This is a genomic window from Paenibacillus sp. BJ-4, assembly GCF_020404765.1.
Taxonomy (GTDB): Bacteria; Bacillota; Bacilli; order Paenibacillales; family Paenibacillaceae; genus Paenibacillus.
Genome location: NZ_JAIVEM010000076.1, coordinates 1 through 57671, shown reverse-complemented (window position 1 = coordinate 57671; position 57671 = coordinate 1). Strand labels below are relative to the sequence as shown.

Sequence of the window (57671 nt, the reverse complement as noted above, 5' to 3'; positions counted from 1 at the left end):
ATCGCCGACAAAAGCATTTTCGTATATGGATGGATCGGATTGGCATACAACTCAGCGCTTTCTGCAAGCTCAACCATTCTACCCATATACATTACTGCTACCCGATCACTGATGTGCTTGACCATCGACAGATCATGCGCAATAAACAGGTATGTCAAACCCAAACGTTCTTGAAGCTCTTTTAACAGGTTGACAACCTGAGCCTGAATGGACACGTCAAGAGCTGAAATCGGCTCATCACAAATAATGAATTTCGGATTAACCGCCAGCGCGCGAGCAATACCGATCCGTTGGCGTTGTCCACCAGAGAACTCATGCGGATAGCGGGTTGCATGGTCCGGGTTCAAACCCACCAGATCCAGCAACTCTTCAATCCGTTTTTTACGTTCTGCACGGCTACCTGCCATATGATGAATATCCAAAGCCTCACCGATGATATCAGAAACCGTAAAGCGCGGGTTCAATGATGCATATGGATCTTGGAAGATCATTTGCATATCGCGGCGCATGGCTTTCATTTTATTCGGTGATAATTTGTAAATATCTGTACCGTTAAAACGTACGCTACCTGCTGTAGGTTCATATAAGCGCAGAATGGTACGACCCGCTGTAGATTTACCACAGCCGGATTCACCTACCATACCAAGTGTTTCACCTTCGCGAATATAAAAATTCAGGTTGTCCACCGCTTTGAGCACACGGTTTTTGCCAACATTAAAATACTTTTTAAGACCTTCAACCTCAATTAAATTGTTGCTACTCACCATGATCTCACCTCCTATTTCTTCAGCTTCGGATCAAGCGCATCACGCAAGCCATCGCCAAACAGGTTGAACGCAAGCATAATCAAACTGATCAAGCCTGCCGGGAAAAGCATACGCCAAGGATAGTACATCCATCCTGTCAGAGCTGCTTCAATCATTGAACCCAGCGACGCCCGAGGAGCCTGTACCCCTAATCCAAGGAAGCTCAGGAATGCCTCGGAAAAAATAGCACTTGGAACTGTCAAAGTCAATGTGACAATGATTGGTCCCACGGCATTAGGCAGCAAGTGACGGAACAACAAACGGCCTGCACTAGCACCCATTGAACGGGAAGCAAGTACAAATTCTCGGTTCTTAAGTTGTAGCATCTCACCACGTACAATCCACGACATGTTGATCCACCCCGTTACACAGAGCGCAATAATAATGGTGGTAATACTTGGCTCCAGCACAACGAGCAACAGGATTGTAACAAGCAAGTAAGGAATGGAATATAAAATTTCAGAAAATTTATTCATGATTTCATCAACGCGACCACCAAAGTAACCCATAATTCCACCATAAATAACACCAATCAGCAAATCAATCATTGCTGCAGCCAAACCAATAATCAAGGAAATCCGAGCGCCCATCCAAGTACGGACAAACATATCACGACCCAAATCATCTGTTCCGAACCAATGCTCCGCCGAAGGAGGAAGATTGGTGCTCAACAAATCATTCGTGCGGTCATCGTATGGCGAAAGCATCGGACCAAATATCGAACCAAGTACAATAAGAAACAGAATGCTTAGGCTTGTCATTGCCAGTTTGTTTTTACGAAGCCGTTCCCAAGCATCACGCCAAGCGGATAAGCTTTCACGCTGAATAACTTCAAACTGCTTTTCATCCGCTCCGATTCTCTGAAAGTCTTCCGGTTTTACCTGAAGCTTTTCCAAATTCACAGCATTATCTTTCACAGACATAAAGTTATCCCTCCTTCCCGCCAGTAAGCTTAATCCGCGGATCAATAAATCCATATGCAATATCTGTAATAAAGCGTGCTACCATCAATAAGATACCGTAAAAAATAGTTACTCCCATAATCATCGTATAATCACGGGTTGTAATACTATCCACAAATACCTTACCAATACCGCCGATTCCGAAAATCCGTTCAATAACAACTGAACCGGTAATAATATTTGCAGTCATTGGACCTACATAGGTAACGACTGGCAGAATGGCATTCCGCACTACGTGTTTAAACATAATAGCAACAGGCTGCAAACCTTTAGCCTTGGCAGTCTTAATATAGTCTGCATGAAGCACTTCTAGCATACTGGAGCGTGTCAACCTAGCAATAAACGCAATCGGCTGAGCTGATAGCGCAGCGACAGGCAGGACGTAGTCCAGTGGACCATCAAATCCCATAACATTAAACCAACCCAAATTCTGAGCGAAATAATACTGAATCAGAGACGCCAAGACAAAGCTGGGAACCGCAATCCCCATAATTGCCAAGATCATCGCAATATTATCAATAAGCCTGCGATGGTATAGTGCCGCTAGCATACCTAGCAAAATACCGACAATAATCGACACGATTATAGCAACAAAACCTAATTTAAGCGAAACCGTGAAAGTTTGCCCGATAATGTCAGTTACACTTTGATTCAGCTTTTTCATGGAAATACCAAAATCACCTGAAGCAATATCACCTAAGTATTTAAAATATTGAACATATACAGGCTTATCCAGCCCATATTGCTCCATTAACCGGGCTTGAATCTCAGGAGAAGTCGCTTTTTCACTCATGAAGGGGTTACCTGGAATTGCTTTCATGAGAAAAAACGTCGCAGAGATCAGAATGAACAAAGATAGCAACATGTAGAAAAATTTACTGATCAAATAACGCGTCATTGCCCGTTTACACCCCCCATAAATTTTTTTCGACACCATTCGATTTTATCGAAATAGAATTGGACTGTCCAATCTACTTATTTGCATGGTTACATGATGATGGAAAAGACTAGAACACACAAAAAAAACGGGATATATATGGTTCAATCCACATATATATCCCGAAGTAACTATCAAACTTCAGAATTGAGCTTCAGTTACTGTGTAATATACGCTCTTGTGAAGTCAATGGCTCCACTAAAGTCAAGCGCGATGTCTTTTACATTCGGTTTCGTTAAAGAAACATTTGAATAGTAGTAGATCGGAAGCATTACCATATCATCTTGAACCAGAATTTTCTCCGCTTTCGCAAAATCTTCCATACGTTTAGCTGGATCAGTTTCTGTCTTAGCAGCTTGAATCAAAGCATCGTATGCAGGGTTAGCGTAACCTGCATTATTGTTACCATTGCCTGTTGTCCACATATCCAGGAATGTCATCGGATCATTGTAGTCAGCAGACCAACCGCCACGGGCAATTTGGAAGTTCAATTTGTTACGATTTTGGATAAATACGCTCCATTCTTGATTTTGGATTTTGACGTCCACACCAAGGTTTTTCTTCCACATGTCAGCGATTGCCAAAGCAATCTTTTGGTGACTTTCTAAAGAGTTATACAGAAAAGTTACCGGAGGAAGTGAAGTTATCCCTTCTTCTTTCATACCTTCTTGAAGCAATTTTTTCGCTTCAGTGAAGTCTTCTTTGAAGTAATCATCTTTATGCTCCGAACGGTATTCCTGAGAAACAGCTTTGATACCTGGAGGCACAAAACCGTACGCAGGAATTTGGCCACCCAATGTCACTCTGTCAACGATTGGTTGACGTTCAATAGCCATCGCAAACGCTTTACGAATTTTAGCATTGTTAAATGGTTTTTCAGTTACATTAAACAGGTAGTAATACGTACTTGCAATCCCTTTTGCCTTAAATTCGTTAGGCAGTTCTTTTTTCACAGCCGGAATTTGGTCGGTAGGAATTTCACCGTTTGGCATACCCGCATAATCAAGTTGTCCACTTCTGTACGAAGCCAGCTCTGTTGCACCGCTGTTTACAAGGGACATCGTAATTTTATTCAGCTTGATTTGGTCTTTACCCCAATAGTTTTCACTTTTGGTGACTTCGATCTTTTGACCGCTGTCCCAAGCTGTCAATTTGAAAGGTCCATTAGTGATCATGCTATCTTTCTGAACAGCCCACTTGTCATTTCCTTTAATAGAAGGATTAACAGGATAGTAAGTGTAGAAAGAAGTCAATCCGAGGAAGTAAGGAGTTGGGTTTTCCAACTCTACTTGCAATGTATGGTCATCAACAGCTTTGACACCTACATCTTTAAAGTCTGTAATTTTAGTTCCTTTATAGGATTTCGAAGTGCTCAGGTTGTAGCCCTCAGCATTTTTGATATAGTACAATTGGTAAGCATATGGAGGTGCAGGGGCTGTGGAAGGATCCAATACCCGTTGCCAAGCAAATACGAAGTCACTTGCTTTGACCGGGTCGCCATTGCTCCATTTTGCATTATCACGAAGCTTGAACGTATAAGTTTTGCCGTCATCGGAAATTTTCCAAGATTCAGCTACGCCAGGAATTTCTTTGCCATCAGGACCCATACGTACGAGACCTTCATACAAAGTTTTCAGAACCGTGTTAGTTTGACTATCCTGAGCTTGTGCCGGATCAAATGTTGGCGGTTCGGAAGAAAGGTTAATGCGCAAAATTTGTTTGTCGGCCGGAGCCGGTGTAGTTGATGCATTTTCTTGTGCGCCCTTACCATTGGTATCGTTCTTGGCGGAGCCACAACCTGCGAGCAGTGCGCCAACTGCAAGAACGAGTGTCAAAAGGACTAAAAAGCTTTTCCTTTTCATCTAGCGTTTTCCCCCTAGTTCTAAAGTGGTATATGTTTATAGATTATACAACCAGCGGTCAAAAAAATCTACATTACATTTCTTCAAATTGAGCTTTTTTTTCAAAAAAACATGATTATTTCATATTTTTTAAGCTTTTTATGTCACATTATATCACATGGTATTGAATATATTCTTAAATATACCAACAACAGTCAAGAAAGCATACGCCAACGTCATAGCTATAAAAGTTAATCTCCAGACCGCTCTACATAACCTTTTACCATCGACCTTGCCTTTTATACGATTTTGGGCACCCCCAATTAAACCCAGCGCCAATAATAAAAGAAGTAAAATCAGATAAAAACCGAAACGAGATGTAAAAATGACGTTAAAGAGTGCCGCGACGGAAAGGATTAGAAAAGCTGTGGTAATATCCATCGATGTAAGCAACGCCTTCTTCTTTTCCATTTTAAGAATATAGCGACAAACCACAAATACGATCAGAAACGGAAAAAAGGGAAGAATACTGAATGTGCTAATGGTACCTTGTATAATACTCAACTGATCACCCCTCTTTTAGCCGCATGCCTTCAATTAATTGCCACAATACCTCATGAGTTGGTGCAGTAACCCCAGCCACTTCTGCCATCTGCACCAGCTGCCCGTTAATAGAAGCAACTTCTGTCATGGAGTGTGCAAGCACATCGGCCAGCATGGACGAATGGTTTTCTGCCGTTGCCCGGCAAACATTCATAATTTGGTCCCACCAACTGCCATCCCAGTGAATACCGTGTGCTTCATACACTTGTATGCCTTCATCATAAAGCTTGCGCATCATATGTAAACGAACAGGGTCCGAAAGCAGCTCGCCATTACGAATTCGCCATATCGCCGTCAGCGGATTGATTACGGCATTAATTAACAACTTGCGATACATACCATTCTCGATTTCTTTCGACAAGCAAACGTCAAATCCTGCTGCCAGCAGCCGATTTAGCACGTATTGTTCAAAATTCCTGTTCTGCGCCTTCTCCTGTTCCTCAGACCAGCCAATTTCAGTAACACCCGCGCCAGCATGTACAACAGATGCGGCTCCCTGCCTTTTGGCCCCTTCAGTCGTCACGGCAGGGTATAGCACAGCTTCCGGCCAAGCCTGTCTAATACGTTCTATATGTCCGATTCCATTCTGTAAACAAACGATTCCCGTTTCTCTTTCCGTCTTAGCCACAGGCAGAATCTGCTTTAATACTTCCTCAATGGCCCCCTGTTTGGTTATTAGTAAAATCCATTGTGTAGCAGTATGCGAATTTAACCGTTGCCAATCTGCCAATGGAGCTACCTGCAATCTATCTCCAGGCACATGGACGGCTGTCTGCCCCTCCTTATCAAACACAGTAATTCCATCACAAGCAATGATACGTGCCTGTTCGAGTGTTCGTGTCCACAATTTCACTTCGGTACCTGAAGAAGCCAGTCTCCCAGCGAACAATAATCCCAGCGAACCCGCTCCAATAATATCAATCACGTTTGTATCGTCTCGCTTCCATCTTTTTTTCTACTATATCATATGCACTCCAAAGAAATACAAAAAACGCCAACTACGGCAAAGCGCGAGTTGACGTTTTATATAAGATTGTTGATGTAATCTGGCTACTCAATGCGCTCCAGATTCCCATTGGCGTCCATTTTGAATCTGGATTTAAGCTCATCCTCATCCTCCGTGATTAAAGCCAAGCGTCGTGCTCGGTCCATAATCTGAATCAGGGCTTTATAATCATCATTTACGACACGATAGTCGGTTTGCACTTCGTTGACTTCCTTGGACAGCCGGTCATTAATGGAGCGGAGCTGATTCAATTCTTCTTCCTTTTCCCGCAAATCTTTTTCCAGCATTTTAATCTGTCGGTTGGTTTCCTGCACAGTTCCTTTCCATTGACGCAAAAAGCGAATCACCGCATCAATGGATAACGTATCCTCACTCGTTCCATCCGTTCTGTATCCCCCTTCGACCGTATCAAGTGTGGCAAAAGCCGCCACCTGTGATACCCCCACTGGGTTCTGCTTGCGGATATAACTGCGTTTTTGACGCTGTGCTTTGGCAATGCTAATTGCTTCATCGTAACGTTTACGCACGCAACTGTTCCAGCGGAAGCCGCATGCCGCGGAGGTTCTTCCAATTTTTTGTCCAACCTCCTCAAACGCAGCGAGCTGTGTACCGCCTTCCCGGATATGACGCAAGGTCACCTCCGCCAATATCAAATCATCTTCTGCACTCCATGCATCTTGTCTTATTGCAGTCATGCTTCTAGCCCTCCTAACAACATCCTGAAATAACCGTCTTCATGAACCGATCTTGCCGGTATTTGAATAGGGTATAAAAGCTGTTTATTCATTCCTATGCCTCTCGTAGAGTTCATAGAATCTATTTGATACTAAATTGTATTTCCATTTCTGCAAGAACTCATACGTGAACGCAAACAGTTTTGGGTTTCAAGCATGCACCGACTGCTGTACAATAAATGAATGGTTAAAGAATGGGAAAGGATCATATACATTATCATTAGTATTTTTAGGGAATATAAAAGGGGAAACCAAATGAACAAACCAATAAGAATCATATGCTGTACCCTGCTGATCATCATTATGATGCTAACTTCGATATATGTGCGTCCTATTCTGGCTGCGCCCTCCCAAGAGGCAAACCAGATTTTACAAGATAGCCTCACCATTATTGAAATAGACCATGAAATTGAGCGTATCAGCCAGGAACAAGAGGCCCTTATACAGCGTCAACAGGAACTACGAAGTAATCTCATCACACAGCAGGAGCAGATGGCCTTGCAACGAAACCGTGCCGGGTCTGTGTTGCGCTCTTATTATATGGGAGAACGGGACAAGCTGCTCAGTGTAGTGCTGGGGGCCAAAAACCTAAAACAGCTTCTCTCCCTGTACGATTACTACTTGTTATTGATTAGTCACGATCAGGATGTTCTTCAGGAATATGAATCCAATGTTCAGACTATGCAGAAAACAGAGCAACAAGTCACTCAGGCCTCGTTGGAATTGGAGACGGTCAAAACAAACTTACTGGAGCAACGCAAACGTATTGTCATGCTTCAGTCGCGTGTAAACGAAGGTGTTAGCGCCAGTAAAGATCCGGATACTCTACGCAAACTGATCAGTGAAATGACAGCTTACTGGGAGAATGTAGGCGTCTATGAGGTAAATAGACACTTCAAAGCACTCGCTCAGGCTATGCAGGATTTACCTCAATTTATTCAGCAACAGCAAGGAGCCATGATAACGAACGGCAAAACCATTACGATAAATATTCGTGAGGAAGATTTTAACCGTTTCCTGAAGTCTGAAAATGAATTATTCAATCACTTCAACTTTTCTTTCAAGCAGGACCGTATTGTAGTAGAAGGCCAACAGGGAACGATGAAATTGATGGTAGAAGGACACTATACCGTAGAGAACGAACCGCAAAATGCAATTTTATTTCATGTGGATCGCCTAGTATTTAACGGGCTGGAACTGCCGGATACGACCCGTAACAAGCTGGAAAATGATTTTGATCTGGGCTTTTATCCACAGCAGCTTATTTCGTATGTTAAAGCTACAGAAGTTCACACCTTAGCGGGAACACTTGAGGTTAAGCTCGAATTAAGCCTTAAGTAAGACAAATAATAAAAGACCCCGGGACGTTCCCGAGGTCTTTTATTATTGATGATGGCACTATGAATCTTATAGCAGATCGGCAGCCAGCTGTGCGAGCTTGGAGCGTTCTCCTTTTTCCAGCATAATATGCCCGCTAATCCCTTCCTGCTTGAACCGTTCAACCACATAGGTTAAGCCGTTACTGGCAGCATCCAGATATGGGTGATCAATCTGCTCCGGATCGCCCATCAAAATGATTTTGCTCCCCTCGCCCACCCGAGACACAATCGTCTTGATTTCATGGCGGGATAGATTCTGAGCCTCATCGATAATAATAAATTGCCCTGGTATCGAACGCCCGCGAATATAAGTAAGTGCCTCCACCTGAATACTGCCCAAGCCCATCAAAATTTTATCAATATCGCCTGATTTTTTGGCATCAAACAGATACTCCAGATTATCGTAGATCGGTTGCATCCACGGGCGAAGCTTTTCATCCTTTTCTCCCGGTAAATAACCGATATCCTTGCCCATAGGAACAACCGGCCTGGCAATCAGCAATTTCTTGAAACGATGCTCATCCTCTACCTTAAGCAAACCTGCTGCCAGTGCCAGCAAAGTTTTGCCTGTACCCGCTTTTCCGGTAATCGTCACAAGCGGGATGTCGTCATTAAGTAAAAGCTCCAATGCCATCCGTTGTTGAGCATTACGTGCGCTGATTCCCCACACCGATTCGTTACTTAAATATAAAGGCTCCAATCGCTCCGCATCCTGGTTTACCTTCAATAAAGCCGATTTTCCAGTTCCCATTTGATCTTTCAGAATCACAAATTCATGTGGATACAGCGTGTAAGGTACATTCAGTGATCTGATTGATAAAAACCGATTGGAGTAAAATTCATCTATGATGGACGGATGCACCTGGATGGCTGAATACCCGGGGTATAGCTCGCTTAGATCACCTGTTCTATCGGATAAATAATCTTCGGTCAGCAGTCCCAACACATCTGCCTTGATTCTGACTAGTACGTCTTTACTGACCAAAACGACCGAACGCGGTTCTGGTTGCTCCTGCTCTTCCAGATGATAGTTCAAAGCGACTGCCAAAATCCGATTATCGTTCGAAACCTCCCCAAACATCTCCTGAACTTTCAAAAAGCTCCGGTGGTTTAACTCAACCTTAAGTCTTCCACCTTGGGGAAGTGGAACACCACTATGCAGATGACCTACTTCTCTCAATCCGTCCAACAATCTTGACACATTGCGGGCATTACGTCCAATCTCATCCGCGTTGCGTTTTTTGGAGTCGATTTCTTCTAGAACAACAGCTGGAATTACAACCTCATGTTCTTTGAAGGTAAAAATGGCTTTCGGATCATGCAGCAGCACATTCGTATCCAGCACAAAAATTTTCTTCATATAAATCCCCTCCAAAGCGGCGTGGACAATCTCGTGTTTCATACCTATACCTATTCACAGGTTCCCCAATACTTGCTGATTCCCTGAAAAAAGACCTCCTCAGGAGTATAGAGCAGCGAAAAGCTTGCAGCTCAGCATAGCCTCAAAGCCTGTACCATCTCAAAATAAACACAAAAGGCCCAGTGATCATCACTGGACCTAACTTATTCCTTTCATTTCCACACAGAAACAAGGGACGATATTTGATTCCAAACAGTTGCCCATATCCAAACGGCATACTTGGTGCACTACATATTCAGACATACCTCAACCCCCTTATGTCATATAAGTGCTTTTACTCGCTGCGAGTATAACATAAGAGGGAAGAAAGATACATACTCAGGAATTGGAAGAAGTTGCAGTATTATCACTTGCTTTTTTTGCCAATTCATCTTGCAGTGCTTGTCTTGCCGCATCAAGCTGTTGCTCATCAATATATACATAAGGACTACGCCATGTTCCAGCTACCGGATTGTATTTCACATTTTGCTTGGAAATATTCCAGTAGGTTTGTACGATATTTTTCATTTGCTGTGACTCAATATCTGTCGTCATATTTTTATCAACTGATTTAATAATTGCGCTAAATTTGGTCAAAGCATTAAAGGATTGCATTTGGTCAATCAGAGAATGAAGCACCTGATTTTGTCGACGGTTGCGATCAAAATCGTCAGATTCAGCCGTTCTCGGACGACAATTCGATTTACGGTAACGAACAAAATCAAGAGCCTGTTTACCATCTAAGTGCTTGGCTCCAACGGTCAGGTTAATGTCCGTGCCATCTGCACGGTCACGATAACACATGTTTTTATCAACCGTAACATCTACACCACCCAAATTATCCACAACATCTCTAAAGCCCTGAAAGTTAATAACTGTCACATAATCAATATTAATGTTTAAATATTTGCCGATCATCTTCTTCATTTGCTCTTCGGCGACCTCACCAGATTCTTTCTCTCTGGCCTTAAATACTGGATAATACTCATTCAGCTTGCGTGGTTTATATCCATCCATCTCCAGACGTGTATCACGCGGCAAGGACACAATGGTAGACGATTTAGTATTGGGATTCAATGTGGCTACCATAATAACGTCTGACAAATAAGTCGGATGATCAGGGCGGTAATCGGTTCCGAGTAATAAAATGGTCAGAGGCTTAGCTTCTGCCAATTCCGTTTGGGGTACTTCTCTGTTGATCCCCGTATCCAAAACTTCCTCTACCTGATTATAAATATAGTAGGTATAACCACCTGCTGCCAAGATACCTATAATGAGCAGAAACAAGACAAACTTCATAAACGATCTGAAAAAACTTTTTTTCTTTTTCGCTTTTTTCTGTTTGGGGGACTTTTTCCCGCTTTGTGTCCGGGGAGGCAATCCGTTCGAAAGATTACTCATGCTTCAACACCTTTTCCTGCGTTTTGAGAAATACTCCAAGTTTATCATCTTAAAACACATACAGCGGCGCATCCCATTCCCGGGCGTCGCCGCTGTGGCCAAAGACCAAACCAATTAATTACGCATTTGCTTGTGCTGTTTTACGTTGTTTCTCCGCACGTTCACGCTCACCCTTGTTCAGGATCTTTTTACGCAAACGAATGGCATTAGGTGTAATTTCGCAATACTCATCATCATTCAGATATTCAAGCGCCTGCTCCAAAGAGAAAATACGAGGTGTTTTCAGTTTAACTGTATCGTCTTTTGTTGCAGAGCGAACGTTGGTCAATTGTTTTTCTTTACAAATGTTAACGACAATATCGTTATCACGTGTGTGCTCTCCAACGATCATACCCTCATAGATCTCAGTACCTGGCTCCAGGAACAAAATACCGCGATCCTCTACGCCCAGCATTCCGTAAAAAGTGGAAGAGCCATTTTCGGTAGAAATGAGAACACCTTGATGACGACCACCAACTTGACCGCCAACATATGGGCCATAGTTATCAAATGCATGGTTCATTACACCGTAACCACGAGTCAATGTCAGGAAGTTTGTAGTGTAACCGATCAGACCACGAGCAGGAATCAGGAATTCCAAGCGAACCTGTCCGGTACCATTGTTGATCATATTAACCATTTCAGCTTTACGGGAACCCAGGCTTTCCATAACTGCGCCCATGCTTTCTTCCGGAATATCAATGAGGAGACGCTCGATTGGCTCCATTTTCTTACCGTCAATTTCCTTAACGATAACTTCCGGTTTGGACACTTGCAGTTCGTAGCCTTCACGACGCATGTTTTCAATCAGGATACCCAGATGCAACTCACCACGTCCAGATACAATGAAAGCGTCCGGGCTGTCCGTTTCATCCACACGCAAGCTGACATCTGTTTCAAGCTCTTTCAGAAGACGTTCACGTAATTTACGGGATGTTATCCACTTACCATCGCGACCTGCGAATGGGCTGTTGTTAACCAGGAAGGTCATTTGCAGCGTAGGCTCATCAATTTTCAGTACAGGCAAAGCTTCGGGATGACTCGGATCAGCGATGGTTTCACCGATATTAATATCCTTAATACCCGCAATCGCCACAATGTCACCCGCACCCGCTTGATCGGTTTCAATGCGTTTCAGACCTTGGAAGCCGAACAGCTTCTCAATACGTGCTGATTTGCTGCTGCCGTCACGCTGCATCACGGTAACCGCTTGTCCCTGCTTGATGATACCGCGGTTTACACGACCTACGGCAATCCGGCCAAGGTATTCGTTATAGTCCATCAGAGTTACGAGGAATTGAAGAGGCTCATCTACTTTTTCAGTTGGAGCTGGAATATGATCTACAACGGTTTCGTACAATGCCTGCATGTTATCGTCTTGTTTTTCGGCATCCAGACTGGAGGTTCCGTTCAGCGCCGAAGCGTACACTACAGGGAATTCCAATTGCTCATCATTCGCACCCAGCTCGATGAACAGATCCAGCACTTCGTCAATGACTTCTGCTGGGCGAGCTGCCGGACGGTCAATTTTGTTCACGACAACGATAGGGGTCAGATTTTGTTCCAGCGCTTTACGCAGTACGAATTTCGTTTGCGGCATGCAACCTTCATAAGCGTCAACGACCAGCAAAACGCCGTCAACCATTTTCATAATCCGTTCCACTTCACCGCCAAAGTCGGCGTGTCCCGGTGTATCTACAATGTTAATCAGATAATCTTTGTAAGTGATAGCTGTATTTTTAGCCAAAATCGTAATACCGCGTTCACGCTCCAGATCGTTGGAGTCCATGGCGCGCTCCTGAACAGCCTCGTGTTCTCTAAAGGTTCCAGACTGTTGAAGCAGCTTGTCGACAAGCGTCGTTTTACCGTGGTCGACGTGGGCAATAATCGCAATATTGCGAATGTTTTCTCTTGCATGCATGGTTTGTATCCATATCCTTTCCGTATATCAAAATAGTGTCTCTATCCTGAAGTAATGCTGATTCAAGGCTAACAATCGTTCTTCAGGCCCACTCCCTGCCAGCCTCCTATATATTTTAGGCCTTATACAGACAGCTTCTCTCTCCGATTCGCGTGAAAACCTTAAAATAAGCGTCAGAAATCATTCCGACGCTTTTATCATATCCATTATATTATAGTTGAAATATGTCATAAAGCAAGACATTCTTCCCTGTACCGTAATTTACCGCCATGAAATCTGCACCGCTTGTCGTACTACCATTTACGTTTGCCACGGTTGTTCACGACCAGCCAGATTCCAGCCCCGATCAGTAAAACTGCAATAATATAAATAATGCCTGTTCTTAACAGGCTAACCATCAATAAAATCACCGATACCAAGCCTAAAATGATACCACCTGTGTATACATTACGAGACAGAGATAAATCATTAATGGCGTATTCCCACAATCCGATCGCCACACCAAGAAGTAACAAAGGCCACAGGTAGGCCATTAAATGCCAGCCCCAGGTGTTACAAAGAGAAAATAACAGGCCATAAATCGTCAAAATTCCTGCCGGCAGCAACATAAAAGAGGATACTTTACGCATCATGTACATTGCATGCAACACAATTCCTGGGATTAGAATCAGCAAGGGCCAAAAGGTTCGTCCCAAAAAGGAGAATGCCCCTAGTTTTCCCAACAAAATAATCAGTCCTACGGCAACAATCCCCACTCCGATTATACGCTCTTTTCTGGAATTCATCGTGGTCTCCTTTGCTTGCTGAATTTGTTTGTGTTTTTTTAATGTGATTGTTTTTGAGTGTATTTTTATGAATATAGCGTATTTACAAAAACCGAGCAAAATCCCCGGCATCTGCAAAACCCTATGTATAGTTTAGCCGATGTTTTCCAAAAAAACTACGTTCAAATGTGGCGGGCTCGCAACTGACGATAGGTTCCGAAAATGATAACTATTGCGGCCAACAGTCCTGGCAACCATGCATGTAAAACTTCCCCTGCACCCGCTAACCATACACCCAATCTGGAATCCCGCAGCAGCATTTCTCCTGCCGTGAAGGCTAAAATTGCAGACCCCAGCAAAACAAGTATAGGGAAACGGTGAAGCCAGATCGCAATAATGTTGCTGCCCCAGACGACAATTGGAATGCTAATCGCAATGCCGATGACAATAATAGCGATATCTCCATTCGCAAGTGCTGCGATAGCTAATACGTTATCCAGACTCATTACAAAATCTGCTACCAGGATCACCTGTATAGCCTTCCATATGCTGGTTTCAGCTCTTATTCCGACATGATCCTCATTGTCGTAAAGCAGTTTAAACGCAATCCATAACAGAAGTAGACCACCCGCTGCTTGAATAAAGGGTATGCGCAGCAAAATGACAGCTACAAAAGTCAACACACAACGCAAGCCAACGGCGCCGATCGCCCCCCACCAAATAGCTTGGCTCCGCTGTCTTGGAGGCAAGTTTTTGCTCGCCATAGCAATAACAACCGCATTATCACCGCTTAATACCAAATTGATCATTAATATTTTTAACAGCAAAATGATATGCTCCATGTGTACAAACACCCCCATCCTACTTGTATGCGAAACAGGAGAAGGCTATGCTTGTCAATTTTGTTGAGTAAAAACCTTGAAATCAGCAGTGAACAGCAATATAATTAATCGTATTTCCGAAAAACGGGTATTAATATACACAGAGTAATGATTTTGGGATGCCAAATCAGGGAGATGAGAACAATTGACATGTCCGGATTTCAGTTTTTTTGGCTGCTGCTTAATGTGATATTCATTGACCTTCTGCTCGCAGGAGATAATGCAATTGTAATTGGACTTGCCGCCAGGAAGCTACCACCTACAACGCAAAAAAAAGCGATTCTGTATGGTACCGGAGGTGCTCTGCTCATTCGCATAGCAGCCACCATTGTGGTGCTTTGGTTGCTTCAAATACCGTGGCTATTACTGATCGGTGGTGTAATGCTAATCTGGATCGCGTATAAGCTGCTGGTGGATCAGGAGGATCACACCGAAGTCAAAGCCGGAATCACTTTGTGGGGTGCTATTCGCACCATTATTATAGCCGATGCGGCCATGGGTCTGGACAACGTGATTGCTGTTGCTGGCGCTGCCCAGCAGCATTTGGTACTCGTGGTGCTTGGTCTGCTGATCAGCGTGCCGATCGTTGTATGGGGAAGCACGCTTTTTATCAAGCTTATTAATAAATTTCCTTGGATTATCTATTTAGGATCAGCCGTGCTTGGTTATACGGCCTCTAATATGATTACCGAAGAACGTAAGCTTGAGCCGTACTTTACTGCGCATCCTGCATTGCGTATCCTGTTTATTGCCTTTATTACGGTTGGCATTTTACTCACAGGGTATCTTCAGAACCGCAAAGCCATATCCAACCGTGAAAAAGCCGTTTTAAAATAATTAAAATCCTTCATAACTCAAATCAAAAAAAGGCAGACCATTCACTAATGGTCTGCCTTTTTCATGCCTTAAAACCAATCTTCCTGTACAACTTCTTCCTTGCGGCCCTCCATAGACCCACCCGCCTCAAGAACGACAGTCTCGGTTGCAGCCACAGCCTGCTCAATCAAGGCATTTAAATCCCGAATAGAGGCTTCAATCTTTTGAACAACCCACAAATTGGGATTGGTCGTCGGGGATTTGGGAACAAACAATGTGCAGCAATCCTCATAAGGGAGAATAGATAGATCGTAGGTTCCAATTTGCTTCGCGATTTCCGTGATTTCCTGTTTATCCATCATGACGAGAGGCCGCAGCAAAGGCAACTCCGTCGAACGGCCGATCACATTCATACTGGATAATGTTTGACTGGCCACTTGACCCAAACTGTCACCCGTTACAAGTGCCAGTGCTCCTTCACGCTCAGCCAGCATCGTTGCAATTCGCAGCATAGATCGCCTCATGAGCGTAATAATGAGATTATCCTGGCCAGTGCGTGTAAAAGCGGTCTGCACCTCCGTAAATGGTACAAGATGGATCTTAATCCGCCCTGCATAGCCAGCCAATACTCTTGCCAAATCAATAACCTTTTCTTTTGCGCGCTCACTTGTAAACGGATAGCTATAAAAATGAACACATTCGATTTCCAATCCTCTGCGCATAGAAGACCAGCCTGCCACAGGGCTATCGATTCCACCGGATAGCAACAGCATGGCTTTGCCGTTCGTACCTAGCGGAAAGCCTCCTACAGCCGTAATAACATCGCTAAATATATAAGCTGCCTGTTCTCTGACCTCCACACGTAGCTCAATATTCGGTTGATGCACATCGACCTTCAGCGCCGGAAACTCCCGCAATATAGGGGAACCAATCAAGTGGTTCATCTCATGTGAAGAATGAGCAAACTCCTTCCACACTCTACGGGCATTTACCTTGAAAGTTGTACCTTCTGCCACATTCAGTTCACGCATCAAAGCTACAGCAGACTTAACTATCGCATCAAGCTGGGCAGGAGCCATTTTGACAGGGCTAATTGTGGTGATACCAAACACTTTTTTTAACACTTGAATGATCTGCTCATAGGGCTCTCCTCCGAGAACCACATAAATTCGTCCAAATTCCTTCCGTAAAGAAGCGCCGGGAAACGGCTTGAGCACCAGCTTTACGTGATTCAGTACCGCCTTTTCAAAACGAGTACGATTTTTCCCTTTTAATGTAAATTCGCCAAAGCGAAGCAATAGCATATCATAATGCATTTTAATGTTTCCACCTTTCAAGGGATTCCAGCTTGGCTACAGCCTGCCTCAGCGCAAGTATAAGCTCATCGATATCCTGTTCTGTATGCTCGTCTCCGAAACTGATACGAATGCCGCCAGACGCCTCCAGCTCACTGCATCCCATCGCCAGCAGCACCCGACTGGGCTCGGCCAATTTCGAAGAGCAGGCCGATTTGGTTGATACCGCTACACCCAATTGCTCCAGCGTATGCAGCAGCACCTCAGCTTTCATACCCGGATATGAAAAATGGACAATATGCGGCGCTTCCTCCCCGCTGTTCAGCCGCAGTTGAGGGATCGTCTTCACTTCTGCTGCCACCCGATCTCTCCACTCAGTTATACGCTGTGCTGTCTCAACTTGCCGTTCGCCCGCAAGCCGTATCGCCTTGGACATACCAACAAGCAGTGGTACATTTTCCGTACCTGCACGCAAGCCCTGCTCCTGAGAGCCGCCACTCAGCAGTGGGGAAAGCTTCACACCTTCCCGAACGAACAGCAGCCCAGCACCCTTGGGTCCCCGTAGCTTATGCCCAGAGAGACTGTACAGATCAGCCTGCCAGCCCCGAATATCAACTGGAAGCTTTCCATAGCCCTGTACACCGTCGACATGAAATAGTACACGCGGGAACTGTTTCTTGAGTGCAGCCCCGATGTCTTGCAAAGGTTGTACCCTTCCCGTCTCATTATTAACATGCATGATACTAACTAAAATCGTATCTTTACGGACGGCGTCACATACCTGCTTAGCACTGACGTGCCCTTCCGCGTCAACGGGCAAAAACGTAACTTCAAAGCCCAGATCTGTCAACTGTTTGCATGCCTCATACACAGACGGGTGCTCTGTCGATACAGTAACGATATGTTTGCCTCTGGCTTGATATTGTATAGCTGCTCCCTTAATGGCCAGATTGTTGCTTTCAGTTGCCCCGGATGTAAATACAATCTCCGCCGGATGCACTCCCAAAGCCATAGCGCATACTTCCCGGGATCGCTTAAGCAGCTTATCCGCATCCTCTCCATAACGATGCATCGAAGATGGATTGCCATAATGGCGTCTCATGACCTCGGCAATTGTTGTAATTACCTCTTCAAAAGGCGGAGTTGTCGCGGCATAATCAAAATATCTCATAAAACTCCCCTTTCTTCCCTGCAACTGCTGCAACAAAAAAAGACCAAAACAGGGAAAGGCCGCTACATTCCAGCGACACCCTTTCCCCATATTGATCCTGACTGCGGACCTGATCTAATTAAAATTATGCACATTTTTTATAAGCTGTAGGGCTTAAATCGTATATTTTTCACGTGCATTCTGTATTTTGGTAATATATTTTTGCGTTTCTAATGGAAGCTTATCCAGCACAGCCATCAATTGCTTATCACTGCTTACACCAAGACGCTGAACCCGTCCCGGGCCTGCATTATATGCCGCCAAAGCCATATTTTCCTGTCCGTTAAAACGTTTGATCTGGTAAGACAAATAACGAACGCCAGCATCAATGTTTTGAGCAGGATCATATGGGTCACTAACTCCCAAACCCTGAGCGGTAGCATCCATAAGCTGCATAAGCCCCTTGGCCCCGGCCGAAGAAGTGACCAACGGATTAAATGAAGATTCCGTATCAATAACCGCTTTAATCAAAGCAACCGGAACGCCATATTTTTGGCTAGCCTCGTTAATCATATCGTCATACGCAGTAGGCTTCGTAGGTACATTGCTTGCTGTGCTGGAAGAAGCAGGGTATACCGCAAAAGGCGAAGCCGCCCCCCTCGAAGGTCCTAATTGGAGCCAGAGCAACCCATTTTCATCTCGGGTAACATCGCTTGAATTCTCACGAGTTGCGGCGTCATCTGTCTCCAACTGACCTACTTGCTCCAACAATCCTGAAAAAGCGTCCGTTGTGCCCGTTTGGGTTGTAGCACTCATATTATTTAACAGCTGCATGTCTACCATGGATTTGGACACGCGCGGATCAATTTGCATGTGGTGTTCCCAACTTTCTGTAGTTGTTGTATCCCAAATAGCTTGTCGTTACAGCTAATGATACAACTTTTTGCTATGTACTGCCATACCTTTTAACGAAAAAAAGCTCCTGATCTGTCGATAGAGACAGTGGAGCTTATAATTAAACTTTTTTGTACCTCTACAGGATTAACGAACAAACGGGATAAAAGCGAAATAACTCAATGTCGCGAGCGCACCAAGTCCAATCGACCAAATACCTGTCGTTTTGCTGCCATTCACATAAGCAAAAAAACCTAAAACCGCAGCAATTGGCCCTAACACAATAGACCACATGAACAGGGATGCAATTCCTGCGGCTATACCAATATAACCGGCAATACGACCACTGTTATTTATAGCCTTCTGTTCACCTTTGTCCTTATCTCGAGTTGCAACTGGCGAGCCGGGAGCCACTTCTGCGGCATATTCTTCACGGTGATTACGTCGCTTGGTGGAGTGCTTCTCAATATGACGTGGGTAATCTACTCGTTCACGGCTAACATGCTCTTCATTTTGATGCTTTTCCGTTTTATGATCCTCCATAATACACTGCACCTCCAAATGCGAATAATTGGCTATGAGTTTTTACAAAGACTTCGGCTTAAAGGTGTGGCAACAAGTGGCGGCAGACGTATCAGCTTTATCGCGTTCTTCTGAGCTGAAGCTTTCTCCTGCGTATTCTTCCTTAAATTTCTTACCGGCATGACCATCAACTTCAATCATGATCAAATCCGCCTTGCAAAAGTTGTTTTCTCCCCAATAATGGCAATTGGCTACACTGCATTTAACGATTGGCTTGGCCTCTTGGCTCATGATCATCACCTCGGATTCATTTTCCCCTCACTCCCCCGCACCTATGCGTACCTGACATATGGCAGTTGGTGACATACGAAAAAAGCCGCTTTCTTTGCCCCCTCCAAACTGGCAGGAAGCAAGAGAAAACGGCTTGCTTGTCTTGTTTTAGTTTTCGATTAAAAACGACCCACCCATGAAATGCCTAAGCATGAGTACGGCGAGTCTGCATACGGCGCTGAGTCAGATAATCACTTTCATAATAAGTCAGATCATCACGCAGCTCTTCAAAATTTTTAGTAATGTCCATGATCACTTCGCGTGCGGCAGGCACAGGCGTTTTACGGAAGCGAATAGCATCTTGTCCCGTATAAGCATAGCGTCCGTCCTCTGCGTAAGATTCATTTTTGGGATAAAAAAAGCTGTTCACGCAGTCATGGTAAACGTTATACAATGCCTTTTCCGCAAAATCGACGTCAAAGTTGGCACGGCGCAAAGCCACACCCAGCTTTTCATAGGATACTTCGGAAAAAACAAGGATATAGCGGAGATCCGACAAAAAACCTTTATAAAAAAGTACGGACTCCTCATTTCCATCCACAGCCAGCTGCGGCAGGGCATGCTCATTGAGGAATGTTTCCACACGTTTCACGACAGTTTTCAGTTTCTCCTGCGCCGACTCACATAATTTTTGTACGTTGACTGCTGACATCAAGGCAGCTCCCCCTTATTTGTTGCTTGTTCATCAATTTGGTTACCCGAAAATAGTCCCTTCTAACCGAAAGAGCTGTAATTTTCAGTATTTATCCTACCACAAATAAGCACTGAAAGGTATAAAAACATGCCAACCTCCTCACGCTAAACCATAAAATTATAAACACTTAAGGAGGACAGTCCCATGTCTCGGCAAAAATGGTTAAAGCCCTTACTCGGTGCAGCTGCCGGAGTGCTTGTCATCACACTGATGCTGCCTTCCCGTGACCATCGCCACACACCGCAGCCCGCTTATACGACTAAGATGGTACCACAGCAAGAGAAACAACTCAAAAAGGGAATACTTTCTTTGGACGTATCGGCTACGGATTCACTCACTCGCACGGATGCCAGACAGGATATTCTATACGTTATGCGAGAGCTTCATGGCAAAACCACTGATCAGAAAAGACGGTTTACTCGCAAGCTGCAGCAATCGCACAGCCATCTTCATACGTTACAGTGGATTCATACGCGTGACGGGAATTGTACTACCTATACAGGCAGCAAAGCACAAACCCGTCTGCTGAGTCATCCTCAAATCAAAAGCAGCCTTGCTGCGGCTCGTCGTTCCGTCATACAAAATAAATCCTACGAATCCGCTGCTTTTGAGGTCGATGGCGGTAAATATTTTGTCATGGCTGAACCATCGACTGATAGAACATATGGCGTTGTCGCTCTGGTCAGCCAGCAAGTATTGCGTGATGTGGAGAAACATCAGCGTAAGAATCTGCGTTTGATTCCCTATCCCAAGGAAGGCAGCTACAAGGTTGAATCCGTGCATCCTGACACCCTGCACGATATCACCGTCAAGACTGGTCATGACAACGAAAATGCGAGCCATTATTTTGAAAATGAAATCGTCGTTCGCTTCCGTCACAATCCCGATCAACAGCAGCTACGCGAAATCGCAAAAGATTTGCACTGTGAGCCTGGTCGCAAGCTGGGTTACACCTACGTGTTTCATTCAGATAACATGAGCTACAAAGAGCTAAAGCAATACTTTTCGAAAAAGTGGAACCCACTTTATTCAGAACCTCACTATATGTATCTGACTAATGAGAAGGCACCTTTGAGATCAGACGAATCTATTCCCAATGATTTGCTCTTTTCTCGTTATCAATGGAATCTGCCAGCCACCGAAACCAATCGGGGTTGGGGATTAAGCAAAGGCAGCAAGGATGTAGTTGTTGCCGTCGTGGACACAGGAGTGGACCTGGATCATCCCGACCTGAAGGGTCAAATTCTTCCGGGACATAACGTAGTTAATACGTCTGAAAAGCCTTATGATGACGTGGGTCACGGAACGCATGTCGCCGGAATCATTTCTGCACTCGTGAATAATGGCGAGGGCGTCGCCGGCATGACGTGGTATAACAAGGTCATGCCGATCAAGGTACTCGACCAATCCGGCTCAGGTACGACTTACTCGGTTGCAGAAGGTATTATATGGGCAGCTGATCACGGAGCCAAAGTTATCAATTTGAGTCTAGGCAATTACGCACAAGCTTCATTTCTACATGATGCGATCAAATATGCCTATGATAAAGATGTTGTATTAGTTGCAGCCACAGGCAATGATAATACGGAACGACCCGGCTATCCGGCAGCATACCCCGAAGTGTTTGCTGTTTCGGCCACGGATTCTTCCATGCACCGTGCCTCTTTTTCCAATTATGGGAATTATGTGGACGTCATGGCTCCAGGTGCAAGCATAGCCAGCACGTATCCAGGGAATCAATATGCTGCTCTGTCGGGCACTTCGATGGCCAGTCCACATGTGTCAGCGCTCGCTGCCCTGATTCGGTCAATCAACCCCGAACTAAGCAATAAAGAGGTTATGGATTTAATGAGAAGCAGCGTAATTGATTTGGGCACACCAGGACATGACAAATATTTTGGATATGGTCAAATTGATGTGTATAAGGCGTTAAAAGCGGCTCAACGCCAATATGTTCCTTTACAATTGTATCCACAGCATCTGAGCGACAAATTAAAATCTATTTTAAAGAAGCTGGAAATGTAACAATTTCTTTTGGGAAAAAGCAGCCATGTGTACACCATGACTGCTTTTTTAGACTTCCTTAACGCTTGGAGCTGCTGCGGACAGGACGTTTGCCATGACTGCGAGTATGACAACATGGATCTCCAGGATCTTTTACACTCACTGGAAATACGTGGTGAGGTACAGGTACAATGTGCGTCTGATTAACAATTTCAATCGGATGAACCACAGGCACGACTTGTGGGAAAAATTGATGATTTACAAATTGGATCGGCGGGCACACGATCGGGTCGTAAGGGCAATGACTCATAATGTGCAACTCCTTTCGGTGAATTAGTACAGCATATTAAGAAGGAGTGCCCTGTGCTTGGATGTTTACCCCCTAATACAAATATCCCCTATAAAATAGGCTAAGCTAATCCACCAAACATCGGACAGCTTTTGTGCACACCAAAAACGTGTCTGGATCGCCCTTCGCAGCGATCATCCAGACACGTCTTTCTTTTACCCTGATATGCTATTAGTGACTACTATCCTGTTTTTCAAATAGGCACTGGTTATTTTTAGGATGCATGTTCAAACTGACTGTTGTATAGATCGGCATAGAAGCCGCCTTTAGCCAGCAATTCCTTATGGTTACCCGTTTCGATAATGTCACCGTCCTTCATAACCAGAATCAGATCGGCATTCTTGATCGTCGAGAGGCGGTGGGCAATCACAAAGGAGGTTTTGCCTACAGTCAGCTGGTCCATCGCTTGTTGAATCAGCAATTCCGTACGCGTATCGACCGAGCTTGTGGCCTCGTCCAGAATGAGCATGGGTGCATCTTCAATCATGGCTCTTGCAATGGTAATCAATTGCTTTTGACCGGCAGAGAGATTGGCTTTATCGTCCAGCACCGTATCATAGCCCTGCGGCAGTGTCTTAAGGAAGCTATGTAGCCCCACTGCCTTACATGCGGCTTTTACCTGTTCATCGGTAACATGCTCTTTGGAAAAGACGATATTCTCACGGATCGTTCCTTCAAACAGCCAGGTATCCTGCAGCACCATACAGAATAATTCATGAATATTCTCACGTGTTAATTGGCTGATCGGAGTTCCGTCAATATAGATTTCCCCTCCGTTCAGCTCATAGAACCGCATGAGCAAATTCACGAGCGTCGTTTTACCGGCGCCTGTCGGACCAACAATGGCAATTTTCTGACCGGCTTCAGCTTTCATGGAAAAGTCTTTGATAATCATACGGTCTTCGTGATAACCGAAACGGACATGTTTGAATTCGACATTCCCTTTGGCTTTGTCCAGCTTCTTGGTCTTGCCGCTCTCATCCGCCAATTCTTCTTCACCCAGAAATTCGAATACACGTTCACTGGCGGCAGCCGCCGACTGCAGATTGGTTGCGGCCTGTGCCAGCTGTGACAAGGGCTGTGTAAACAGACGAATATACACCATGAAGGCCACAATAGTTCCGAGCGTTATAGCATGTTGGTTTACCAGCAAAGCGCCCACGACACAGACCGCAACATAACCGAAATTCCCGATGAACATCATGACCGGCATCATCAAACCAGACATGAACTGGGACTTCCATGCATTTGTATATAAGCGGCCGTTAATGCCATGGAACACTTCCTTGGCTGCTTTTTCTCCGTTATATACCTTGACTACGTTATGACCGGCATAGGTTTCTTCAATATGGCCGTTGATCTGGCCAAGCTCCGCTTGCTGTGCTACAAAATATTTCTGTGAATGCTTCATAATCACGGTCATCAAGGAAAAACCGATCAGCGTAGCTAGAATCCCAGTAACGGTCATGATCCAGTTCGTATACAGCATCATAATCAAGGCGCCCACGAAGGTTGCTAGCGCGCTGACAAGCGTGCCGAGACTGTTGTTTAACGTTTGTCCGATGGTATCGACATCGTTGGTCACACGGCTGAGCACATTACCGTAGCTCGTAGCGTCAAAATACTTCAAAGGCATATGATTGATTTTTCGGGACAGCTCTGTCCGCATCTTCTTTGTAAGACGCTGTGACACGGTTGCCGTAATGAAGCCTTGGAAATAGTTAAAAATAAGACCAAGTCCATACAAAAGCGCCAAAACAAGAACAATCTTCTGGACAGCACTCACATCAACCCCTGTTACGATTCCTTCCTGGATCAGGTTGGCAATATCGCTGAGCTTATCCGGACCAATCACGTTGAAGGCGGAACCGACTAGGGCCAGCACCATAGCGAGTATAATCATAGGCACATAGGCCTTGCTGTAGGATAAGAGCTGGCTGATGGTTTTTTTAAAATCATTCGCTTTTTCACCAGCACCCATCCCTCTCGCAGGACCTCCACCCATGGGACCATGCTGTTTCACTTTCATATGCTGGCTGCCGACGGTGTGTTCATTCTTATCCATGTACGAGTTCCTCCTTCGAAAGCTGCGAATAAGCGATCTCCTGATAGGTGCTGCAGTTCGCCATCAGCTCTTCATGTGTGCCGTTCCCTACAACCTCACCCTGGTCCAGTACGATAATCCGGTCAGCGTCTTTAATGGTGCCTATGCGCTGAGCAACAATGAGTGTCGTAGCATGGTCGGTTTCTTTTTTGAGAGCGGAGCGTAAAATCCGGTCTGTTCTGTAGTCCAGTGCCGAGAAGGAATCATCGAAGATATAAATCTCCGGCTGACGGTAGATGGCACGCGCAATGGACAGACGCTGCTTTTGGCCACCGGACACGTTCGCTCCACCTTGTGAAATCCGTCCCTGATACTGACCGTCCATTCTTTCAACAAAATCCGTGCTTTGGGCAATCCCTACGGCTGCTTTGACGAGTTTCTCCGAAGCTCCTGCTCTTCCGTTATCGCCATACGAAACGTTGGATGCCACCGTACCGCTGAAAAGCACGGCTCTCTGAGGGACATACCCAATTTTGTTATGGAGTGCCTGCTGCTTATAGTTTCTGACATTCACACCATCCACGAGCACCTCTCCCTCGGTCACATCGTAGAAACGGGGAATCAGATTGATCACGCTGGTTTTGCCGCTGCCTGTTGCGCCAATAAAGGCAACCGTCTCGCCCCGTTTCGCCGTAAAGCTAATGTTGCGAAGCACGGGCTCCTCCGCGTCCGGATATTTGAAGCTGACATTACGGAATTCCACCTGACCCTTAACGCCTTCTTCTCCAGCCATCTCCTGCCCGTTAACGATGCTGGATTCGGTATTCAATACCTCCATGATCCGTTTGGCAGAAATCGAAGCGCGGGGCATCAGGATGAATATCATGCTTACCATCATAAAGGCCATGACCACCTGCATCGCATAAGAGGAGAATACGACCATATTGGAGAACAGCGTAATACGGTCCGGCACGGCCGCCCCGTTAATCAGGTAAGCCCCGACCCAATAGACAGAGACACTCAGACCCGACATAATAAAGGTCATACCCGGGCCAATCATTGCCATTAACCGGTTCGCAAACAGGTTTGTATTCGTCAATTCGACGTTGGCCTGCTCAAACTTCTCCTCCTGATACTGATCTGCATTATAAGCACGCACCACCCGAAGTCCGGTCAGATGCTCACGTGTTACCCTGTTCAAATTATCAGTGAGACGCTGGATTCTCTGGAAGCTTGGGAGAGCGAAAATAACAATGACACTCAGCATCAGGATCAGGACAGCCACGGCTGCTCCTGTAGAAGCGGTCCACTGCCAGTTTTTATCCGCAATCTTTACAATGGCCCACACGGCCAGAATCGGTGCCTTGATGATCACCTGCAGCCCCAGCGCAACCACTGTTTGAATCTGAGTAACATCGTTCGTAGAGCGGGTGATGAGGCTTGCCGTCGAAAAGCTGTTCATCTCTTCCATCGAAAAGGATAAGGTCTTATCAAAGACCATCGCACGCAGACGCATGGCCAGCCCTGCCGCCACCTTCGCCGCGAAATAGCCGACAATAATAGATGCAATCATACTGCCGACGGCACACAACAGCATGTAACTGCCGGGAATCAGCAGTTCCGACATAGGCGTTCCTTCCGTTTGCAGCTTGGTCGTAATTTCCGCCATATAATCAGGTAGCTTTAGATCAAGCCATACCTGCACAACGATGAAAGCCAGGCTGCAAAGCACAAGCATCCATTCATTTTTCTTGAGATATTTGAATATCTTCAGCATTCGGGTACTCTCCTTTTATCTGAAAATCTTAGGTGTTTGGTGCAATTTAATGCATCCTGCATGCGACCTGCATAGAAATTCAGCTTTTAGAGACAATAATCTTAATGAGTCGGATGAATTCTTTGGCATCCTGTTCGTCCAACTTGCGAAGAATGCTCTCGGTCCATGCAATTCCTTCATTATACTTGTCAATCATAAATTGCTTGCCTGAATCCGTAATGAATACGATCACCTTACGTTTGTCGGTGACATCGGTACGGCGTACAACCAGACCCTTCTTCTCCAGGCTCTTCAGCGCCGTTGCTACCCGTCCCGTACTGACGGACAAGTATTCGCTCAAGTGGCCTGAGGTAACCCCGCCCTCATTGAAATTCAGACAGATGAGAATTCCCATTTCACCACGTGAGTAGTGCCCTCGCTCCTCTAATGACGGTTTGTGCGTTTTGATAATATACTCGAATAGTTCTTTCGCTAATGTCTTATAATCCAATGGTCACAACACCTTCTAGCTTTTATCTTATACTATAAGATAATAATGATGTCCGGGTAAAAAGTCAATTTGAGAAAATATGGAATGCGAACTTGTACTTTCACTAATTTTCCCCATACAAAAACCCGCAGCCTTTCGAAGCGAAAGGTTACGGGTGCGTTTATCCTGTTCACTCATTGCAGTTTTTCATCCTCTCTTTTTCGTTCATCTTTTTCTTGGGATCAGGATTTTTTCGGCTTTCAATTAGACCAATCAACTGTTATATTCAGTCGTTTACTGTTATACTTCATTATTGTTATAATACAATAAATTTCATAGTACAGTAGAACACAGGAGATGATTGGATTGGAATACAAATTTTCGGGTATGGCTCGTACTCAGGGCTCGTCCATCGTTAGGGACATTTTGAAGCTGACACAGGGAACAGATGTGTTATCTCTGGCTGGCGGTCTTCCGGCCGATGCCTTTTTTCCCCTCGAAGCTGTCGCTAAAGCCTATGAGCGGGTATTCCGTCTCGGCGGTACTACCGCGCTTCAATACGGTCTAACCGATGGATACATTCCTCTACGGGAACGTCTTACAACCATGATGGCATCCCAAGGCATCTCCGTCACCAGAGATAACATCATCATGACGACGGGTTCGCAGCAGACTATCGATCTGGTTTCGCGTGTGCTGCTTGATCCGCAGGATACTGTATTAGTGGAGTCCCCTACTTATTTGGCAGCTCTTCAGGTGTTTAAGTCCTATGGCGCCAACATTATCAGTGTAAATACAGACTCCAACGGTATGCAATTAGATGATCTTGAAGCCAAGCTCAAGAAACATCGGCCTAAATTCGTGTATGTCATACCAACCTTCTCCAATCCGGCGGGCAGTGTATGGAGCATGGAACGCAGAACAGGCGTTGTTGAGCTATGCCGTAAATACGAAACTTTGATTTTTGAGGATGATCCTTACGGACGTCTCAAATTTGACGAAAACCTTAACTTCCCATCCCTCTTCTCCATTAACCAGCAGCAAGGCGGAGACGGTCATGTCATGTACACCTCTACATTCTCCAAAACCGTTGCTCCTGGTGTTCGTTCTGGATGGTTGATTGCTGATCAAGCGATTGTCAATAAAGTCTCAAAAGCCAAACAATCTGCTGATCTGCACTCCAGCAGTATCGATCAACGTGCTTTAAATGAGCTCTTGGACTTTTTTGATTTGGATGGACATATTCGTACAGTATCCAACGAATATCATTCTCGTATGCTACGCCTCACAACGCTGATGAAAGAACGTCAATGGGAAGACATTACGTGGGATGATGCTCTTGGAGGCATGTTTATGTGGGTTACTTTACCGGAAGGCTTCCGTTCCGATCGCTTGCTGGAACTGGCTATTCAGGAAGGCGTCGCATTTGTGCCAGGACAAGTATTCTATGCTGATCTGAGCGGTAGCAACCATATGCGGATCAACTTTACGCATACTGATCCTTCCCTGCTTCCTGAAGCGGTTGACCGTTTGGATCGGGCATTGAAGATGTATACAGAGGAAAGATTGGAAAAAAGCGTGCGCTGATGAAGTTGGCACGGTGAGATCGCTTCGCGAATCATTTGATCTTACGATCGCTGTTGCCTCCGGATTCCTAATCATATAAGTTCCAACAAAGGTCGAAATCCGGGAGCAAAGGCGAACGCTGCGCTTCTCCAGATTCAAATCCCCCGCTACGTTGACTACGTGCCTCATCCCCGGACGTTTTTATGGTAGAGGGAATGAGAGTAGATAAAAAACGGAATGAAGCCCCCAACATGATATTGGGGGCTTCATTCCGTTTTCAAAAGATGTAACAAATGAATAGACCTAAAAATACACGCACGCTGCGTAGATATGGTATACAAAAAAGGACAAATCATGATTCCCTCAGGAATATGACTCACCCTTTTTAATCATTTAATAAATACATTTGGATTAAAAGTTTTTCATGCAAACAGTTCAATTACAAAGGTTAAAATCATGCATTTTAAAATGTTGCAGTGGGGAAAGTTTTCCGTAAGCCGGGTTCTGTGCTATCGTGGTACAGACGGGAACTACCCTCCCACTACAAGCGACAATCATCTATCTAGGCCGAATATTGCTATCCGGCTCCAGCGACCAACCTAGACACACCTCGGGCTAAGGCTGCTTCGCGAAGAAGCTGTGTCCCATTAGGTCTTGCTCCAGATGGGGTTTACCAGGAACGAAGTCACCAGCGTTCCTCGGGGTCTCTTACACCTCGGTTCCATCCTTGCCTGTGCCGCAAGCGGCCATCGGCGGTCCATTTCTGTGGCACTATCCTTCAACTCGCGCTGACTGGACGTTATCCAGCATCCTGCCCTATGGAGCCCGGACTTTCCTCTCGCGGCTCACGCCGCCAGCGATTGTCTGTCAAACTTTCCGAACAACATTACATAGTATACAGGGAACGTACGCACGATACAACCTGAAATTATTGTAAAATAGGAAAATTCCTTTATTTGTCCAAATAAAACGGGTGTACCTTCTTTTGCAACGTATTATCTGCCACGAGATAAGTAGAGCGACCCACGTATAGCGGAATATGCAGCTTACTAAATTCAGGTGTGCCTTCATCCAGAAAGAGTTCATCATCCCGGTAAGCTTGCTTTATCTCACCGACAATCCAATCATGATCCCCAAAGGTATGAATATCCACCACTTTGCATTCATAAGCAAGATAAGCATCCAGCAATATAGGGACGTCCACTGTAACTCCGTCCTCATATGCAATCTCGAAATGCTGGAACTTATCTATATCTCTACCGCTAAAAGTACCTACAGCCTGAATCAATTCTGATCTGTGGGCAGGCAAAAATTGAACACCGAAGCCCCCACTTTTTTCAATCAGACCATGTGAATACGTTTCCTTCCGCAACGAAATACCATACATGCCAGGTGATGATCCGATATATGTATGCCAGCCAGAGGCCATTACATTTTTCATACCATTGTGGCACGAAGTAACAACAGCAACCATCCCTGGATAGGCATGAATCACAGGATCAGCAATTAGAGTTCGCACGTAACCTCTCCCCTATGAACTAAAAGTAATGAAACACCTTTATTTTCTCATAGAAGTTAGGACTTTACAAGAATTGGAAAGGTTCAGTATTCACCTGGGATACATGTACTTCCGTCGCGTATCGGCCTTCTTCCAGCCGTTTGCGCATCCATTCTGCCGTTTTAGACTTCATAATCTTCTCAGCATTATGTCCAGGGTCAATAATGGCGATACCCGCCATCAGGGCATCCTGTGCCGTGTGATAATCGATATCCCCCGTGACTAATACGTCAGCTCCTTTAAAAAGCGACTTATTCACATATCGGCTACCCGAGCCTCCCAGCACGGCTGCTTTTTTGATCGTTCGGTTCAGGTCGCCCACCACGCGTACATGCTCGACGTTAAATCCGTTTTTCACATCGTCTACAAACTCGCGCAACGTGCGGGCTTCTTTAAGCTTGCCCACCCTCCCCAAGCCAAAGGTACGGCCCTGCAAATCCATATGGTACAGGTCATAAGCCACCTCTTCATAAGGATGAGCCTTCAGCATGGCTTGCACGACTTTATTGCGTACACCCTGCGGTACAACAGTCTCAATCCGGACCTCTGTACTACGTTCCATTTTGCCCGGCTCACCCAAAAATGGCTGTGTCCCTTCACCCGGCATGAAAGTTCCGTAGCCATCAATGTTAAAGCTGCAATGACTATAATTGCCAATATGTCCGGCTCCGGCACCCAGCACGGCGTTCAATACCTTTTGATGATGTGTTTTGGGTACGAAAACGACAAGCTTGAATAGTTGCTCCGTGTGAACATCTTCCAGCGAGCCTTCACTTTGAATCCCCAAGGCTTCTGCCATCCAGTCGTTCATGCCATCCTCTGCCGTATCCAGATTCGTATGACTAATATAGACGGCAATGTCATTCTTGATCAGCTTCTCATACAATCTGCCCGCAGGCTGATCCGTGTTCAAGGCTTTAAGTGGACGGAATATAATCGCATGATGGGCAATAATGAGGTCAGCCTTTACGCGGATCGCCTCTTCGACAACCTCGTCATTGACATCCAGAGCGATCAATATGTTTTTGATTTCCTTCTGCAGGCTACCAAGCTGAAGCCCGATTCTGTCGTCCGGAACTGCCAAATATTTGGGTGCCAGCTGCTCCATATAGCTAATCACTGTTTGTCCTTTGGCAAACATGCAAGTACCTCCTCTAATTGTTCAATTTGTTTACGCAATTGCTCCTGCTTATGCTGCGCAGATTCCTGCTCAGACCGCGAGACCTGTGCCATTACATCCTGAAGCTTCCGAATTTCCAGACGCCATTTCCTGAAAAAGGCTTCATTCGGCTTTTTGACCAATAACGGTCCAAGTTGCATCAGCCAATCCCGAGTCAGCACCAACGAGCTTCCGGGAAGCTCCCATGGTCGATACAGCTCGTCCTGTGTCAACGGGGTTTCTAAAGCAGGTGTTGCCGTTAGAACCTCGTATATTTTCCCGTCCTCTTCCATTATATGCTCGCCTGTTAATACCCACTGATGCTCAATCAACCAGCGGCGCAAAATATCCTCGCCGACGTTGGGCTGTAAAACAAGCTGCTTCACTGATGCAAGCTTGTCTTTTCCTTGGTCCAATATCGAAGCAATCAAGGCACCGCCCATGCCGGCTATCGTAATAACATCGACCTCATGGGCCTTAATCACAGCCAAGCCGTTTCCCTTTCTAACTGTAATGCGATCAGTGAGACCGGCTTCAGCCACCTGCTTTTGAGCTGCACGCAACGGCCCATCGTTGACCTCGCCCGCAACGGCTTGCGGTACCCTGCCACTGCGCACCGCAGCCACAGGAAGTAGCCCGTGATCCGAACCAATATCTGCAAGTCTGCTCCCGGCAGGAATTTGTTCCATAATATATTGTAATCGTTGCGAAAGTTTCATGACGTCACCCACATAATCCATTTTTTTCGAGTCCAAAATAAAATTCCTACAACAATAGCCAACTTCAGTATGCTGTAAAATACCATATCCCCAGCGGCTTGATGGCGCAGGACGATTATGTCTGCTTCAGCCATAAAAACCAGTGTCATTCCAGCAGCAAAATAGACCAAGGCCAGACGCGGGAAACGGCGGTGTACCCACCAGCTTATACCCACCAGCAATAATGCGTGCAAAATCCAAAATGCTTCAAGCATCATAAGAGTAGCTGTAGGCCAATAACCGCTTATAAGCACTGCGTACACTAAAATTAAACCCGCAAGGCCGCAGTAATGAAGAAGGCTAATACGCAAGGTTAATCCCACGAGACACCATACCAAGCCACATAGGCCTACGAGTACAAGAAACCAAATCTTAGCTTCACCCTGATGAAGCTGAATAATCCATACACCCGAACCAAGCATAATCGCACTGCCAAAGGTGCTCACCATGGCGCTCATACTCTTTTCAGAAGAACGCCAAATTGCAGCCAATCCATAGCAAATCGCAGTGATTACACATGCCGAGAATATTTGCATTGCCAACGGAAAAGCGGTAAAATAAAAACCAATCAAACAAATGCAGGAAATAATGACAAAACCAAGAAGCCAAGCGACTCCATGCCCATGTTTAAGATATGTAAGCAACCCGGTGTTGTTACGATTTTGGCTCTGTGGCGGATCTTCATCTTCCCGATACAGGTTGGACAAAAAATCGCAATATTGCTCAGGTAGCAATCGACTTCGCCGCCAATGCTCAATTTCATGTAACAGTATTGCCCGTTTCTTCTCTTGGTCCAAGCTTCTTCCCCTCCACCAAGGCTGCCATGAGATAAAAAAAGACCCCCTGCGCGCTTCAAGCCGCAGAAGGTCCGCAATGTACCGCTTCTATTCGAGGAAATCCTTCAGTCGCTTACTACGGCTCGGATGGCGCAGCTTACGCAGCGCTTTGGCCTCAATCTGACGAATGCGTTCACGTGTAACACCAAATACTTTACCTACTTCTTCAAGAGTTCTGGTTCTTCCGTCGTCCAAACCAAAGCGGAGACGCAGCACGTTCTCCTCTCTTTCAGTCAACGTATCCAGTACATCCTCAAGCTGTTCCTTCAGAAGTTCATAGGCAGCCGCATCCGCAGGCGCCAACGCTTCCTGATCCTCAATGAAATCCCCCAAATGAGAGTCATCCTCTTCACCAATCGGCGTTTCCAAAGAAACAGGTTCCTGGGCAATTTTCATAATCTCCCGTACTTTTTCCACGCTTAGCTCCATCTCGGCAGCCACTTCCTCTGGCGTAGGTTCGCGCCCCAGCTCTTGCAACAGTTGACGCGATACGCGAATCAACTTGTTGATTGTTTCCACCATATGCACTGGGATACGGATCGTTCGGGCCTGATCGGCTATAGCGCGCGTAATGGCCTGACGAATCCACCAGGTTGCATACGTACTGAATTTAAATCCTTTTTCGTAATCGAATTTTTCTACTGCCTTAATCAGACCCATATTACCTTCTTGAATCAGATCCAGGAAAAGCATTCCGCGACCAACATAACGTTTGGCAATACTTACAACCAGTCGCAAGTTCGCTTCTGCCAGCCGACGTTTAGCTTCTTCATCACCATTATTGATCCGTTTGGCAAGTTCCACCTCATCATCAGCGGAAAGTAGCGGGACACGACCGATTTCCTTCAAGTACATCCGGACCGGATCATTGATTTTAATACCGGGAGGCAGGCTCAGATCGTCATCGAAATTAAAATCATCCCCGTCATTGTTTTCCGGGTCATCATTTTGACGCAATCTGGTAACTTCTTCGTCGTTGTCATTCACAACCTCAATCCCCAAGTCACCCAGCTGCTCATAGAACTCATCCATTTGCTCGGGGTCCTGATCAAACGGCGACAGTTTTTCCATGATATCTTTGTAGTTCAGAGAGGAACTTTTTTTACCCAACTCAATCAATTGATCCTTGACCTGATCCAGTGTCAGTTCCGTCTCCAGTTCAGTATGCTGATCATTCGCCATCTTTCGACTCCCTCCTCCCTAGAAACATCCGACCTCTGTGTGTTCATTGTCTCTCTAGGGCTATAATCTCACTTGCAATTTGTGCTGCACGCAAAAAGTCACCTACGCGCTCAGCGGCTCTCATTTCTTCCCTCTTCAAATCCAGTTGCTCCTGCAATGGAAATTTTCGCACCTGATGAATATAATCATCCAAAATGTGCGGTGCCCATACGCCCGGAGCATCCATCATCATGATCGAACTTACATTTTTCTCCAGTCGGTCATCTTGCAAAGATGAAATAAAGCGGCTTGTATCCGGTAATTTCCCTTGTGCGTAATAGGCGTATAGATAAGCAGCAATCGCTGCATGATCCTCAATATTAAAAGCGTCCCCCAGATGCTTTTCTACGTACTCTGCAGCTTCTAAATCCTGCATCATCCAGTGAAGCAATCTGCGTTCTGCTACATGGTAAGCTGGCAGCAAATTAGGTGTGGAGACCTGCCCTTTTTTATGCCTACCATTATTCCACCCATTTTCGTTATTATCCCCAATGTTCTGTTTTTTTTGCAGGGACTGCCTTAGTAAATTGCATTCTTGCTTTAAGGTTTCAAAATCCACATTAACTTCGGCTGATACTTCGCGCAAATACACTTCCCGCTCGGTCGGGGATGACAGAGGTGCAATGACATTTAATGCTTCGCGGGAATACGCGATTCTTCCTTCTTCCTCTTGCAGTATATGGTTTTTTTTCAGATATATAAGCTTAAATTTCACCGTTGAAACAGCACTTTCGATAATTTGACGCTGAAAGCGCTCGCCGCCGTATTGCCGAATAAAATCATCCGGGTCCATACCGTCACTGATCAATGCTACCTTAACGTGAAGTCCCGCATTTTCCAACAGCGGAAAATTTTTAAGCGCAGCAGCTTGTCCTGCCCGGTCACCATCATAACAAATAATAACCTCGTCGCACAGTCCTTTTAACATCGTAGCATGATGCTCTGTCAGGGCTGTTCCCATGGCGGCCACCCCATTCTGTACGCCCGCTTCCCATGCCGAGATGACATCCCCGTAGCCTTCAAAAAGAACGCTCTGGCGAAGCTTGCGAATTGAGGTTTTAGCATGATGGAGATTGTACAGCGTTCGGCTCTTGTTGAACAGCTTCGTTTCCGGTGAATTCAAATACTTTGGCTGTCCCTCGCCAAGGATACGGCCTGCAAAGGCAATAACTTTTCCATTCCGATTCCAGATGGGGAACATAATACGATCCCTGAATCGATCCACATATCCATCACCCTCATGCCGGGGAGAAATAAGTCCCCCCTTTTCCATCTCTACAGGATCAAAGGAACGTTTCTCTAGAAACTGAACAATCGTATCCCATCGATTCGGTGCATAGCCAATTTGGAATTGATCAATAATCTTGTCACTGAACCCCCGTGAACGCAAATATTCCATAGCTGGTTTGCCGTGCTCCGTATTTTTAAGCAAAAAATGGTACATCTTAGAAGTTAGCTCATACGCTTGCAGTAGCCTGTCCAACTCAGGATGCTGATGCGATGACTCACGTCCCTGCCATTCGCCGAGTGGGATATGACTTTCTTCCGCCATTGTCCTGACAGCTTCGGGAAAGGATAGTCCTTCGATTTCCATCATAAATTTGATGGCATTGCCTCCCGCGCCGCAGCCGTAGCAGTAAAAAATCTGACGATCCGGTGTCACGGTGAATGAAGGGTTTTTTTCGGAATGAAAAGGACAGAGGCCTTTCATATATTTCCCCTGCTTGGTCAAATGCACGTACTTGCTCACCGTATCTACAATATCATGATGTTGTAAAACAGCCTCAATGATATCATCCGGTATATTACCTTGTCCGGCACTCATGTTAACCACCTTCATCTCTTTAGCACGTAAATATAATTCGATACCGTTACTCATTCTCCTGCAAGAGGAGTAAAAGTTTTGTCAGTTTATGTTGAAAAACTTCACGATCCTCTAATGTAAACGGTTTAGGACCTTTTCCGTAGCGTCCTTTTTTCCGTTCTTTGGCAGAAGTATGACGGCGGTCAAGCATAAAATCGATCGAATCGTTTCGATACATAGCTCCGCGAAAAGACATCACTTCACAGCCTTTAGCCAAGGCTAGGGCGGCAAGACCGTAATCGTTGGTGGTTACAATATCTCCTCGGCGGATATGATTAGCAATATAGAGATCGGCACTTTGGTCGCTCCGGTCCACTTTAACGACAGTCACGCCTTCACTGCCCTGGATGAGATGATCATACGAGGATACCATAATAACCTGAACATGAAAACGGGAAGCCGTTTCTGCAATTTCGCTTTTAACGGGACAAGCATCCCCGTCAACAACGATTCGAATACCCGATAAATTTCCGGATATCTCCACAAGCATCTCCCCATCTCCATGTGGATTTGAGTAAAATACGGAACGGGTGCAAGATCACTCTTACACCGTTCCGTATATTTATACCCATTTTTTCAAGTTGTTCATACTATGACGACTGACGTTTAACCTACAAGTTTGGAAAAATCCGCAAAACGCTTCAGTTCTGAGTCAATAGCAGCCAGCAAAGCTAAACGATTATTACGAACAGCATCATCCTCAGCCATAACCATAACGGAATCAAAAAACGCGGTTATTGCAGGGGTGATGGATGAAGCAAGCTCTAACGCTTTCGTCGCATCGCCTTCCTGTAAAGCTACACTATAAGATTCATAAGCGCCGTTCCATGCTTCGTAAAGCGCCTTTTCACCCTGTTCCGTAAATTCACTGGTATTCACTGACTTATGAACCGCTTTGGTAGCCAAGTTACTCACACGGTTAAAGGACTCAACAGTAGCCTTGAAACTATCACCTGTTTGGACTGCACCCATCAGCGCAGCTCCGCGATTGACAACAGAAGCAACATCATCAAATCCGGCTGCAAGCACAGCGTCCACGACGTCATAACGAAGAGACTCAGACAATAATTTTTTCACGCGCAATCCGAAAAACTCATGTAATTCTTTACGTATTTCATCGGCGGAACGTTTCATATTTCCCAGATTTCTGTGCACTTCGATCGCGATATTGAACACATCAGACAACGTAGCCGAAAGCTTACGATCCAGCAAAATCTGTACGATCCCTGCGGCCTGACGGCGAAGTGCATAAGGGTCCTGCGAGCCTGTCGGAATAATACCGATGGAAAAACAGCCTGTGATCGTATCAATTTTATCAGCGATACTCACGATCGCTCCAGCGTTCGTAGAAGGAACCGTTTCTCCTGCGAAACGAGGCTGATAATGCTCAAACACTGCTCTTGCCACTTCTTCCTTTTCTCCAGCCTTACGGGCGTAATCCTCACCCATAACACCTTGCAGTTCCGGGAACTCATATACCATTTGTGTTACCAGGTCGAATTTACAAATATCCGCTGCTCGGCTAACCGATTCCTGTGTATCTGGGGAAACACGAAGCTTCTCTGCCAGAGCATCAGCAATGCGGCGAATCCGCCGTACCTTGTCTCCAACCGTTCCCAGCTCTTCGTGAAAAACAATACTTTCCAGCTTGGAGAGTGCATCCTTAATTTCCATCTTCTGGTCTTCTTCATAAAAGAATTTGGCATCAGACAGCCGCGCACGCAATACTTTTTCATTCCCTTTAGCAATGACTTCCAGCGATTGACTGCCACCGTTACGTACTGTAACAAAGTATGGCAGCAGCTCTCCAGCGCTGTCCAACACAGGGAAGTAACGTTGATGCTCACGCATGGAAGTAATCAGTACATCCTTCGGAATATTCAAGAAGGAAGGATCAAAACCTCCATACAGCACCGTTGGCGTTTCGACCAAATACAATACTTCCTCCAACAGATCATCCTTAATTGCAATCGTCCAATCCTTTTCGGCTGCCAACGCTTCAATCTGCTTCACGATAAGGGCTTGACGTTCCTCAATATCCACAATGACATGCTGCTTACGAAGCACTTCAACATAGTCAGCCGGACGTTCTACAACGGCGTCCTGACCAAGAAAACGATGGCCTCTCGTCACATTTCCTGACTGTACTCCGGCAATTTCCAGGTTGATAATATCGCTGCCAAACAAGGCAATCAACCATCGGATTGGACGAACGAACTTAAAGTCATAGCTCGCCCAACGCATGAATTTAGGGAATGTCATCGCATGTAAAATGTGCAGCAAGCCTTCGGACAGAACTTCCGCCGTCGGTACACCCACGCTGCTCTTGGTCGCATAAATATATTCCACGCCGCCAAGCTCCTTGAACGTAAACTGTTCAGGATCGACACCCTGACTGCGGGCAAAACCGAGAGCAGCCTTGCTCCAGTTGCCGGCTTCATCAAGCGCGATTTTGCGGGAAGGGCCTTTAACTTCTTCGTTGATGTCCTCTTGTTTCTCTGCTACTTCCTTGACCAGCACCGCCAAACGGCGGGGTGTAGCATAAGCCTCCACAGCGCCATAAGCAATACGCGAGCTGTCAAGCCACGCCGCCATACGCTCCTTTAACTGCTGAATTGCATTCGGGATAAACCGTGCAGGCACTTCTTCCAAACCAATTTCAAACAATAAATCCTTAGACATGTGCTGCACCTCCTTTCTTCAACAGCGGGAAGCCCAGCTTCTCGCGTTCCTCCAGATAGGTCGCAGCCACCTGACGCGCCAAATTCCGTACCCGAATAATAAATCCGGTTCGTTCCGTCACACTGATTGCCCCGCGTGCGTCCAGCAAGTTGAACGCATGAGAGCATTTCAGCACATAATCATAGGCTGGAAATACAAGATGCTGCGCCATCGCTTTATTCGCTTCTTCTTCATACATATTAAAAAGAGTGAAAAGCATTTTGACATCAGATACTTCAAACGTATATTTGGAGTGCTCGAATTCAGGCTGGTGGAAGACATCACCGTACGTGATTCCATTGACCCACTCCAAATCGAACACATTTTCCTTGTCCTGAATGTAAGAAGCAAGCCGTTCCATACCGTACGTAATTTCAACCGCAACCGGACTGGCATCAATACCGCCTACTTGCTGGAAATACGTAAACTGGGTAATTTCCATACCATCCAGCCATACTTCCCAGCCTAGTCCCCAAGCTCCCAGCGTTGGTGCTTCCCAGTTGTCCTCGACAAAACGAATGTCATGCTCCAGAGGGTTGATCCCCAAACGAGTCAGACTCTCCAAATACAATTCCTGAATATTGTCAGGTGAAGGCTTCAAGACCACTTGAAACTGGTGATGCTGGTACAGACGATTCGGATTCTCACCATAACGTCCGTCTGATGGGCGGCGAGAAGGCTCAACATAAGCAACGTTCCACGGCTCGGGTCCGATCGACCGTAAATAGGTCATCGGATTCATCGTGCCTGCTCCTTTTTCCGTGTCATACGGCTGTACAATAATACAATTCTGCTCGGCCCAAAATTGTTGCAGCGTTAAAATCATCTGCTGAAAATTCATGGTACACGCTCCTTTTCCAATTACCTCAAATGGTGGTGATTTCTTCTTATCAAACTCGTATGTACAGGGCCGTCTACTTCCAACATGCCTTGCCAGAGACAGCAAAAAGCCCCCGCCTCTACGCCTGTACAGACGTAGGGACGAGAGCTCACTCCCGCGGTTCCACCCTACTTGATTGCGATCCTAATCACCAATCAGACCGTAATCCTCTTTTCCGTGTCCATTCAGACGCTCCCGAGTGCCTTGTTCACGAAAAATTCTCGCTGGGCTTACACCGTCCCCAACTCGCTAATCCTAGAGAATAATCCCGCTACTTTCTCGTTCAATGCATCTGCTCCTAAAGGAGATATATAGTAGGATATTACACGTTTTCAGCAGCACAGTCAAGAGATCAGGGTATTTCACATATCGTACTTGTCAAGCTGATCCAGAAAGTTGCGTGATTTTAGCTTGACCTCCAGTTGCATATCCATAAACTGCCGCATAACATGTTTGATCTCCAGCTTGGTGGAGTCCTTTACGTCAATGTTGCCGAGACGGTTTAGATCCATTCTGGCGAACAAACGCAGCAACTTCAACGTACGTGGAGTGACACTTAATGCAGCTGGGTCAAAATGCTTGTAGCTCCGACACAAAACCCCGCCGAGCCTGGGACTGACAAACATGTCCTCATCAGCACATTGTTGTCCACTTGAGATACAGGCTTCTAGTTGAGGAGCGTAACCCGCCGCCTGCAGTATTTTAAATTCATAAATACTCATAACGATCAGCGGATCTTTGCCGCTCTCCAACGCTTCCAGACAAGCTTTAAGCTGCTTAAACCAGAATGTGCCCGTTTCTTCATCCTGTAGTACTCGATCAAGCAGCTCACAGGCATACGAGGCGTAAGCAGCCTTGGTAATATCCTCACGCAATACATGGTGGGATTGAATAATTTCACCGGCATTCAACGTCCCAAGGCCTGTATTTCGAAAATAAACAAATTCGCCGTACGTAAACGGCTGCGTCAAAGCGGCATGACGGCTTTTGGATTTTTTTGCTCCTCTGACCAGCACGCCAGCTTTACCCCCGCTTTCGGTGCAAAGCGTAATAATTTTGTTCCCCTCACCGTAATCCATGCTGCGGATGACGATTCCTTCCACCCTGTAAAGCATGCCTCTTCCCCCAAACATTCGCGAAGAAGCCAGTGGCTTGCGCTATTCACGGGCTTCTTCATGCTCGTCCGACTCACCTTCATCCGTGTCTTGCTCCCTTGTCACGGCGCTCTCCCTGTATAGCAGATACGCACCGACATCTCCAGTCATCGCAAAATACTTCCACGAAAAATCTCGCAATCGTATTCATCCTTTCTTCGGAAATGACGTTTGCATCTCAAAAGTTAGAATGAGGCGAAGAGAGGAAAAGTATGCGATGAAATAAATGGTTGTGTTGAAAAAGGGTACTGTATGTGGGTTGGAATGCCGCTCTGCGAATGATTTGATCTTACGATTGCTGTTACCCCCGAATTTATTTGAATGTACAAACAAAAGGGTTAAATTCGGGGGTAAAGGCAACCGCTGACGCTTCTTCAGATTCAAATCCTTCGCTCCGCTACAACGTGCACGCAGTTACATACCCCTTTTGAAAAACGCTCCTTAATTTCATCGCTGGAAGAAAAGGGTAGAAAGAGCAAGAGTTAAGCGCCGTACATGCGCGGCGCTTGGAATGACCACAAGACGTGTTACTTTACGTCTTGTGTTTGAGGTCGGTACGGCTTTTTAATAGTGCTTAAAAGACTAAACATATTTAGTTCCAAGTATTTAAGCCTCAATAAGGTGCTTGAAACTAAAGTGATCGTAGAGTCGAGCTCTGTTTTTAGGCGTCGCGGTGGAAGCCGAGGTCACGAAGGACGCGTTCCTGGTTGCGCCAGTCTTTTTTGACCTTGACCCACAGCTCCAAGAAAATTTTGGAACCTAGCAGATTTTGGATATCCTGGCGTGCCTGTTTCCCCACCTCTTTGAGCATAGCTCCCTGTTTACCGATAATGATGCCCTTCTGGGAATCACGTTCCACAAAAATGACAGCCATAATATGCACGACACCATTGTCCTGCACTTTCATGTCTTCAATCATGACCGCAATAGAGTGTGGTACTTCCTCGCGCGTCATATGCAAAATCTTTTCCCGTACCAGCTCGGCAATGACGAACTGCTCCGGGTGATCGGTAATTTGGTCATCCGGGTAATACTGCGGACCTTCTGGCAAATACTTTTGCAACTGTTCCAGCAGGCGGTCTACATTGTTGCCCATTTTAGCCGAGATCGGCACGATTTCCGCAAATTCATAAAGCTTACGATATTGCTCAATCAGTGGCAACAATGCTTCCGGCTCAATACGGTCAATTTTATTCAAAACTAAAATAACCGGCGTTTTCACTTGTTTTAACTGTTCCGCAATAAAACGGTCGCCTCCGCCTAATCCTTCTGCGGCATCGATAAGAAAAAGTACTGCCTCCACCTCACCCAACGCATTAAAGGCGGTTTGATTCATGTAATCGCCTAATTTAGACTGGCGTTTGTGAATCCCCGGAGTATCCAAAAATACAATTTGTGTGTCTTCTGTCGTATATACCCCGTGAATTTTGTTGCGTGTGGTTTGCGGCTTATCTGACATAATGGCGATCTTTTGACCAATGACATGATTCATCAGTGTTGATTTTCCTACATTGGGTCTGCCAACAATCGCAACAAAACCTGACTTAAAGTGTTTCTTAACCATTTCGTTTCCTCCAGCGCTATTAAGCGCCATTTTTTTGTTTTGTTATTTTCATTACATGAGCTGACTCATTAACGTCAACAAAGGCCTGTAAAACACAAATATGCCAATAATTACAGCAAAAACCGCTGCCAGGAGCACGGCTCCGGCGGCGGTGTCTTTAGCCGCTTTGGCCAGCGGATGAATATCAGGTGAGATGAGATCTACCGCTGCTTCGACAGCGGTGTTGATCAGCTCAGCTACAATGACTAAGGCCATTGCTACACAAACAAACAACCAGTCGAGCCGGGAGATGCGCAGGCATAGGCCTGCTACAATGACAAGAAGCGCCACGACCACATGTATCCGCATATTAACTTGCGTACGCAGAGCGTAGATCACCCCTTCTGCCGCATAGCGAAAGGTCATTTTCCAAGGCTGACGTCTCATTACCGTGTCAACCCCACTTGAGCCAGTACAGCTTCCTGCTTACCCATCATTTCAGCTTCACTCGCCTCATCCTGATGATCATAGCCTAACAGATGCAAGAAACCGTGAACAAACAAAAAGCCGATTTCACGCTCAATGGAATGTCCATATTCTTCGCTCTGAGCTTGCGCTGTCTGCACAGAGATAATAATATCCCCCAGCACATCGGGTACATCCTCCAATGAATTTTCTTCAATCGGTTCGTAGATGATTTCAAGCTCTTCATCCAGCGTTTCCTTCATAGCAAACGACAACACATCAGTAGGGCGATCGATCCCCCGATAGTCCCTGTTCAGCTCATGAATTTGCTCATCAGTAACGAAGGTGAGAGCTACCTCACCGTCTGTTACTCCCTCCATCTTGCCTGCCTCTTCTAATAAGGTGTTCAGCAGTGCAATCAAGGATTCGTTAATTACCATATCATTTTGTTCATTATTCCATGCTAATTGAAGGCCCATGCCAACCGCTCCTTTTAATTCTTAGTGCTCCAGCCGTGCTTCACGACAAATTATGTTAAGCTTTCTCGTTCTCGGGCTTGGGTCTTTCTTCGGGATACTCAATGCGGGAATGGAAAATCCCCATTACCGTTTCTTTGAGGGTTTGAGCTATGATATCAAGCTCCCGCATGGTCAGCTCACAGTCATTAAACTGGTGATCATCAAGTCGGCTTTTAATGATTTTTTCAATCATGGACTCTACCTGTTCCACCGTTGGCTTCCGTAAGGAACGAACTGCTGCTTCCACGCTATCCGCAATTCCCACCACAGCAGACTCTTTAGACTGAGCCTTCGGCCCCGGATAACGAAAATCATCTTCAGTGAAGTCAGGCTCCACACCCTTCTCTTTCGCTTCTCGCAATGCCTTGTGATAAAAATAATGCAAGAATGTCGTTCCGTGGTGCTGCTCGGCAATATCGCGAATTGGCTTGGGCAGCTTGTAATCCAATTGCATTTCCACACCGTCACGAGCATGGGCAATAATAATGGATTTGCTCAGCTTCGGCTCTATTGTATCATGCGGATTCTCTAACCCATTTTGATTTTCAATGAAGTACGAAGGTCTCTTCGTTTTACCAATGTCATGATAATACGAACCGACCCGGCACAACAAGCCATTGGCCCCTATAGCTTCCGCTGCAGCCTCAGACAGATTCCCCACCATTACGCTATGGTGATACGTCCCTGGTGTCTCTGTAAGCAGTTTGCGTAGCAACGGATGGTTGGGGTTGGACAGCTCGACAAGCTTTAACGCCGACAAGATGCCAAAGGTGGACTCAAAAAATGGCATTAACCCGATCACAAGTATCGCGGTAATCAAACCACCTGCAAAAGCAAAAGCTACCCCATAGAGGGTCGTTGTTTGAGTCCAGTTGCCTTGGTCGATCAACGCCAGAGAAAAAACAGACAAGGCACCGAACAAGCATACCATAATAGCTCCCTTGAACAATGTAGAACGCTGGCTGGCCCGATGAGTTGAGAAAATGGCTGCCAAACAGACCACAAGGGCAAAAAAACCAAAATTAAAGTCAAAAATCTGTCCCTGACGGACATTCAAAATGACACTTGCCAATATACTAAATATAACGGCACAAACGAAAGCCACCGACATATCAAGCAATAGCGTTACGAGCATAGCTCCAAGCGCGATAGGCGCCAGATAGCCGAGATAGGAATGTTCACTGTTCTGCATTATAGCAACTAGCAGCATTGCCCCTACAGTAATCACAAAGATCAATACGAGCATCAGCAATTGCGCATTATTATACTTGAAGTTTCGTGTTCGTGATTGGAATTGACGAATATACGTGAACAGTCCCAGAGCCAGCATCGCAGACAGCATCAACAGGCCGAATTGTGGCCAATAGTTGATTTTGTTCTTAAGCAGCTCGTTTTCATCAAGCAATGTATAGATTTCCTGGGTAATAATTTCACCCTTCTTGACGAGTACCTCACCCTGTTTAATATAGACAGTCGGTGTATCTTCACGAGCCTGTACCTTCGCATCCTTCGTGGCTGTATCATCATAAAACTTGTTGGCTGTAATCACAAGCCTTGCAAGTTCCTGGACAACCTCCCGTGAGGTACGCTTGGTGAGCGAGCTTGTACTAACCCGTTCAGCCACCTTGGCACGGGCTGTCTGGGCATCCGTAATTTGATCATTCATCAGACCCGTCACAATCTCGCGGGCTACAGGGCGCATCTCGGCAATATCCTCAGACGTAAGTCGTGGAATTTTAATGAACGTTTCCTCTGGAATGCGGTACGTCTGCTCCTTCGTCTTTTGCAGCACCTCATCCAGCAGCTTATCCGGGTATGCATCCGCATTTCGGCTATTGTTCACAAAATTTTGCACAAAATCCCGTGCACGCTGAGGAATTTCATCCTTATAAATCGCAATCTTGTCCGCTCTGGATACCTGATCATCCTGATTGAGTCGTTCAATACGATCCAAAATCCCAGTAATCAGGTTATCGTTGCGAATCGGTACGATCGTATACATAGGCTGCACGCGTTCAGCTGATTCCTCTTGTGCCTTCAAAGTCGCCTTGCTGTTTGGAAGCTGCATCGGAGCGACAATTTCCTTTTCACTCGGCTGATTTATCCGGATATCATAGCGCTCGGGAAGCAGCTTGGACGCAAAACTCACATAAAAAAGAATCACCAAAAATAAAAACAGAAGATAGCGTGTCGCCACGCTATACTTCCATCCATTCATTCTATGTTGGAACGTTTTTCCGTTGGATAATTCCTTCGAGGTCATCTAAAACAATCCCTCTCCATCATCTTTTTCAAGGCAGCTACACGCTACACTGCTCATTTCATTCTGTGGATTGAACCAGACCACATTCGTAACATGGATGCTACCCTTGATTTTCAGCAACTCGGTCATAAGCAACGATTATTTTCTGAACGAGGGAATGGCGGACAACGTCCTGTTCCGCAAACTGAACAAAGCCGATTTCCTCAATCCCTTGTAAAATCGCATGGGCTTCAATCAGTCCGGATTTTTTGCCACGAGGCAAATCAATCTGTGTAACGTCGCCGGTGATGACCATTTTCGAGCCGAAGCCAAGCCGTGTCAAAAACATTTTCATTTGCTCCGGTGTGGTATTTTGTGCTTCATCCAAAATAATAAATGAATCATCCAGCGTCCGTCCCCGCATATAGGCCAAAGGGGCAATTTCGATCAATCCCCGCTCCAGTGCCTTTGCAGTTTGCTCTGGGCCCATCACATCGTATAGCGCATCATACAACGGTCGCAGATAGGGATCAACCTTTTCTTGTAAATCCCCAGGCAAAAAGCCCAGATTTTCACCGGCTTCCACCGCAGGACGGGTCAGCACAATCCGCTTGACTGAACCTTCCTTCAGGGCAGCTACAGCCAGCACTACAGCCAAATACGTTTTCCCCGTACCCGCTGGCCCAATTCCAAATACAATATCGCGTTTCTTAATCGTCGTTACGTAGTGCTTTTGTCCAATCGTTTTGACCCGAATCGGCTTGCCCCGGAACGTGGTCGTAATTTCTCCCTTGAACAAATCGAGCAGCTGGTCAGCACGCAAATCTTTTGCCAGCTCAATCGCATAATGGACATCCCTTTCGGTCAGGATATATCCATTACGAATTAACTGAAGGAGTACATCGAACAATTGTTCGAGCACTTCCACCTCGTGAGCGTTACCAAAAACATTAACTTCTGCCTCACGAGATGCTATTTTTGCGGGTATAGCGGCTTCAATCAATTTTAAAAAGGAATCCTGCGGGCCGAATAACGCCTGTCCTTCTCCCGCATTGTTCAATGCAATTTGTATGCTGCGTTGTTGTTCTGCCAAATAGCCTCATTCTCCTTGGTTATGAACTAACGGAAGTTCTTCCGCAATATCCTGTTCCACTTCAAAAAGCACTTTCATATAAACTTTACCATTCTCTCTCTTCTCATGCAAAATTTTTTGGCTCATTATTTTCGTTCCTTTACCATATTTGGCTAAAATATCGGCACGCGCTCCTTCTATTCCTGTTTTTTTCGCTTCTGCTTCCGTAAGCTTCTCCTGCTGTATCTTGGTCTCTCTTACACTTTCGGTCATCCATCCAATCGGAAGTTTGTAGGAGCGCCACGTTAGCGGGTCATGCTCAACTGTTGTTTTATGGGCAGGATAAGGTACTTTCCCATATCCCCATAACTGTACTGCACGGTTGCCGAGCACCAGGTACAAGCGATCGTGACTGTTTCCTGTGTATGTGCTGCTACGCCGCACCATAGGGCTGCTAATTTCGTATTCATGCCATACAAGTCCTTTAATTTCCCCCTTGGCTACGACCAGTTGCTGATTCTCCTCATCTCCAAGCGTTCCTGAAATGAGAATGTCTCCTTTTTTGACACGTGTATTTTTATGCACGACAGGACGACCCTGCTCGGCGAAAATTTCAGTAACTACCGCGTCTGCCTTGCTGATGAGATGACGAGGGCTGTAAAGCGGCGCAGGAGCAGGCTGTGAGGCTTCGACAACCTGAATTGTCACCAATGTGCCCTGCCTCTCCACACCGATCCAGGATGCCTGAGGAAGCTTTTGCATGAGCGCACGGGAAAGCTTGTCCTGGCTGGAAAGTCGAAAGCTCCATTGAAACGGATAAAGCCCCTCCTGTCGGGCAGCTTTGAGAACGGATTCCGTTGAGAGCTTGTCATTTCCCTTCACTTCAACATCCCAAATGAGCGATGACATCAGGAGCAGACCTATCCAGAATAGAGCCAGCCCTGCCAGAAAAAATTTACGTTTGGCAAGTCGGATAGCGATGAAGGGAAGCCCTTGTCGCTTCAGAATATGCATTTTACAGCCTGTCCTTCTCAAAAACGGACGCAGCAGGAAGACGTGCGGCAGCAGAAGGTTCATTTCTGCATGTTTCGTACCCATCGGCCGCACGTTCCAAACAGGTATATGATGCTCGGTGAGCAAATTGATGAAAGCTTCCACGCTTTCGCCGCTAACGGCAAGCGTCACTGTGCCACGCAGCTTCGTTAAAGCAGGATGTTTCATGAGCCTTCCTCCGTTCCTTCCATTTGAATATCCGTAATCTGTCCTTCCACACTTACTTGATCCGGCAAAATGGACGTAATGACCAGGTTATGCCCTGACACCCGCAGTTTGCCTTGCGCAAGCGCCAATACAAGCCGATCCGGTGTGAAATCCATAACCCCCCGGTGATTCTCCACATAAAGCTGGCGACTGCCAATGAGGGTTAACCGCGGCAGGTCAAATAGAATGTCCTGCGGAAGCTCCAGCGTTTCGCTGGCCCACTTTCGCAGTTTGCGGCTCATCCGGCTCATACGGCGAAATCTCCTTTCCTGTCATCAAAGCAGCTGTTATCCAACAGCTAATTGTTGTTTTGATGGCAGCTACGCTGCTAGTTTTTCGTCTCTTCTGTTATTACCATACAATGCTTCATAGTCGTCTTGATGATGGCTACGCTTCTATTTACATGAACTGCCGATAGCGCTCAAATATGAACATCATCACACCAGCGCCACAGATATCTGTACTGTACATTTTATGATCCACTCATCGCATTTATGAGGCGAAACTGACAATTCGTAGCAAACACTATATTGCATCGCAAGAAGACAAGCATTTTCAAAAATCCACAGCAAAAAAGACAACCTCATTTTGTATTCAAAAACAAGGTTGTCTTTTTTGATTTTTAGCGTATAAACGATTATTTCTCGGAGTCACGATTCAAAAGTGAGTTTTTTCTGGAGTACAAAAAGTAAACCGCCAAACCAATAACAAGCCAAATAATAAAGCGCCTAAAGGTCTGACCATTCAAATTAAGAATGAGTACAGCACACGAAATGATGGCCAGGATCGGAATATACGGAACCCCAGGACAGCGAAAGGCTCTTGGCAGATTGGGTTGTGTTTTTCTCATAACGATGACAGCGACCGAAATCAGAATAAATGCTGACAGGGTTCCGATGTTCACCAAACTTGCCAACTCATCCAGCGGGATTAGACCGCCCATTAACGCAGATAAAGTACCAAAAAACAATGTGTTAATATACGGCGTTCTATATTTAGGATGAACCTTTGATAATACTTTGGGCACCAAGCCATCACGTGACATGGCAAACATGATGCGGGTTTGACCATAGAGCATAACCAGCATGACCGTTGTCATCCCCAAGATGGCCCCTATATCTACAATGCCCGCAACCCAGTTCTGACCTGCAACCTGCAAGACAAGTGACACCGGGTGGGAAATGCCTTCAAAATCCTTAAACGGCACAATACCTGTCATAATCCCGCTAACAACGACATATAAAAGCGTGCAAACCACAAGTGAGAAAATAATACCCCGCGGCAAATCACGAGCCGGATCTTTAGTTTCTTCCGCGGCAGATGAAACGGCATCGAAACCAATAAAGGCAAAAAACACAAGTGCTGCGGCCCCAAACACTCCACTAAAGCCAAAAGGCAGGAACGGTGTCCAGTGATCCGGCTTCACATATTTAACAGCAACGATGATAAATAATAAAATTACAATAATTTTTACAATAACCATGATATTATTCATTCGTTTTGATTCTCGGATTCCAAAATAAAGCAATAACGTAATGCCCATTAAAATCAGAAAAGCCGGAAGATTAAAATAGGTGGGCTGGTCCTTTAAAGCGCCTGGTGCAGCAGTTAATTCAAGAGGAATATGAATACCGAGTCCATTCAGGAATGACACAAAATACCCCGACCAACCTGCGGAAACCGCACTGGCGGCCAGCATGTATTCCAAAATTAAATCCCACCCGATAATAAAGGCCAGTAGCTCCCCCATTGTGGCATATGTAAAAGTGTAGACAGAACCGGACACTGGAACGGTGGATGCAAACTCGGCATAAGCCAATGCAGCGAATAAACAGGCAAGCCCTGCAATTACAAAAGAGATAACCAAACCCGGTCCAGCCGTAACCGCTCCTGTACCTGTCAAAACAAAAATCCCGGTTCCGATAATGGCTCCAACCCCAAGCATCGTTAAATCAAACGCGCCCAATTCCCTTTTAAGTGCTTTTTCTCCCCGCGTAGTAGCAAGCAGCTGTTCAATGCTTTTCTTTCTGAACAGGCCATTACTCATCCATCCCATCCCCCTAAAATTTTTATACGTATTACAAACCGTATTTCCTCTCCTCGAAATAACGCATTTTTTAGCTAAATTTGGAGTAATTTTTCATAAATATTTATCATTGAGAACATTATATATAAAAAAGAAAAAATGAAAACTGCTTTTGGAAGCCTTCATTTATATTGTTACATTTGATCATTTTTCACGTAATTATTTTCACAAACAAACCGCTAAACTAGACAAAATGCCACCTTTTTTGATGACAACAAATGTAAGAAAGCTGTGCGTTATATGGGATTATCACATTCATTGTCAGGTAATTAGAGTATTTGTTGTTAGCAACTTTTTTTTATTCTGGACGTGATTATGTATTTCTGATGCATTCCTGATGTATGGGTAAAAAAAGATCCGCCACAGCCAAAGCCGTGACGGATCTCACTATCATTTAACGTCTACCTCTACTCATATAACGTCTGGAACGCGGAGGACCTAATATTTCAGCCCAAATCACACCTCTGCGCAGTTCAGCCGCATTGACCGTACTGCGCTCTTGCGATACTGACTCTACCCCATCTGTGATCTCCCCAGACTCCCTCACATTGGATATGCGGTCGAGGCGGGCTAAAACCTTTCTGCGCTCTTCCTCCATGGCACGAATCCGCTCTTCTAAAGTCGAACCGTTATCCGAGGATTCCTGCTCCATTTGTCCTTTCATTTCCATCCGATCGTTCATTACTTCTTCCATACGACGAGCTTCCATAACCGCCCGTCGTTCATTAGGAATTTGGCGCTGCAATTCTCCGGTAACTTCCTGCCTGCTAGGCTGACTCTGCTCCTGTCTATGTCCCATAGTGATAGGTCTGGGTGACGTCGTGGGTCTGCGCGAACTCTGATCACCACCAAAGGTGGGCATCCCATTTCCCGAAGGAGATTTCCGACCCGTGCCTTGAATACTTTTTCCCAGAAAGGATACCAATGCAAAGCCAATCACGATCAGGATATACAAATGATCAAAGATCCAGCTGATAAAGTTCATTACTCACCGCCTTGCTGCCGTCATTCATCGGCTATATCCCGTTGCTTAATCCCGGTTTTTGTTGTCATTGCCCGAGTTTTCATTCGGTTTGCCTAAGGAGCCGCGCATTTGCGTATCTGCCTCAATATTTTTCAAATTCATATAGTCCATGACGCCAAGTTTCCCGCCACGCAGCGCTTCAGCCATAGCCAGCGGCACTTCGGATTCGGATTCCACCACACGCGCTCTCATTTCTACGACACGCGCCTTCATTTCCTGCTCCTGCGCCACAGCCATCGCACGCCGCTCTTCTGCTTTCGCCTGAGCAATACGTTTGTCTGCTTCCGCCTGCTCGGTTTGCAGGAAAGCACCGATATTTTTACCTACATCGACGTCTGCAATATCAATGGACAGGATTTCGAACGCGGTCCCTGCATCCAAACCTTTGGACAATACAGTTCTGGAAATCGAATCCGGGTTCTCCAGCACGTCCTTATGCGAATTACTGGAGCCGACGGTTGTAACGATACCCTCACCGACCCGTGCAATAATCGTTTCTTCTCCGGCCCCCCCGACAAGTCGATCAATGTTGGCACGCACCGTAACACGAGCTTTAACCTTTACTTCGATACCATCTTTGGCGACTGCAGCAACAATAGGTGTCTCAATAACGCGCGGATTTACACTCATTTGGACCGCTTGCAGAACATCCCGCCCTGCAAGGTCAATCGCAGCAGCACGCTCAAATTCAAGCGGAATATTAGCCCGCTGCGCAGCAATCAATGCATTGATCACGCGGTCAACATTACCACCTGCGAGAAAATGGCTTTCCAGCTGGTTGATATTCAAGCCCAGACCGGCTTTGGTCGCCTTAATCAATGGATTCACAATGCGGCTTGGCGTGACACGCCGCAAGCGCATAGCCACCAGCGTAATGATACCAATCCGCACCCCTGAAGCCAATGCTGAAATCCACAGCATCACCGGAAAAAAACTGAAAAATACGCTCAATACAATAATCACTACAACGGCAATCAGCAAAATACTGACGATCCCCGATTCGAACACTCGCATCATCCTCCATTATCTAATTCTTCATTTTTCGCTTGTTTAGACGCTAGTGTCCGCCTTAACCACAATTCGTCCACCTTCTACTTTGGAAACGATAATCGGCGTATCTGTGGCAATAAACTCGCCATTCGTTACAACATCGACACGCTCATCAGCAATAAGCACCGTTCCGGCTGGACGAAGTGGTGTCAGACTCACACCCCGCTGACCTAATAATATTTCCCGATTCACAACCGAAGAAAAACCTTGGTCAGTCGTTAAGCTTTCTTTAAGTATAAAACGGTTCCATATCCCCCGGTCCTTGAATATGATCGCAATAATCGCCACCACGGCAACAGCAGCTGCAAAGGCAATGCCCAAAGATATAAATGCATGCTTCATGTCGTATGCCGCCCGAACAACGCCAGCGACCAGGCTAACGGAACCCAATATGCCCAGTATACCAAAGCTTGGAATGAACATTTCAAGTATAAGCAAAGCCAGGCCAATGATAAACAACAGCCACGTCTCTGAACCTGCAAAACCAGCGACATAATTGCCGAAAAAATACAAACCAAATCCGAGTATGCCCAAAATTCCCGGTACACCAAAGCCGGGTACAAGCAGTTCAATAACTACACCTGCGATACCGATAAATAAAAGCAATGTCTGCACAATTGGGTTGGTTAATATTTCGGCAGCTTTCTCAGCCGATGTTTGCTCTACATAAAATACATCATCCGTGCTGTAGCCCATCCACTGGATCACCTCTTGTTCTGACGAGGCAATGTGATCCGCATAGCCCAGCTTAAGCGCTTCCTCGCTGGTTAAAGAAATGATTTGGCCTTTTTCCTTATTAAAGTTCAGTTCCGGGATCGCTACGGCAATTTGGGAATCTACCATACCTCTCGCAATATCCGGATTACGTCCGCCAGTTTCTGCGGCAGATGCCATGCTGCTCTTCCACCAGGCTATTGTTTTCGGGTCCGTAACAGCCTGCCCCTTGCCGTCTACCAATGCCGCGGCTCCAATAATACTTCCCTGCTTCATTACGATCTTGTTTGCGCTGAGCGCAATATAGCTACCCGCCGAGGCTGCTTCTCCCCTGATGTAGGCTACGGTTGGAATGGGGCTGTCTTTTATCAGTTTGCCCAGCTTCTCCGCTGTATCTACCCGTCCGCCAGGCGTATTAATATCCAGCAAAATCAGACCCGCTTTGGACTCTGCTGCTTCAGCAAATCCACGTTCCATAAAACGGCCTAGGCCCTGTTCAATTTCCTGATCTACGGGTATAACGAATACGGCTCCGCCTTTGGCTGCGGCCTCCGCTGATCCGGAATGAAATAATGGCAGCAGTATAACTGATATCACAATCCATAACGTTAAAAAGATCATTTTGCGGCTGGATTGGTGCTGTTCACTGTGCATTTCTCTCCCCCCTTTCGATCTTGCTTTATTACAGCATACCAAACTTTGTTAGGTAAACTATACAATTTTCAGGATTTAATGTGAAATTATTGGGGTTGTTGCTATTCCTGACGACTGCCACATACTTTACGTATCCAACAAACATCACGTTTCACGCAATTATAGATAGCGCTTCCAAAAAAGAAGATTTTCGAATTACACGATTCTATGGTAAAGATGGCAGATGCAGAAATAGCACCCTCTGTGAACAGAGGGTGCTATGTTTTCCTGTTTGTCGCAGGTTTATTGCAGAAATTGTTGAACCGCCTGGTTCACGAGCTTACCGTCAGCGCGACCTTTTACCTTAGGCATCAAGGCCGACATTACTTTCCCCATCTCGGCTTTCGAAGAAGCACCGGTTTCCTGGATGGTCTGCTGTACAATAACTTTAATTTCTTCTTCTGAAAGTTGTTCAGGAAGGTACTGAGCGATGATCTCTATTTCTGCTTTAGTGCTTGCCGCAAGTTCATCGCGACTGGCTTTTTCAAATTCATGGAGGGCATCTTTTCGCTGTTTGATCTCACGACTCAGAATATCAAGCACTTCGTTGTCGTCCAAATCCCGTTTCAAATCTATTTCAAGATTTTTAATCGTAGAACGAACCATTCGAATGGTGGAGAGTTTGAACTTGTCCTTACTCTTCATAGCTTGCTTCATATCTTCGTTTAATCGTTCGCTCAAATTCATGGTTGCTCAGCTCCTCCTAGAACTTTCTCTTACGAGCAGCCTCGGACTTTTTCTTGCGCTTTACGCTTGGCTTTTCATAATGCTTGCGTTTCTTCACCTCAGCCAATACGCCATCCTTAGCAATGGAACGTTTAAAGCGACGAAGTGCAGCATCAATTGTCTCGTTTTTGCGAACTTTAGTTTCAGACACCAGTTTTCCCTCCCTCCGACCAGACCGTCCAAGAGCAATAACACGGTTCATCAAATTTTATTATAGGTGAAACGGAAAGCGGGTGTCAACCTATAAGAAAAAATGAATATTTAAAGGAATATTTTCTCTCGATTCTTCCGTATTACTGCAAGACAAGCTCTGTCATTTTTAAGAATGTGAGTCCGAAATACTTGTCAGGGCCCCTAATTTGGCGCCGCCCAGCAGGTGATAATGCAGATGTCCAACCGCTTGCCCACTATCCGGGCCGCAGTTGTTAATCAGCCGATAGCCGGACTCAGCGATTCCCAGCTTTTTCGCCACCTCAATCGCAACTTGATGGATCTCCGCGATGAGAGGGAGATCCTCCTCCGTTACAGCATTCATTGAAGGAATATATTTCTTCGGGATAATGAGCACGTGTACTGGCGCCGCAGGCTGGATGTCATGAAATGCGAGCACATTGTCAGTTTCCATTACCTTTTTGCTGGGGATGGTTCCATCCACAATTTTCAAAAACAGATCGTCCATTTAAAACTCTCCTTTGGCAATGAGCCGATGATAAGCAATTAAGGATCATTGCTCTCTCGGCATTCAAAGTTATGTATGTCCCACCCGCAACCGAATAGAAGCATTTACATTTATAATTATACTTATATTTCTATATGTATCATAACGGAAAAAGGGGGTTAATACCAGTTCCCCTTCCCCACTTCCTCTATTATGGCTTTCACGCCCTTATCAATCTGGTCCGGCTGTGCACGTGAAATGCTGATGCGCAAAAACTTTTCTTGTTCCCTATAGCTCGTCAAATAAAAACCTTTTCCAGATACAACCTGGATCTTTTTCTCGGAAAGGCGCTGTACCAACCGCTCCATGTTCACGGTTCGAGGCAGCTTAAACTGCATATAAACTCCTGATGTTACGGTTGAGGCTTCAATGAGTCCGGCCTGATTATATCGTTCCACCGCCTGGTTGAGAATATGGATGCGCTCTGAATACAGGTTGCATATCGTATGCTTATGGCGTTCATACATTCCGTTTTTAATATAAATATCAAGCGCTGCCTGAGATAACATGGAAGTATCGACGTATCGTTTATATGCCTGGAACGTCTTCAATAGAGCTTCTGGCAAAACCGCAACCCCTAGACGCAAACCTGGGAAAATGATTTTTGAGAAGCTTTTCAAATAAATGACATGATCCGTCTGGTCATACGCATATATGGGATCAAAAAAATAATCGGCTCCCAAATCAGCCATATAATCATCTTCTACGATGTACACATCGTATTTGGCGGCCAAGGCAGCAATAGCCTTTCGCTTCTCCGTGTTGTATGAGCTTCCCAATGGGTTATGATATCTTGACATGGTATAAAAAAACTTGATACTTCCGTTCTTAAAATGATTCTCCAATTCCTGTAAATCCATGTCTGCTGCTGTTCGGGCAATAGTGCTGACAGGTATGTTCTCTTCCTCCAAAAAACGCAAATAAATATCGTAGCTTGGCTGCTCAACCAAAACCTTTTCTTTGCCGTTGGGAAATGGCATCTTAGAAAGTATTTCCAGCGCCTGCTGAACACCAGAAGTCACGATAATTCGATCCATTTTTGCAAACACCTGATTATCAGCCAAATGGGAAACCAATGTATGACGCAGTGTCTCCAGCCCTTGTGAATCCCCGTAAGTGAACAAATGATATTTGTAGGTATCTATAGCCTGGTTCAGACAATGCTGAAAATCCAAATATGGAAATACGTTCAAGTCCGGAGATGCAGAAGTAAAATCAACGATGTCATCCATATGGCTATGGCGCACATCACCAGAATTCTCCACTACATAATATCCGCTTTGCGGTATGGAATAGATGGCGTGTTTCTTTTCAAGTTCAGCATAGGCCCGCAAAATCGTGCTTTTGCTGCACCCGTATAACTCCGAAGCGTCACGGACTGACGGCAGCTTGTGACCGGATTTGTATTGACCCTCACGAATTCTAAGCTCTATATCCGATAAAATGGAAACATATTTTTTCACAAACATCCTCCTATCGTATTTTTTGTTGTGCATATCATAACCAGTCCTATACACCTGATGTTAACACGCTTGGTGGATGAACAGGATACCCAAGTATAAAAGTGTACCGATACAGTTGCGATAATTTGATCCCTCGGAGGCTCGTCCTTGTTGTATCTTTAGTGCATCGGATAAGACGTTCGCGAACACGGTCCCGAAGCATGAAAGAAAGGTGGGTATCCTATGGACTCACAAGAAAAAGGATTAAAATTGGCTTATATGTTTGCAGTACTGAATGCTGCAATTATCGGATTTTCATTTTTATTTACTAAAATGGCACTGGTGTATGCTCATCCTATTGACACGCTGACCTACCGGTTTGCAGCTTCCTTTATCGTTATGTCCATTCCGTTAGCCTTGGGATGGATCAAGCTGTCTTATCAGGGCAAACCCATATTTAAAGCGTTGCTGCTGGCTCTGATGTACCCGTTAGGATTTTTCACGCTGCAAGCATTTGGCTTACAATACGCTACTTCCGCCGAGGGAGGTATTATGTACGCCTTCACACCGGTTGTGACGATGATCATCGCCTCGTTATTTCTTAAAGAAACCACGACCCTTTTACAGAAGCTATCGATCTTTTTATCAGTATTCGGTGTCATCTTCATCTTTATCATGAAAGGAAACAGCTTCAGCATGTCGCATTTGGGCGGAATCTCCCTGCTTTTTCTGACATGTGTGGCTTTTGCAGGATACAGCGTGTTGGCACGCTCTCTCTCCAGGCATTTTAGCCCGGCAGAAATCAGTTATTTTATGATGGGCATCGGCTTTGTTACGTTTCTGGTCATCTCACTCACTAACCATATTCAAAGTGGAACACTGGGCCAGTTTGTCTCATTGTCCGGTAACGGGACCTTTGTCCTATCCATTATATATCTTGGCGTTGTTGCCTCGCTCATCACTTCACTGACTGCAAATTATGCTTTATCCAAAATAGAAGCCTCCAAAATGAGTGTATTTACGAATCTGTCGACGATCGTGTCCATTGCAGCCGGAGCTTTGTTTATCGGGGAAGCAATAACGGTCTATCATTTAATTGGCTCGCTACTGATTATCACCGGGGTCATTGGAACTAATTATTTGGGACGGAAAAAGGGAGTACCCCTTTGTGCAGATACCCTAAAAACGTAGTTGTTTATAAAGTAGAGAATTTAGAATTTCTAAGTTGAGATCTGATGGAGGATATAGATAAAAAAGGCTGTTTCTTCTTGATGGATGGTTGGTCATACCCCTGTCAAGTAGACAAGTGAAAAAAGGCTAAGCAGCCAGCGCGTGCCGGTACTCAATCGGCGCGCGCTGTTTGAGTTTGGCCTGAAATCGTTGG

53 protein-coding genes and 1 other RNA gene (1 of these 54 running past the window's edge) are annotated in these 57671 nt (G+C 45.6%); 5 read left to right on the top strand and 49 right to left on the bottom strand.

What is annotated here, in order from left to right; all coding sequences use genetic code 11:
• The 7 genes from LCF57_RS14470 to LCF57_RS14440 all read right to left on the bottom strand — a co-directional run.
• A protein-coding gene (locus LCF57_RS14470; protein WP_226001321.1) for an ABC transporter ATP-binding protein crosses the window boundary here: on the bottom strand, positions 1–767 show its 5' portion. The gene continues 172 nt to the left of window position 1, outside the view; the window shows 767 of its 939 coding nt (coding positions 1–767); its start codon is at positions 765–767; its stop codon lies off the left edge, out of view.
• 11 nt (positions 768–778) lie between these two features.
• Entirely contained in the window at positions 779–1729 is a 951-nt protein-coding gene (locus LCF57_RS14465) for an ABC transporter permease (protein ID WP_226001320.1), read from the bottom strand.
• A gap of 4 nt (positions 1730–1733) precedes the next feature.
• Complete coding sequence (locus tag LCF57_RS14460; RefSeq protein WP_226001319.1) at positions 1734–2666, bottom strand: ABC transporter permease; 933 nt, start codon at positions 2664–2666, stop codon at positions 1734–1736.
• A gap of 197 nt (positions 2667–2863) precedes the next feature.
• A complete protein-coding gene (locus LCF57_RS14455) occupies positions 2864–4567 on the bottom strand; it encodes a peptide ABC transporter substrate-binding protein (RefSeq protein ID WP_226001318.1) in 1704 nt (567 codons plus the stop codon).
• 153 nt (positions 4568–4720) lie between these two features.
• Entirely contained in the window at positions 4721–5110 is a 390-nt protein-coding gene (locus LCF57_RS14450) for a DUF3397 domain-containing protein (RefSeq protein ID WP_226001317.1), read from the bottom strand.
• 4 nt (positions 5111–5114) lie between these two features.
• Positions 5115–6074: a ketopantoate reductase family protein gene (locus LCF57_RS14445; protein WP_226001316.1), complete on the bottom strand. Its 960-nt coding sequence runs from the start codon at positions 6072–6074 to the stop codon at positions 5115–5117.
• Between the two features lie 125 nt (positions 6075–6199).
• On the bottom strand, positions 6200–6850 hold the full coding sequence (locus tag LCF57_RS14440) for an RsfA family transcriptional regulator (RefSeq protein ID WP_226001315.1): 651 nt from the start codon (positions 6848–6850) through the stop codon (positions 6200–6202).
• Positions 6851–7144: 294 nt separating this feature from the next.
• Between LCF57_RS14440 and LCF57_RS14435 the strand changes: the two genes are divergently transcribed.
• Positions 7145–8230, top strand: coding sequence for a hypothetical protein (locus tag LCF57_RS14435; protein ID WP_226001314.1), 1086 nt, complete (start codon positions 7145–7147; stop codon positions 8228–8230).
• Between the two features lie 66 nt (positions 8231–8296).
• Here the strand turns inward: LCF57_RS14435 and LCF57_RS14430 are convergent, their stop codons facing one another.
• The 5 genes from LCF57_RS14430 to LCF57_RS14410 all read right to left on the bottom strand — a co-directional run bounded on the left by LCF57_RS14430 (position 8297) and on the right by LCF57_RS14410 (position 14634).
• Positions 8297–9628: a PhoH family protein gene (locus LCF57_RS14430; protein WP_226001313.1), complete on the bottom strand. Its 1332-nt coding sequence runs from the start codon at positions 9626–9628 to the stop codon at positions 8297–8299.
• Positions 9629–10006: 378 nt separating this feature from the next.
• Positions 10007–11068 carry an LCP family protein gene (locus LCF57_RS14425; protein ID WP_226001312.1) on the bottom strand — a complete coding sequence of 354 codons (1062 nt, stop codon included), beginning with the start codon at positions 11066–11068 and terminating at the stop codon, positions 10007–10009.
• 118 nt (positions 11069–11186) lie between these two features.
• Positions 11187–13028, bottom strand: a complete 1842-nt coding sequence (gene typA / locus LCF57_RS14420; RefSeq protein WP_226001311.1) for a translational GTPase TypA — start codon at positions 13026–13028, stop codon at positions 11187–11189.
• A gap of 293 nt (positions 13029–13321) precedes the next feature.
• Positions 13322–13813, bottom strand: a complete 492-nt coding sequence (locus tag LCF57_RS14415) for a hypothetical protein (protein ID WP_226001310.1) — start codon at positions 13811–13813, stop codon at positions 13322–13324.
• A 161-nt stretch (positions 13814–13974) separates the two neighbouring features.
• Positions 13975–14634, bottom strand: coding sequence for a TerC family protein (locus LCF57_RS14410; protein ID WP_226001309.1), 660 nt, complete (start codon positions 14632–14634; stop codon positions 13975–13977).
• A gap of 174 nt (positions 14635–14808) precedes the next feature.
• Between LCF57_RS14410 and LCF57_RS14405 the strand changes: the two genes are divergently transcribed.
• Positions 14809–15510 carry a TerC family protein gene (locus LCF57_RS14405; RefSeq protein WP_226001308.1) on the top strand — a complete coding sequence of 234 codons (702 nt, stop codon included), beginning with the start codon at positions 14809–14811 and terminating at the stop codon, positions 15508–15510.
• Between the two features lie 68 nt (positions 15511–15578).
• Here LCF57_RS14405 and thiI read toward each other — a convergent pair whose 3' ends face one another.
• From thiI to LCF57_RS14375, 6 genes are all read right to left on the bottom strand, one after another.
• Complete coding sequence (gene thiI / locus LCF57_RS14400) at positions 15579–16805, bottom strand: tRNA uracil 4-sulfurtransferase ThiI (protein ID WP_226001307.1); 1227 nt, start codon at positions 16803–16805, stop codon at positions 15579–15581.
• A gap of 1 nt (position 16806) precedes the next feature.
• Entirely contained in the window at positions 16807–17955 is a 1149-nt protein-coding gene (locus LCF57_RS14395) for a cysteine desulfurase family protein (RefSeq protein ID WP_226001306.1), read from the bottom strand.
• A 153-nt stretch (positions 17956–18108) separates the two neighbouring features.
• Positions 18109–18807, bottom strand: coding sequence for a lytic transglycosylase domain-containing protein (locus LCF57_RS14390; RefSeq protein WP_226001305.1), 699 nt, complete (start codon positions 18805–18807; stop codon positions 18109–18111).
• A 168-nt stretch (positions 18808–18975) separates the two neighbouring features.
• Positions 18976–19371, bottom strand: coding sequence for a hypothetical protein (locus LCF57_RS14385; RefSeq protein WP_226001304.1), 396 nt, complete (start codon positions 19369–19371; stop codon positions 18976–18978).
• A gap of 42 nt (positions 19372–19413) precedes the next feature.
• A complete protein-coding gene (locus LCF57_RS14380) occupies positions 19414–19641 on the bottom strand; it encodes a DUF1540 domain-containing protein (RefSeq protein WP_025719229.1) in 228 nt (75 codons plus the stop codon).
• Positions 19642–19825: 184 nt separating this feature from the next.
• Positions 19826–20332 (bottom strand): YpuI family protein, encoded by a 507-nt coding sequence (locus LCF57_RS14375; RefSeq protein WP_226001303.1) that lies wholly within the window; start codon positions 20330–20332, stop codon positions 19826–19828.
• A 186-nt stretch (positions 20333–20518) separates the two neighbouring features.
• On the opposite strand from LCF57_RS14375, the gene LCF57_RS14370 reads away from it, so the two are divergent.
• Positions 20519–22399: a S8 family peptidase gene (locus tag LCF57_RS14370; RefSeq protein ID WP_226001302.1), complete on the top strand. Its 1881-nt coding sequence runs from the start codon at positions 20519–20521 to the stop codon at positions 22397–22399.
• A gap of 58 nt (positions 22400–22457) precedes the next feature.
• On the opposite strand, the gene LCF57_RS14365 is transcribed toward LCF57_RS14370, so the two are convergent.
• The 4 genes from LCF57_RS14365 to LCF57_RS14350 form a co-directional block, all read right to left on the bottom strand.
• On the bottom strand, positions 22458–22688 hold the full coding sequence (locus LCF57_RS14365; RefSeq protein ID WP_226001301.1) for a hypothetical protein: 231 nt from the start codon (positions 22686–22688) through the stop codon (positions 22458–22460).
• A 253-nt stretch (positions 22689–22941) separates the two neighbouring features.
• Positions 22942–24792, bottom strand: a complete 1851-nt coding sequence (locus tag LCF57_RS14360) for an ABC transporter ATP-binding protein (RefSeq protein WP_226001300.1) — start codon at positions 24790–24792, stop codon at positions 22942–22944.
• The gene (locus LCF57_RS14355) at positions 24785–26548 is read right to left on the bottom strand and encodes an ABC transporter ATP-binding protein (RefSeq protein WP_226001299.1); all 1764 of its coding nucleotides are present in this window, start codon (positions 26546–26548) and stop codon (positions 24785–24787) included. Before LCF57_RS14355 ends, LCF57_RS14360 begins: the two co-directional genes overlap by 8 nt.
• Before the next feature lie 79 nt (positions 26549–26627).
• Positions 26628–27038, bottom strand: a complete 411-nt coding sequence (locus LCF57_RS14350; protein ID WP_226001298.1) for a MarR family winged helix-turn-helix transcriptional regulator — start codon at positions 27036–27038, stop codon at positions 26628–26630.
• Positions 27039–27383: 345 nt separating this feature from the next.
• Here LCF57_RS14350 and LCF57_RS14345 point away from each other — a divergent pair, with 345 nt between their 5' ends.
• Complete coding sequence (locus LCF57_RS14345) at positions 27384–28604, top strand: PLP-dependent aminotransferase family protein (protein ID WP_226001297.1); 1221 nt, start codon at positions 27384–27386, stop codon at positions 28602–28604.
• Between the two features lie 457 nt (positions 28605–29061).
• Here the strand turns inward: LCF57_RS14345 and rnpB are convergent.
• The 27 genes from rnpB to LCF57_RS14210 all read right to left on the bottom strand — a co-directional run bounded on the left by rnpB (position 29062) and on the right by LCF57_RS14210 (position 56308).
• An RNA gene (rnpB, locus tag LCF57_RS14340) (RNase P RNA component class A) lies at positions 29062–29459 on the bottom strand.
• Positions 29460–29535: 76 nt separating this feature from the next.
• Positions 29536–30102: a flavin reductase family protein gene (locus LCF57_RS14335; protein ID WP_226001296.1), complete on the bottom strand. Its 567-nt coding sequence runs from the start codon at positions 30100–30102 to the stop codon at positions 29536–29538.
• Positions 30103–30166: 64 nt separating this feature from the next.
• A complete protein-coding gene (locus LCF57_RS14330; protein WP_226001295.1) occupies positions 30167–31282 on the bottom strand; it encodes a Nif3-like dinuclear metal center hexameric protein in 1116 nt (371 codons plus the stop codon).
• The gene (locus tag LCF57_RS14325; RefSeq protein WP_226001294.1) at positions 31258–32019 is read right to left on the bottom strand and encodes a tRNA (adenine(22)-N(1))-methyltransferase; all 762 of its coding nucleotides are present in this window, start codon (positions 32017–32019) and stop codon (positions 31258–31260) included. The genes LCF57_RS14330 and LCF57_RS14325 overlap by 25 nt, the downstream gene beginning before the upstream one ends.
• Positions 32016–32855, bottom strand: a complete 840-nt coding sequence (locus LCF57_RS14320; protein WP_226001293.1) for a hypothetical protein — start codon at positions 32853–32855, stop codon at positions 32016–32018. Before LCF57_RS14320 ends, LCF57_RS14325 begins: the two co-directional genes overlap by 4 nt.
• An 87-nt stretch (positions 32856–32942) precedes the next feature.
• Positions 32943–34076: an RNA polymerase sigma factor RpoD gene (gene rpoD / locus LCF57_RS14315; RefSeq protein ID WP_007431230.1), complete on the bottom strand. Its 1134-nt coding sequence runs from the start codon at positions 34074–34076 to the stop codon at positions 32943–32945.
• Positions 34077–34119: 43 nt separating this feature from the next.
• Positions 34120–35994 carry a DNA primase gene (dnaG, locus tag LCF57_RS14310; protein WP_226001292.1) on the bottom strand — a complete coding sequence of 625 codons (1875 nt, stop codon included), beginning with the start codon at positions 35992–35994 and terminating at the stop codon, positions 34120–34122.
• Positions 35987–36469 (bottom strand): YaiI/YqxD family protein, encoded by a 483-nt coding sequence (locus LCF57_RS14305; protein ID WP_226001291.1) that lies wholly within the window; start codon positions 36467–36469, stop codon positions 35987–35989. The genes dnaG and LCF57_RS14305 overlap by 8 nt, the downstream gene beginning before the upstream one ends.
• 116 nt (positions 36470–36585) lie before the next feature.
• Complete coding sequence (gene glyS / locus LCF57_RS14300) at positions 36586–38661, bottom strand: glycine--tRNA ligase subunit beta (RefSeq protein ID WP_226001290.1); 2076 nt, start codon at positions 38659–38661, stop codon at positions 36586–36588.
• Positions 38654–39541: a glycine--tRNA ligase subunit alpha gene (glyQ, locus tag LCF57_RS14295; RefSeq protein ID WP_007431234.1), complete on the bottom strand. Its 888-nt coding sequence runs from the start codon at positions 39539–39541 to the stop codon at positions 38654–38656. Before glyQ ends, glyS begins: the two co-directional genes overlap by 8 nt.
• A 401-nt stretch (positions 39542–39942) precedes the next feature.
• Positions 39943–40695, bottom strand: a complete 753-nt coding sequence (gene recO, locus LCF57_RS14290) for a DNA repair protein RecO (RefSeq protein WP_226001289.1) — start codon at positions 40693–40695, stop codon at positions 39943–39945.
• A 42-nt stretch (positions 40696–40737) separates the two neighbouring features.
• Positions 40738–40875 carry a YqzL family protein gene (locus LCF57_RS14285; protein ID WP_013372137.1) on the bottom strand — a complete coding sequence of 46 codons (138 nt, stop codon included), beginning with the start codon at positions 40873–40875 and terminating at the stop codon, positions 40738–40740.
• Positions 40876–41395: 520 nt separating this feature from the next.
• The gene (gene era, locus LCF57_RS14280) at positions 41396–42298 is read right to left on the bottom strand and encodes a GTPase Era (RefSeq protein WP_226001288.1); all 903 of its coding nucleotides are present in this window, start codon (positions 42296–42298) and stop codon (positions 41396–41398) included.
• Positions 42299–42349: 51 nt separating this feature from the next.
• Complete coding sequence (locus LCF57_RS14275) at positions 42350–42724, bottom strand: diacylglycerol kinase family protein (protein ID WP_226001287.1); 375 nt, start codon at positions 42722–42724, stop codon at positions 42350–42352.
• On the bottom strand, positions 42724–43221 hold the full coding sequence (ybeY, locus tag LCF57_RS14270; RefSeq protein ID WP_152378845.1) for an rRNA maturation RNase YbeY: 498 nt from the start codon (positions 43219–43221) through the stop codon (positions 42724–42726). The genes LCF57_RS14275 and ybeY overlap by 1 nt, the downstream gene beginning before the upstream one ends.
• 55 nt (positions 43222–43276) lie before the next feature.
• Positions 43277–45523, bottom strand: coding sequence for an HD family phosphohydrolase (locus tag LCF57_RS14265; protein ID WP_226001286.1), 2247 nt, complete (start codon positions 45521–45523; stop codon positions 43277–43279).
• A 100-nt stretch (positions 45524–45623) separates the two neighbouring features.
• Positions 45624–46595, bottom strand: coding sequence for a PhoH family protein (locus LCF57_RS14260; protein ID WP_226001285.1), 972 nt, complete (start codon positions 46593–46595; stop codon positions 45624–45626).
• 6 nt (positions 46596–46601) lie between these two features.
• Positions 46602–47795 carry a sporulation protein YqfD gene (gene yqfD, locus LCF57_RS14255; protein ID WP_226001284.1) on the bottom strand — a complete coding sequence of 398 codons (1194 nt, stop codon included), beginning with the start codon at positions 47793–47795 and terminating at the stop codon, positions 46602–46604.
• The gene (yqfC, locus tag LCF57_RS14250) at positions 47792–48085 is read right to left on the bottom strand and encodes a sporulation protein YqfC (protein WP_010345357.1); all 294 of its coding nucleotides are present in this window, start codon (positions 48083–48085) and stop codon (positions 47792–47794) included. The genes yqfD and yqfC overlap by 4 nt, the downstream gene beginning before the upstream one ends.
• Positions 48086–48471: 386 nt before the next feature.
• On the bottom strand, positions 48472–49881 hold the full coding sequence (locus LCF57_RS14245; RefSeq protein ID WP_226001283.1) for an amino acid permease: 1410 nt from the start codon (positions 49879–49881) through the stop codon (positions 48472–48474).
• 433 nt (positions 49882–50314) lie between these two features.
• Positions 50315–50905, bottom strand: coding sequence for a hypothetical protein (locus LCF57_RS14240; protein WP_226001282.1), 591 nt, complete (start codon positions 50903–50905; stop codon positions 50315–50317).
• A 45-nt stretch (positions 50906–50950) separates the two neighbouring features.
• The gene (floA, locus tag LCF57_RS14235) at positions 50951–51952 is read right to left on the bottom strand and encodes a flotillin-like protein FloA (RefSeq protein ID WP_318840687.1); all 1002 of its coding nucleotides are present in this window, start codon (positions 51950–51952) and stop codon (positions 50951–50953) included.
• A gap of 42 nt (positions 51953–51994) precedes the next feature.
• The gene (locus LCF57_RS14230; RefSeq protein WP_226001281.1) at positions 51995–53362 is read right to left on the bottom strand and encodes an NfeD family protein; all 1368 of its coding nucleotides are present in this window, start codon (positions 53360–53362) and stop codon (positions 51995–51997) included.
• A 282-nt stretch (positions 53363–53644) separates the two neighbouring features.
• Positions 53645–54088: a GatB/YqeY domain-containing protein gene (locus LCF57_RS14225; protein WP_007431248.1), complete on the bottom strand. Its 444-nt coding sequence runs from the start codon at positions 54086–54088 to the stop codon at positions 53645–53647.
• 16 nt (positions 54089–54104) lie between these two features.
• Positions 54105–54278, bottom strand: a complete 174-nt coding sequence (gene rpsU / locus LCF57_RS14220) for a 30S ribosomal protein S21 (protein ID WP_005547957.1) — start codon at positions 54276–54278, stop codon at positions 54105–54107.
• Between the two features lie 168 nt (positions 54279–54446).
• Positions 54447–54806: a histidine triad nucleotide-binding protein gene (locus LCF57_RS14215; protein WP_226001280.1), complete on the bottom strand. Its 360-nt coding sequence runs from the start codon at positions 54804–54806 to the stop codon at positions 54447–54449.
• Positions 54807–54964: 158 nt separating this feature from the next.
• A complete protein-coding gene (locus tag LCF57_RS14210) occupies positions 54965–56308 on the bottom strand; it encodes a PLP-dependent aminotransferase family protein (protein ID WP_226001279.1) in 1344 nt (447 codons plus the stop codon).
• Positions 56309–56530: 222 nt separating this feature from the next.
• On the opposite strand from LCF57_RS14210, the gene LCF57_RS14205 reads away from it, so the two are divergent.
• Positions 56531–57478, top strand: coding sequence for a DMT family transporter (locus LCF57_RS14205; protein ID WP_226001278.1), 948 nt, complete (start codon positions 56531–56533; stop codon positions 57476–57478).
• Positions 57479–57671: the final 193 nt, after the last annotated feature.

Coding starts and splice junctions, on each gene's coding strand:
- LCF57_RS14365 (WP_226001301.1), bottom strand. CDS start 22,688: ATGAGTCATTGCCCTTACGACCCGATCGTGTGCCCGCCGATCCAATTT.
- LCF57_RS14385 (WP_226001304.1), bottom strand. CDS start 19,371: ATGGAGGATCATAAAACGGAAAAGCATCAAAATGAAGAGCATGTTAGC.
- LCF57_RS14425 (WP_226001312.1), bottom strand. CDS start 11,068: ATGAGTAATCTTTCGAACGGATTGCCTCCCCGGACACAAAGCGGGAAA.
- LCF57_RS14375 (WP_226001303.1), bottom strand. CDS start 20,332: ATGTCAGCAGTCAACGTACAAAAATTATGTGAGTCGGCGCAGGAGAAA.
- LCF57_RS14275 (WP_226001287.1), bottom strand. CDS start 42,724: ATGAGACGTCAGCCTTGGAAAATGACCTTTCGCTATGCGGCAGAAGGG.
- LCF57_RS14215 (WP_226001280.1), bottom strand. CDS start 54,806: ATGGACGATCTGTTTTTGAAAATTGTGGATGGAACCATCCCCAGCAAA.
- LCF57_RS14465 (WP_226001320.1), bottom strand. CDS start 1,729: ATGTCTGTGAAAGATAATGCTGTGAATTTGGAAAAGCTTCAGGTAAAA.
- dnaG (WP_226001292.1), bottom strand. CDS start 35,994: ATGAGTAACGGTATCGAATTATATTTACGTGCTAAAGAGATGAAGGTG.
- LCF57_RS14305 (WP_226001291.1), bottom strand. CDS start 36,469: ATGCTTGTGGAGATATCCGGAAATTTATCGGGTATTCGAATCGTTGTT.
- LCF57_RS14370 (WP_226001302.1), top strand. CDS start 20,519: ATGTCTCGGCAAAAATGGTTAAAGCCCTTACTCGGTGCAGCTGCCGGA.
- LCF57_RS14230 (WP_226001281.1), bottom strand. CDS start 53,362: ATGCACAGTGAACAGCACCAATCCAGCCGCAAAATGATCTTTTTAACG.
- LCF57_RS14435 (WP_226001314.1), top strand. CDS start 7,145: ATGAACAAACCAATAAGAATCATATGCTGTACCCTGCTGATCATCATT.
- LCF57_RS14355 (WP_226001299.1), bottom strand. CDS start 26,548: ATGCTGAAGATATTCAAATATCTCAAGAAAAATGAATGGATGCTTGTG.
- LCF57_RS14380 (WP_025719229.1), bottom strand. CDS start 19,641: ATGAGCCAAGAGGCCAAGCCAATCGTTAAATGCAGTGTAGCCAATTGC.
- LCF57_RS14455 (WP_226001318.1), bottom strand. CDS start 4,567: ATGAAAAGGAAAAGCTTTTTAGTCCTTTTGACACTCGTTCTTGCAGTT.
- LCF57_RS14360 (WP_226001300.1), bottom strand. CDS start 24,792: ATGGATAAGAATGAACACACCGTCGGCAGCCAGCATATGAAAGTGAAA.
- LCF57_RS14325 (WP_226001294.1), bottom strand. CDS start 32,019: ATGAAACTTTCGCAACGATTACAATATATTATGGAACAAATTCCTGCC.
- glyS (WP_226001290.1), bottom strand. CDS start 38,661: ATGTCTAAGGATTTATTGTTTGAAATTGGTTTGGAAGAAGTGCCTGCA.
- rpoD (WP_007431230.1), bottom strand. CDS start 34,076: ATGGCGAATGATCAGCATACTGAACTGGAGACGGAACTGACACTGGAT.
- LCF57_RS14240 (WP_226001282.1), bottom strand. CDS start 50,905: ATGAACTTTATCAGCTGGATCTTTGATCATTTGTATATCCTGATCGTG.
- LCF57_RS14205 (WP_226001278.1), top strand. CDS start 56,531: ATGGACTCACAAGAAAAAGGATTAAAATTGGCTTATATGTTTGCAGTA.
- LCF57_RS14245 (WP_226001283.1), bottom strand. CDS start 49,881: ATGAGTAATGGCCTGTTCAGAAAGAAAAGCATTGAACAGCTGCTTGCT.
- yqfC (WP_010345357.1), bottom strand. CDS start 48,085: ATGAGCCGGATGAGCCGCAAACTGCGAAAGTGGGCCAGCGAAACGCTG.
- thiI (WP_226001307.1), bottom strand. CDS start 16,805: ATGCATTATGATATGCTATTGCTTCGCTTTGGCGAATTTACATTAAAA.
- LCF57_RS14395 (WP_226001306.1), bottom strand. CDS start 17,955: ATGAGATATTTTGATTATGCCGCGACAACTCCGCCTTTTGAAGAGGTA.
- LCF57_RS14410 (WP_226001309.1), bottom strand. CDS start 14,634: ATGGAGCATATCATTTTGCTGTTAAAAATATTAATGATCAATTTGGTA.
- typA (WP_226001311.1), bottom strand. CDS start 13,028: ATGCATGCAAGAGAAAACATTCGCAATATTGCGATTATTGCCCACGTC.
- LCF57_RS14430 (WP_226001313.1), bottom strand. CDS start 9,628: ATGAAGAAAATTTTTGTGCTGGATACGAATGTGCTGCTGCATGATCCG.
- LCF57_RS14265 (WP_226001286.1), bottom strand. CDS start 45,523: ATGACCTCGAAGGAATTATCCAACGGAAAAACGTTCCAACATAGAATG.
- LCF57_RS14225 (WP_007431248.1), bottom strand. CDS start 54,088: ATGAATTTGAGCGAACGATTAAACGAAGATATGAAGCAAGCTATGAAG.
- glyQ (WP_007431234.1), bottom strand. CDS start 39,541: ATGAATTTTCAGCAGATGATTTTAACGCTGCAACAATTTTGGGCCGAG.
- recO (WP_226001289.1), bottom strand. CDS start 40,695: ATGCTTTACAGGGTGGAAGGAATCGTCATCCGCAGCATGGATTACGGT.
- LCF57_RS14460 (WP_226001319.1), bottom strand. CDS start 2,666: ATGACGCGTTATTTGATCAGTAAATTTTTCTACATGTTGCTATCTTTG.
- LCF57_RS14390 (WP_226001305.1), bottom strand. CDS start 18,807: ATGCAAATTGATCCGCGCGTGTCCAAATCCATGGTAGACATGCAGCTG.
- era (WP_226001288.1), bottom strand. CDS start 42,298: ATGGTTAAGAAACACTTTAAGTCAGGTTTTGTTGCGATTGTTGGCAGA.
- LCF57_RS14440 (WP_226001315.1), bottom strand. CDS start 6,850: ATGACTGCAATAAGACAAGATGCATGGAGTGCAGAAGATGATTTGATA.
- LCF57_RS14330 (WP_226001295.1), bottom strand. CDS start 31,282: ATGTTTGCCAAAGGACAAACAGTGATTAGCTATATGGAGCAGCTGGCA.
- ybeY (WP_152378845.1), bottom strand. CDS start 43,221: ATGGGCCTTCAATTAGCATGGAATAATGAACAAAATGATATGGTAATT.
- yqfD (WP_226001284.1), bottom strand. CDS start 47,795: ATGAAACATCCTGCTTTAACGAAGCTGCGTGGCACAGTGACGCTTGCC.
- LCF57_RS14415 (WP_226001310.1), bottom strand. CDS start 13,813: ATGAATTCCAGAAAAGAGCGTATAATCGGAGTGGGGATTGTTGCCGTA.
- LCF57_RS14405 (WP_226001308.1), top strand. CDS start 14,809: ATGAGAACAATTGACATGTCCGGATTTCAGTTTTTTTGGCTGCTGCTT.